A 57671-nucleotide genomic window follows, 5' to 3' on the forward strand; every position below is an offset into this window, starting at 1 on the left:
AGCCTCTTCAATCAATTCAACTCCAATAACCTTTTTAGCATTTTGAGCAACTATTTGCCCTATTGTTCCTGTTCCACAATACAAGTCAAATACTATTTTATCTTTCGCATCACTCATAAAATCTCTAACTACTGAATAGAGCTTTTCAGCTCCTAATGTATTTGTTTGGAAGAATGAAAAAGGTGATATTTTAAACTTTAATCCTAAAAGTTCTTCAACAATATAATCTCTTCCAAACAAAACTTCAACTTTATCTGATTTAACAGCATCAGATAAACTATCATTTATTGTATGAATAATTCCTACTAGTTCTCCATCATAGACATTATTTTTAAGTATTTCAACATATTCACTCAAATCAAACTCTATTTGTGAAGTTGTAACTAAATTTACTAAAATCTCTCCAGTTTTAATTGCTTTTCTTACTACTAAATGTCTTAAATACCCTTGATGGGAAAGTATATTATAGTGGGGTAACCCTTTAGACTTAAAATATTCTAGTGTTGAATTTACAATTTTTCTAAAATCTTTGTCAACTAAAAGGCATGTAGTTGTTGATACAACTGCATTTCTTTTTATAGGAGTATGAAGGCCTAAAGTAAGTTCTCCACCCTTTTCAAAATCTCCAAATGTAAATTCCATTTTATTTCTGTATTCAAAAACATTTGGACTTTCCTGTATTCCCTTGTATTCAAAACCTTCAATCCCTGCATCCTTAAATAGCTTTAAAACTTGTTGCTCTTTAAATTTTATTTGATTTTTATAGTCTATAAATTGATGTGTACAGCCTCCACATATACCAAAAACAGCACAAGGTGCTTCAATTTTATAATCAACTTCCTCAAGAACTTCTATTATCTTAGCTTCAACATTTGTTTTTTTCTTAGTTATCTTTGCTAATACCTTTTCTCCAGGTAATCCACCTTTTACTAAAACCTTTTTATTTTCATAAAAACCTACACCAAATCCAGGAAATTCTGTTTCAACTATATCTAATACTATTTCTTGACCCTTTTTCATTTGTTACCTCCAATCTTAATTATTTTATTTTCTTTTCACCAAAAATGCATTTGGAAGAAGTCTTCCGACTTTTGAAGGAGATGAACATTTAGTCATTATTTTTCCATCATATGCCATTATTGACGAAGAGCCTCCATCACATGCTCCTGCAGTAACAGCTCCATAGGATAAAAGCACATTTGCACAATCCTCCATAGTCGCACCAATGCTATGACCAGGCTGTCTACCATCTATAACCAAAAACATAACTACTCCATCTGCCCTTTGACCTATTACAGTTCTTGGCTGTAGTCCCCAACCTGCAGAACCCTTTAATAACTTCTTACCTTCACTTATTAATGCAGGGGAAAACTGAGCACCATCACGTATATTATATTTATCCCAATCTTTAATTCCACCTACAATGAGTCTATTTTCTTTATCAAAAGCTATAGTACCATATACTGGAGTATAATTACCCCATTTTTCACCATTTGAGTAGGTTAAACCTACAATGCTTCCTCCACTTCCATGACCATTTGGATCATTAAAACCACTTGCATTAACTCCAAGTACAGCATTATACATTTTTAAATAATCCAAAATAAACCTACCTGAGACTCCTTTTCTATCTGTAACACCAACAAATACTCTACCCGGATCATCAATTAATGCTATTCTTCCGTTAAATGTATTCCCTTTTACTTCTGATATAATTATACCCTGTTCAATATCATTTACTACTATTTTATTACCTGCATAATCTAAATCTCCAACCTTAAGTCCCTTCTGATTTAATATATCATCATTCGCTTTATTTATATTTTTATCTTCTTCATCATATTTTATTTCAGTAACCGCAACAACATCTAAGTTACTTATTTTTTTATTCATAACTCTATCAATTAAAGATTTTGGGAAAAAATAAGTTGCAAGCCACTTATGATCTGCTGTGGTCATAGCTGTTTCTATATATATATCCCTCAAAGTTGATATATATGGCAAATCAACAAATACAATACTTGAATATAATAAAGATATGAGCAAAAATATGGATATAAATATAATTGCTATCTTTTTTCTTCTTTTTCTTCTTTGTTGTTCCCTCCTTTTTCTTCTTTCATTCCTTCTACTTATAACTACCACTTCTTGCGTATTATTAAGCATTATATCTGACATAGAAACCCCCTCAAGCTAAAATAAAATTCCACCTTAAATATTTTATTTTAATAGACTTTGTATTTCAACAGAAAAATAGTAAAAACTCACCCTTAGGTGAGCTTAATCATCTTATGAAATTAGTATATATCTTTTTTTCTTTTTCTGGAGCTTTAACTTTTTCCTTTCCATATTGAACTAACTTTAATAAATATGCCATATTCTTACCTAGTATCCTCATTATTTGAACTCCCTCTTCATCTTGTAGAACCTCTCCAGGCTTTGCTCCATGTATTACGTTCCAGTAATTACTTGATGGCATAAGCATTTCTGCATAGTTTATGTAATTGTTTAATTGATTAAATGTTGTAACCCCACCAGAACGTCTTACAGCAACAACTGATGCTCCAACCTTGTTTCTAAAAAGTCCACCATTTGCAGAGGCAACATAAAATGCTCTATCTAAAAATGCCTTCATTGTTCCTGCTATAGATGAAAAATATACAGGTGAACCTAGTATTATTCCGTCTGCCTCCTTCATCTTTTGAATCCACACATTTACTTCATCGTCTATAACACATCTTTCATTTTTGTTTTTATAACACATTCCACAGGCAATACATCCTCTTATTGGTTTATCTCCAACATGAACTATTTCTACATCTATACCTTCGTTTTGTAATTCTTCTGCTACTATTTTTATTGCATGATATGTATTACCTTCTTTTTTAGGACTTCCGTTAAATGCAACAACCTTCATTATATCAACCTCCAAAATTTTAACTTTTAATGCTTAAAGATAACTGAATACATTTTACAAATCTTGCTTTAATATTTAAGGGCTTGCTTAGCTTAAATATAATTATAATATACATCAATTTAGATTTTTTTCATAGTGTTTAATTATATTTACACGTATTTAACAATTATTTTTTCAAATTTGTTTTTTAATTGTAAGTACATAGTTTTTATTTGTAATTATATTTTATTTTTTTTATAATATGTTAAATGTCATATTTCACGTGGGTAGCACTTAAATTGATTCTATTTGCTTTATAAAGAATAAAGATGTTGTTAAAGCTGTTAAAACAACAAATGTGCCTAAAAGAAGCAAAGTCATAGGTAAAAGATCCGCCAACGTTCCTCCAAAGAGCATACCAAGAGGTGTCGCTGCCATTGATAAAGTATTTAGCATTGCTGATACTCTTCCTAAAAATTCGTTTGGAATTTTTCTTTGTATAAAGACACCAAAGGGTATATTCATTATTGAACTAAATACGCCAAGCATTAATGCAATTACAATAAATATTATAACCAACATACCTGATACTATATATGCTTTTACATAACTACTAACAACTATGTAGGCCACAAAAATTGATAAACAATAAACAGCCATACCTATTTTTAAATATCCATTTATCTTGTCCCTTTGAGGTATGCTTGAAATTATTACTGCACCTAATAGAAAACCTACTGATTCTGCTGCTCCAACATAGGAATACTCTAATGCTGATGTTTTAACTATCTGATTAAAAATATAGGGCAAATAAACTGCAAAAACTGGAACAAGTATAAAGTTAATAAGTGTTGCTGCTATCATCACAATAAAAACAGGCTTTTGTTTTTTTATATATCTAAATGTATCTAGTAGATCTTTAATAAAATGTTTTTCTTCTTTATTTATCTTAATTTGATCATTATACTCTATAAACATTTCAGAAATTCCACTTAATATATAGGAAACTGCATTTAATAAAAATATAAATTTAATACCCAAAATTGCATAAAGTATTCCACCTGCAATAATACCAAAGATGTTTGATAGGCTATTAACAGAACTTGTTAATGAATTTGCTTTAGTTAAATGTTCATCCTCAACTATACTTGGTACAAGTGAATTTGATGCTGGTACAAAGATTGCACCACATATACTTAGTATAAAAGATGATATATACAAAAACCAAATGGATTCTATTTTAAAAAACATCAAAATTCCAATTGTAGCAACTGCAAAACCTCTTATTATATCCATCCAAACCATAAGCTGTTTTCTATTGTATCTGTCAGCAATAACTCCACCAAAGGGGCTCATTACAACATATATAATGGTTCCAAAGGCCATATAAAAGGACATTTGTGTAGCAGATTTTGTTATAGTAAGTATATACCAACCAATTGCCATATTATAAATAACATCACCAAGTTGTGAAACAAGCTTTCCTAAAAATAAAAGCATAAAACTTCTATTTGAAAATATACTATTTATCTTTTTTACATTATTTAACTCCATTTCCCCATTCATTACTATCCCCCTTAATCAATACATTATACACTACGAGATTTCTTATTAACTCAAATTTACTTCATTCTTTTTAAACAAAAATATTTTTATATGTTTTAAAAGCGTCAATATTTAAATTAACTTTCATATCTGTATTAGGGTTTACTATTGTACTTTTAACTCTAATATTTATCATTTCTTGTCCCAAAATGTGTCTTTTTAGCTTAAACTTTAATCAACTTATTATTGTATAAAAGTTATATGCATGTTAATGGGTAGGTATTTATATACCTACCCTTTTAAAATACCAAAATTAACAACAAATGTAAATAGGAATATGTGAACTGCACCCTGTCAAGTAGACAGTTGAAAAATGTAAATCTTCTTCAAAGTGTCAATCGTTTGATTGACACTTTTTATGTATTTATATTGGATAGGTATTTCCTATATTCTAACGGAGACATACAGTTTAATCTTCTTTGGTATCTTTTGTTATTGTAATATTCGATATAATCTTTAATAGCTAATTTTAATTCCTCAAATGTTTCAAATTTACGTAAGTAATACATTTCAGCCTTAAGTATACCCCAAAAACCTTCCATTGGAGCATTATCTAAACAGCAACCCACTCGCGACATGCTTTGTTTCATTCCAACCTTATCTAGCTTTTCTCTGAATGCTTTGCTCGTATATTGAAAACCTCTGTCACTATGAACTAGAGGTTTTGCACCTGGATTTAATTTGATTGCAACATCAAAAGTCTCAAAAACAAGTGCATTGTTATTTGAGTGTCCAATAACATATGAAACTATACTTCTGTCTCCTAAATCTAATATTGCACTAAGATAAGCCTTTTTACCATTACCATATCTAAGTTCAGTAACATCTGTTAGCCATTTTTCACACGTATTCTGTGCTCTAAAGTTTCTGTTTAGTATGTTTTCAGCAGTAATGTCAGGAGTAGATTTAATATAACGATATCTTTTTCTGCGACATACTGACTGTAAACCCATTAATTTCATCAATCTGTAAATGCGTTTATGATTTACTTTTAAATTATGTTCTCTTCTAATTTTAATAGTTATTTGGCGGTAGCCAAGTATTCCATCACGTTCTTCATAAGCTTCTTTTATTAATTCAATTAAATTTTCATTTTCAATTTCTCTTTTACTCTTTCTCGTTTTTAACCATTTATAATAGCTACTACGATGTATTCCTGCAATTTCACAAAGCTCACTTATGGAAGCTTTACCTTCCTCATTAAACATTTTTATTACAATATAAATGTTTTCATAGCTAACGCTATGATTTACCATCCCCTTTCTAATTCTCGCAATTTTTTTAAGAATTCATTCTCCAATTGTAATCTGCGATTTTGAGCTTCTAATAGCTTCTTTTCTGCTTTTAATTTTTCTATTTCAGACATTTCATTAATTGACTTTCTCTTACCTCTTTTATCTTGTAAGGCTTCAACTCCACCTTTTTCATACTTTTCAAGCCATCTACGAACTTGTTGATATGATACATTGTATTTTTTAGCTGTTTCTTTATAATTATGGTTATGCTCAACACAATATCTAACTATATCTACTTTTTGCTCAAAAGAAATAGTAGTTTTTTTGGTCATAATAGTTTTTCCCCCTGTCCTTTTTTTAGAGAGTTTAATCCCCTTATGACCATTATACTTCTTAATCCAACTCTGTAAAACACCATAAGAAGAAATATTATATTTTGAACATATCTCAAATTGAGATAGAGTGCTATTGAAATAATCTTCAACAGCCTTTATTTTTAATTCTGCTGAATATTTTTTATTAGAATCTTTAATTATTAACCCTTTTGCTCCTTCTACTTTATATTTCCTTACCCAATTTAAAAATACTTTCTTATTTACACCAATCTCACGACATATTTGTTTTGCTGTCTTAATATTATTTAAATATTCTTCAACACTTTTAAGTTTTATATCAAAATCGTATACGCCTTTCTTTCTCATAAAAATATACTCCTCTCTATGGTAAACAGGTTTTACATTTTTAATCTGTCTACCATAAAGGGAGCATATCAAATAATAAGAGCCCCTATAAAATCTGCTAAAAATCCAAATCCCCAAACCTTAAGTATGTTTTGTTTGTAGAAGCTTTTTAAATTAAAACCAGACTCTTTAAGTTTAAAGGCATAAAAACAAGCAAGAATTACAAGCGAATCAATAGCATAATTTCCAACTAATGTTATAATTATAAGCGGTGGTAGAAACATCAACATCCATAGTGGAAAAATAATGTTATAAAGCTTTACATTCCTCAACCCAATACCCCTTTCATAAATTAATTTTATAATTTTACATTATAATCCATTTTCATATTTAAATAATTAAAAATTGATTAAAATTTCTAAATGCTATTTATTAAATAATAGCTAATTGGTTACAAAAATTAATACACTTCCTACAATTCCTGCATTTTTCTTCATCTATAACAGCTTTGCCTTCAACTAAGGTAATTGCATTAAAAGCACAAAATCTAATGCATTGTCCACAACCACAACATAAATTTTTTTCTACCCTTGGTTTAACTGGTTTTCTATAACCTAAAAAGCTATTCAAAATATATCACCCCTTAAGCATTGATAACATAATTATACAAAAATAAGCATCCAGTTTTCAAACTATTTTTAATTTTTTTACTGGATGCTTTATTTTATCCTTCTTATTATGCCAATAGGAGTTGACTGATGTCCTTGTCCTAAGGGGTTGTCCTTTAAAATATTTACAATCTTTCTTTTATTTATATCTTTATGTGAAACCCCCAATACCCTTCCTCCTAAATCGTTTATATCAACTATACATACTTTAACTCCTATTCTTTCAGATATTTTTTTTGCTGTTAAATCTGGATCTTTAGGACCTAAAACTACATATTCATTAAAGGGAGGAATTGTGCAAGATGTAGGACCATCAATTGAAGAAGCTTTATAACCTGCAATCCTATAAAATACTCCTCTTATTTTGAAAATCTTTGTAAATATAGCAGCCAAAAAAGCAGCAATTAATATTCTTATAACCCCACACTCTTTTATAGCAAAATGCATTGTTTCAGGAATAGATAGTCCTATTCCATATGGTGACTTATACACAAATTTAGAAAGAAATTTTGCAAGCCTACAGGGTTTAATATCTGACATTTTATATGCTCTTCCCTGTGAAATTGCAACACACTTTTCTGAAATAAAAACAATATCATTCTCTTCAATAAGTCCCTTAGTATATTCATAGACAATATCTTCAATTGAATCTCCTATCATAACTGTTCTTGTTTTAATTGGAATTCTCACATATACCTCCTCTTCCAGTTCCATTGTTAATTCTTTGTTCTCATTTGCAACAAATTCCATAAAAATCCCCCTCACTTTACATCCAAGTTAAATTTTCCTCCCTAAAAATATATTCATCTAGTATTAAATTTCATACATCATTTTTTATTATTGAATTTTAATAGAAAGTTCTATATATTTATTTACATCCATAAAAATTTAATATTAAAATAATAATATAGTTTATAAAAGGAGATTAAACTATGAAACGAAAATTCATTTTATTACTTACTTTAATTTCATTATTCTCTGTTAGTTGTAAGTTAGGCTATAATTTAAACTCAATTAAAAACAATTCTAATAATATTAGTAAAACAAATAATCAAGAAGCCAGTTTAAATAAGAATAATATAGTTAAAACTATCAATTACAATACATTTAATAAGGCCTCTTCAAAAAATTCAATTAAAAAAGTAAAGGGACTAGTCAATATATTAGATATAGATAGATCAATAGTTGTTGATTTAAAATATGCTACAAAAGACAATTTCACTGGTATAGTTTTATATAAATCTAAAATATGCCTTTTACGTGAAAGTACCGCAATTAAATTAAAAAATGTAAATACAGAGCTAAAAAAGATGGGATATAGAATTAAAATTTATGATGGATATAGACCTCCAAGCGTACAAAAAATAATGTGGGAAAAAGCACCAGATAAAAGATACGTGGCAAATCCATATAAAAAAGGTTCTGTACACAGCAAGGGTTGTGCTGTTGATGTTACAATAGTTGATAAATATGGTAATGAATTAGAAATGCCCTCTAAATTTGATGAATTTAGTATAAAAGCCTCAAGAAAAAACCCTAACATGAGTACTAATGCTAAGAAAAATCTAGAATTACTAACAAATATAATGTTGAAAAATGGTTTTAAATATATTAATTCTGAATGGTGGCATTTTGAAGATGTTGATAAAGATAAATATGAGATAGTAGAAATTGATCCAAGCAAGTTTTAATAATTAATATGTTACTTATAAATACTCCTTTTAAATCTACTTAATGTTTCGTAGTCAGTATTCTTTATTATCTCACATGTTGCAAAGATAATAGGATATAATATTTCTTCAATTGAATTGCTACCTATATCGTAAGAGTTATTTGCAATGATAAATGATGTTAAAAACATACCCTCAAGTGCTGCATCACTAATTTCAAAGTCACCATATTTAAGTTTTAAATTAAACATTAGTTGATTAAAAATATCTGAAAATGCTTTTCTAGGAAAAGATAAATCAATTATCATATTTTATCCCTCTAAAACTTTTTTCTAATTATAATATGCATAAAACTTGTAAAATGTTCATAAAAAATTAATTTAAAATAGATATATCATCCTTGAAGAATAGTAAATTTAAAAGCCCTATGTAAAGATTTAAAAATTTCATCTTTGCATAGGGCTTCAATTTATTAATTATCTAAGTATTTTTTATCATCAACAATTGTTATATTATGTTCATATTCCTTCAACGATTTAACAACTAAACTTGACAATCCTAATAAAGCTATAAGGTTTGGTATAACCATTATACCATTAAACAAATCTGCAAGTTCCCATACTAAAGGAACCTCAAGAGCTGTTCCTAAAGCTATAAATATAACTACAAGAATTCTATAAGGTAAAAGTCCTTTTTTACCAAATAAGAATTTTACGTTTGCTTCTCCAAAGAAGTACCATCCAATTATTGTTGAAAATGCAAAGAATAATAAAGCTATTGCTACAAAGGTTCCTCCAAAACTTCCTAAACCTCTTATAAATGCCTCTTGAGTTAATTTAATTCCTGTATATTTAGTTTCAATTGAACCTGTAGTTAAAATAACTAATGCTGTTAAAGTTAAAATTACAAATGTATCAATAAACACACTTATTATACCTACAACACCTTGTTCTACTGGATGTTTAACCTTGGCAACGGCATGAGCATGTGGAGTTGAACCCATACCAGCCTCATTTGAGAAAAGTCCTCTTGCTACTCCATATCTTACAGCTTCCTTTACTGTAGCACCTATTATACCACCTGTTGCAGCCTTTGGATTAAATGCCCCATAAATTATCATTTTAAGTGCAGGAATAAATGAATCAATATTTGATATAACTACAATTAAACTACCAACAATATAAAAAACAGCCATTATAGGAACAATTTTTTCTGTTATCGAAGCTATTCTTTTAATTCCTCCTATAAATATAAAACCACCTATTATTGCAAGAACTATCCCAACATATATTGGCTTTATACCAAAGGAATTGCTAAAGGCTGCACCTATTGAATTTGATTGCACCATGTTGCCCATGAAACCTAATGCTAAAATAATAGAGATGGAAAATAAGTATGCAAGGAAGTTACTTCCTAAACCCTTTTTAATGTAATATGCAGGTCCACCAGTTACTTCATCGTCAACCTTATCTTTATAAATTTGTGCTAAAACTGCCTCAGAAAACAATGTACTCATACCAAAAAATGCACTAAGCCACATCCAGAATATTGCTCCCGGTCCACCAGATGCAATTGCAGTTGCAGCACCTGCCAAATTGCCTGTTCCAACCTGAGCTGCAATAGCTGTGGCTAGTGCCTGAAATGATGTCATACCCTCTTTTCCTGCCTTTTCACCTTTTAATGTTATGTTGCCAAAAACCCTATTCCATCCGTCTTTAAACCTTCTTATCTGTACCCCTCTTAACAGAACTGTATAATACAATCCTGTTCCACAAAGTAGAAATATTAAGACATAACCCCAGAGGACACTGTTAATACTTTTGACTAGATCCAACATGTAAATCCCCCCATTCAAACGTTAAATTCCTAACAATTCAATTGTAATATTTTCTTATTGATTTTTCAAATTGATAAAAGCTAATTTATTACGATTTTTTATAATTATATTCCATTTACTGATTATTTTGAATTTTTCGTAATTATTTATTAAATAATTTGCATTTTAATAAACTTTTTTAAAAAAATAAAACACCATCTAGAAAAATTACATTATAATTAATTTTTTCTAGATGGTAATAAATAATTCATTAACTCTACAATTTATTTAATATCTATAATAAAACCTATTTTTATACCTTTTTCCAATATAAGTTCCAAATAAAAAGCCTCCAATATGTGCCCACCAAGCTATTCCAAAACCAAATACTGGACCAAACAAAGTTAATATTCCATTTGAAATCTGAGAAACAAACCATAACCCTATATATATAAAGGCAGGTACATTTATAAAAAAAGGTAGCCACAAAACTAAAAAAAGCGTCTCTATTTTAGCAAAAGGATATAAAATAAAATATATTCCCATCACCCCTGCAATTGCACCTGAAGCCCCTATAGTCACTATAGATGAATTAATATTAAATATATAATGTGTAAGTGCAGCTATAAATCCACTTAACAAATAAACTAATAAAAACTTAAAATGCCCAAGCCTATCTTCAACATTATCACCAAATAACCAAAGTGCCCACATATTACTAATTAGATGAGTTAAACTTCCATGTAAAAACATACTTGTAAATATCGTAAGTAAATTTATCCAAAGATAATTAAAGTCTGTATAAAATATTGATCTTGTAAGTTCAGCTGGTATAAACCCAAAATATTGAATAAATGCACTTGTTATATTCCTAGGAAGAATCACTTCAAAAACAAATACCGCTATATTAATTAGAATTAGAAGTATCGTTATGAAAGGCTTTTTTCTACTTGGATTTATATCTCTTATAGGTATCATTTTATTCTCCCTTCCTTTAACTAAAGTGCCACCCACGTGAAATGTGACATTTTACATTTATTGTTATATATTTTGGATTAATATTCCAAATAAATATACATCTAGTATATTACAAAAACCAATTAAAATCAAAATTAAATTTAATAAAATTATAGTCCTCATTTTATATCAAATATGACATGATATGTTTAATATATTATACTATAATTATCCTAAATATACTTACATTTTTCCATTATTTTAAGTTCTATAAGCAATATTAAAAATAATGTTTTGCAACACATAAAAAATGTCTTATTTAACTTCACTTATATAATAGCTTACCAAAACACAAAGTTTACTTAAACTCTTAAAACTCCCTCTTTAACCAAATATACGTATAAAACAATGTGTAATGCTCTACCTTTAAATTTATATCTTTTTATTTATAATAAATAAATCTTAACAAAACAAATGGGTAAATGATTACTCATTCACCCTTTCTTAATTTAAATTTAAGATCTAAAATCTATGTTATCTAATTTTACTCCACTTTTCTCAATTATATTATTTAATCTTTTTAATTGTACTGGGTAATGTTTTTTAGCTATATCATGCCATATATCAGCATTTTTTATTCCGCATCTTTCAGGTATAAACACTGGATCAAGTCCCATCTTCTTTTGTTCTTCATAATCCTTTAATGTAGCTATACCAGGTTTAGTAAGTAATAATATTGCTATTAAGTTTAACCATGCCATAAGTCCTACACCAATATCAGCAAGGTTCCAAGCAACTTCTGATGAACGAATACTTCCAAAGAAAGTCATTACAACTAATATAAACTTTACAACCTTTGCTATAGTTTTATAATTTTCATTATGTCTAAATATATAAGCAATATTTGATTCTGTATAAACAGCAAAGGAAAGTAGTGTTGTAAATGCAAAGAAGAATAACGCTATCGCAACAAATTTACTTCCATAGCCAGGGATCAATGTATTTATAGCCTCCTGAGTAAAACCAACACCTACTCCAACCCCAGGAAGATTTTCTACTATAAAACCACCTGCAGGGTTAACAACATTATATTTTCCTGTTGATAAAATCATAATTGCAGTTGCTGTACATACAAATAGAGTATCTATGTATACTGAAAAAGCCTGTACAAGTCCTTGCTTTGCTGGATGTGATACCCCTGCTGTAGCAGCTGCTTGTGCACCAGTACCTTGTCCAGCTTCGTTTGAATAACAACCTCTCTTAACTCCCCACATGATTGCACTACCAAATATAGCTCCAAATGTTGCATTTAAATTAAAGGCTGAACTAAATATTAAACTGAACATAGCTGGTACTTTTTTAATATTAATAACTACTATAATTAAGCTAACTAAAATATATCCTATAGCCATGAAAGGTACTGCAAACTCTGCAAATTTAGCAATTCTTTTTATTCCTCCAAAAATAACAAACCCAAATAATAAAGCCACAAATATACCAGTTATAACAGGTTCAATTCCAAAAGCATTTTTAAAAGAATCGGCTATGTTAAAGGCTTGTACCCCGGGACCAGTAAATCCACAAGCAATTATTACAGCTAGAGCAAATGCAATAGCAAATGGCCTACTTTTTAAACCTTTTTCTATGTAATATGCAGGACCACCTCTGTACTCTCCTGCTATTTCTTCCTTCCAAGCTTGTGCTAAAGCTGACTCAATATAGGCTGAACTTGCACCAATAAATGCAATTACCCACATCCAAAATATAGCTCCTGGTCCTCCATAATAAATAGCTGTTGCAACTCCAGCAATATTTCCGATTCCAACACGTCCACCTAGAGCCATTGCAAATCCTTGGAAAGATGATACGCCTTTCTCGGAATTATCTCCACCTATGAGATGTTTAACCATGTCTTTGATAAGTCTTAGCTGAGGAAATTTTAAAATTACTGAGAAATAAACTCCGGTTGCTAAACAAAGAAAGATTAGTGCCTTACTCCATAACAACCCACTAATTAGACCCGTTAGTTCTTTAAAATCCATTTACAAACTCCCCCTTCATTTAACATTAGTATAATAAAAATAACAAAATATTACTTTTATTATACATGCATATTCTGAATTTTTCAACTATTTTGATTATAAAAAACCCCCAGATGAATTTATCCATTTTATGGATAATGTCACAATTCACCTGGGTGGCACTTTATTTTAGTATTTTTAAAATACCTGCCCTAACATTCTAAATTTGTATTAATATCAATTAAACTATCAGATTATCTGACAAATGCTTGTATCAATAACATTATAATTGCAAAACCACCTATATATCCCATTAGTCTAATAACGAACTTTAACCATTTATCATATGTAACATCAACAAGTCCTAATGTTGCAAGAATTAAACCTGTTGGTGTTATAAATGCAATTAGTCCTTGTCCATATTGATAAGCACTTACAATTATATCTCTTGAAAGTCCAACTGAATCTGCAAGTGGAGCTATAATTGGCATTGATAAAACCGCAAGTCCTGATGATGATGGTATAAAAAATCCTAATACTATAAATATAATTAAAATAACAATAACAAACACAACAGGATTCATGCCTTCAACTAATTTAGATGCAGCATAAAGTATTGTATCAGAAATTAAACCCTTATCTAATATTAAGTTTATACCTCTTGCTACACCTATTATTAAAGCAACTCCAACAAGTTCAGATGCACCTGAAATAAACTTATTTACAAACTCTTTTTCTTGCATACCTGAGATTAAAGCTATTATTAAGCTGACTGCTAAGAATAATGTTGTCATTTCAGTAAACCACCAATCTTGACTTGAAACACCCCATATCATAACAACAAAAGCAAGTCCAAATATAATAAGCATAAGCTTTCTTCTTAATGTAAATTCTGGAACATCCTTATTATAATAATCTTTTAAGAACTTTTCTTCTATTTCTTGCTTTTGACTATAAATTAAAGACATAGTTGCATCCTTTTTAACTTTATTAGCATATTTAACTATATAAACTATTGTAATTATTACTGCTATTAACAGACCTATAAATCTTATTGTTAAACCTTCTGTAAAAGTAATACCTGCAGCATTTGATGCTATAACTGAAGCAAAAGGATTTACTGTTGAAAACATTGTACCTATTGAAGAACCCATATATATTGCTGCAATACATACTAACGCATCATATCCTGCAGCTATAAATACTGGAATTAGTATTGGATATAACGCTATCGTTTCTTCTGCCATTCCAAAAGTAGTTCACCCTATTGCAATTAATGTAGTAATTATTACAATTAGCAAAAACTCTTTACCTTTTGTTGCCCTTGATAAACTAGCAATACCTGCCTCAAACGCTCCTGTGCTATTTAGTACACCAATCAATCCACCCATTATAAGTACAAAAACAATAATATCAATTGATTCTTGAATTCCCTTTATAGGTGCTTGAAGAAGATCTATTAACCCTTGTGGATTTGACTCAACTCTTTCATATGTTCTAGGAATAGCTATTGGTTTATAAATACTTCCATCTTCAAACTTTTCTATACCAATTTTTACTCCAAGTTTATTTAAAGTTTCCTGTGTTCCAGGCATTTCGTTTGTTGTTCCATCTGGTTTTGTTACTACAAAAACTTTCTTTTCACCATCATATTGAAGTTTTGAGAATAACCCTGATGGAACTACATAAGTTAAAATTGATGCTAAGATTAAAACAATAAATAAAACTGTAAAAGCTGTTGGGAAACTTTTTTTCTTTTTACTCATTTTTTAGCCCTCCTTAAATGTCAAAAAATGTTGTATAATTTTAGAAAAATTTGACTTTTTGCAAAACTATTATAACATTTGATATACTTGTTATCAATATGTAATTAAAATTTTATAACAGCATAATAATAACATAGCATCCACATAGTTTTTTAAACTATGTGGATGCTATTATTTTAAAAGAATAACTCTCCTAATCTATATCCAGAAGGTAACTCTTCTTCACTTAAAAATTTGAAATTTTCATCCTGTAGTATAGGTAAAAATACGTCGTATGGAATTCTTGAAAATTCACAAGCATAATTGCTTGCTCCAAACCATTTTCCTTCTTTACTTCCTAAATTTAATCCTCTAGCAAACTTTGTATAGTTTGAACAGTCATGAACTACTAAATCCCAGTTTTCTTCATCTGCTATCTTCATAAGTTTAAGAGTAAGCTCTCTACTCCAAATTGGAGATATATAGCCAGCTCTTGATATATACATATTTTCACCATAATAATTGTAAATGTTATTTTCATTTAAATGTAGTTCTGCACAGTTTATAAAATCAAGCTTTGTATCTAATATAGCTTTCTTTTTCTTTAAAAATGCTTCAAAAAACTCTGGTGTCATTGGAGTTTCAATACCTACTCTTTCAATATACTGTTTTGCTATACCAATATTTTCTATTACCTTGTCTGAACAATTAGTTGCACCTAAATTAAAACGTATCTCATTAAGACCTGCTTCACCCAATGCTTTTAATGTTTCTTCAGTAGCTAAAGTACCATTTGTGTACATATGCTGATGAATTTTAGCTTCACTAAATTTCTTTATTACAGTATAGTATTTTTCAATTTCCATAAATGGTTCTAAATAAACATATGCAACACCAGTTGGTTTCTTTTGAATGGAAAGAAGCAAGTCAATATCCCTTTCATAAAATTTAGTACCTCCAATTTCCCACAATCCCTCTCCAACTGGAGGCATGTCTTCTATCTGTCCATAGTTATAGCAGAACTTACACTCTAAATTGCATTTGTTTGTTTTTCTAATAGCTCCCAAACCATCTCCTAATAAACAAGAACGACATCCTTTAGGAAATTTTTCATCATTTCCAACATAATAAGTCCTATTCTCCAATGTTTTTAAATTTTTTATCTCTGCCATTAATTTAGCATTTCTATGCTCAACTGCTTCTTCAATTTGTGCAAAGGTAGCATAGACAATCTCCTCTTGTTTTGGGCTTAACTCCTCATCCTCAGGTAATTGTGCAAAAAACTCAAACCACATAAGAGCATCCTTTTTTGAAATTTTCATCCTATGTCCTCCTCTTTTATAAAACTAGTAATTTTACCCACCTTATTCACAAATTTAAACATACAAATTACAGTTAAAAACACATGTATAGTTCTATTTAACTGAAACGTAATATATTATACCACTTACACAAACTCAATAAAATACTTTACAACTTTTTAGCTCTAAATTTCCGCTTAAAATTTAAGGCAGGTATTCGATAATACCTGCCTTAGTTTTTAAGATCTATAATTATCTTTGTGCTTCATATTGTCTTAGAAGCTTTACAAATAGTTCTGGAACCTTTGCCATCTTTTCAGGTGATTCTACGAAAGAAATTCTAAATTGTGTAGTTCCTGGATTGTATTCGCCCTCATCAACATTATAGAAGCCCTTCATTGGAGCCACCAATAGAGTTGTTTCAACTCCATCTATTTCAACTGCACCTTTTTCTGCACAATAAAGAACAAAATCAATTGAATCAAATCCTGGTTTTACTACATTTCTAACATCTATAACTAAGTATATTGAAGCATCTGGGCTTGAAACAATTAAGTTTGGTTCTAACTTTTTAAGTCCGTTATATACTGTCATAATCTGTTCTTTATAATAATTTCTAAGATTTTTGCACCAATCTAGAATTTGTTCCTTTGATTCATGTGCAAGTGCTCCAAATATGTATTGTCCTAATACATTAGCACAAAGGTTTGCTGTATATTCTGCTACAGCACGATTATTAAATTCAGCATTATCAGTTATTAGAGCACCTATTCTTAAACCACAAGCGTTCCACACCTTTGATGCAGTTTCTATACTAATTCTTCTTCCCTCTATTCCAGGAACCTCTTTATCTGTAACTCCCCATATACTTACTAACCTTGCATCGTCTGTATAATAAAGTTCACGATATGCCTCATCGCTTACCATCCACATATTGTATTTTACGCATAGTTTTGCAAGTTCAACAAGTGTTTCATAATCATATAGCTGTCCTGTTGGATTGTCGTATGGTATAACAAGAAGTGCTCCTGGATTATACTTCTTTATCATTTCTTCAATTTTATCAATTTCAGGAAGACTAAATTTTCCATTTTCATCTAGTTTACGTTTAACTGTAACAATCTTTCTTCCTATTCTTTCAGCAAATGAGATATAGTTAGTATATGCTGGATCAATCATTAAAAGAGGTCTTTCATCTGAACCTGCAGGACCACATACCCCTAGTAAAAGTAGTTCCATAGCAGCTGAACCGCCATCAGTTATTTGAACATAAAGGTTGCTTGTATCAAAACCTTCACATTTTAAGATATTTTTAAAAGCATCTTGACATTCTTTAAAACCAGCAGTAGTTGAGTATCTTATAACTCCTTGTGCAAATGGGCTTTCTGGTGCATCAAGTGAGAACATTCTCTTCATCATGGCTGGATTTGTAGGAAGAGAAACATTACCGATACCAACATTGATTACCGCTTGAGGTTTAACCTTACGTTCCTCATATTTCATCTGAGCTAATCTAACATCTGATGGTGTCCTAGATTCAAAATGAGCTGATAGAATTGGTTTATTCATTTTAAAAACTCCCTTCTAAAACTTATAATTATTGCCCAAACGTTAATGTATTCAGTTTTATTTTAATATACAGAAAATTTCAAATCAATATAAAATTCTTGATTTATTAACTCAAATAATGAATTTATTTAATAAATGTTAAATCGCATGTCCATTTTTCTAAACAGATGTAAAAAAATCAAAGGAATGTTATTTTTTAAACTTATTAAGCTAAGATTTTATCACTTATAATTAGTGATACATCTGCCAGTTTATGTTAAAATAATACTTAATAGATAATAGTGGAGGTGCTAAAATGTATTTCAAGACTGCAGGTAAGCATAATACAAAAGAAACTATAGAACTTGCATTAAAAATAGCAGAAGAAAGAAACATAAATCATATTGTCGTTGCTTCATGTTCTGGATATACAGCAAAACTATTATCAGGATGTGGTAAAAATATTGTCGTTGTTACCCATGTTAATGGATTTGAAGAACCTGGAGTTATGGAAATGGATGATAATACAATAGATGAGCTTAAGGGACTTGGTTTTAAAGTTTATACTGGAACCCATGTATTATCTGGTGCTGAAAGAGGAATATCACGAAAATTTGGTGGTATTTACCCTGTTGAAATAATGGCACACACACTTAGAATGTTAGGACAGGGTGTTAAAGTTGCTGTTGAAATTGCTGTAATGGCTTTAGATGCCGGACTCATTCCATATGGAGAGGATATCATTTCAATAGGAGGTACAGGTGAAGGTGCTGATACTGCAATTATAATAACTCCTTCCCATGCAGCATCTATTTTTGAAACAAAAATAAAAGAGATTATTTGTAAGCCATATGAGTTTTAGAAAAGTTCATGTTTTATATAAATAATCTATTTGTTTATCTTTTAACAATTTAAACTACTAAAAAGGGTAAGTATTAAACTTAAATACTTACCCTTTTATTATAGTACCTTCAATTGAATAGAATAAAAAATTACTCTTTTAAACTTCTCAAATAAGGATAATAAATTTTTTCAGCCTTCGTAATATCCCAATTTAAAATAATCTTATAAAACAACTCATCTATTTCATTGTTATTGGGAGATAAATCTAAATTTGATAAAACATCATAGTACACTAAAAATTCATTGTATATATCTTGTTTTGATTTTATTATAATATTTTCTCCCCCACTACCACTTAAACTAAATGCTTCACCACCATTGTTAATATAATAGATAACTTTATCTAAAAATCTTTCATAATTATCAAAGGTTAATGCCATTGAGTTTATTCTTAAACGATACCTATTAAGTTGTGTATCGTTTATATATTTAAGCTTAGATAGGTTGTCGTTTAATACTCTAACGCTACTATATAAACTCATAAAGTTATAATCTATTTTTAGTTCATCTTTTTCTAAGTCAACAATTAGATTTTTAGTGTAATCTTTGACTTTGCCCATTTCAGTAAATATAGAATTTTTTAATTGAGATGATATTGTAGTATAATTGTTAATTTTTAAATTACTGTTTTTAAAAAAGCTAAATAAATATAGAACACATACAATTATTAAAATAGAATATATAAGTTTTTGTTCTTTCTTCATTAATAATCCTCCAAATACCACATACTTTAAATAATTAGCTTCTCAATCTATTATATTCAAAAATTTCTATTTGTAATAACCATTCATCCAAATTAATCCATTACCTATGCCATTTCACATTCTTAAATTTTTATCAAATAAAAGAATAGTACATATCAATCACACTTTCAAAAACCTATGCATAATTTAAAAAAGGATATTATTTTTTAAAAGGTGTTGTTTATGGGTGTTGAACTGTTAGGAATGCATTATGTCTACCTAATTTTTATTATTCTTATACTAGGTGTAATGATTCTTAAAAAAGATACTACCCTCATCTGTATTGTAGGTATCTTTGTACTTGGATTAATGGCTACAAAATCTCTGTCCGCATCAGTTCTCGGAGTATTTAATAGCTTTATATATGCTATTAATGAACTCCTAGGTACAATACTCATCATTTCAATAATAGTTGGAATGAGTAATGCATTAGTTGAAACTGGTGTTAGCGATGCAATGATTCGTCCATTTACAAAATTAATGAAAAACAAAGTTTTAGCATACTGGATAGTAGGTATTCTAATGATGGTAATTTCATGGTTTTTCTGGCCCTCACCTGCTGTTGCCCTAATTGGTGTAATCCTTTTACCAGCAGCAGTTAAAGCTGGTCTACCTGCCCTTGGAGTTGCTGTAGCTATGAATATTTTTGGACATGGAATTGCCCTCTCAAGTGATTTTGTCATTCAAGGAGCTCCAAAACTTACTGCCAGTGGAGCAGGCATTCCAGTTGAAAACGTAATATCAGCAAGTGTACCTCTAGTTATAATAATGGGATTAACAACAACATTTTCTGCCTTCTATTTTCTTATGAAGGATATAAAAAATGGTTCTTTAAATATTGAAGAAAATATTTATTCATTTGAGAATTCAAATACGTCTACAACCAGCACTATAAACCCTATTATTAAAAATATACTAGCTTTTGTTATTCCTTTATTATTTGTATTTGATGTTATTGCAATGTATGTTAAAAATTTAAGGGGTGGAGATGCAACTGCACTTATTGGTGGAACTGCAGTTTTTGTACTAACAGTTCTCACTATTTTAAATGATCGTAAAAACAGCTTAAGTAAAATAACCTCCCATCTTATTGAAGGTCTTCAATTTGGCTTTAGAGTGTTTGGGCCTGTTATTCCTATCGCAGCCTTTTTCTATCTTGGAGATTCAGGAATTACAGCTGTTTTTGGAGAGGTGCTTCCAAAATCATCTAATGGAATAGTTAATGACCTTGGAATAGCCCTTGCCAACACAGTTCCTCTAAACGCCGCTTTAGGAGCTGGAACATTAAGCATTGTCGGAGCCATAACTGGACTTGATGGTTCTGGCTTTTCTGGAATATCCCTTGTAGGCTCTGTAGCCAAACTATTTGGAACTGCACTTGGAAGTGGAACAGCTACACTAACAGCCCTAGGACAGATATCTGCAATATGGGTAGGAGGAGGAACATTAATCCCATGGGCAGTAATCCCAGTTGCTGCTATATGCGGTATAGATCCTATAGAACTTGTAAAGCGAAATATAAAACCAGTTGTAATTGGACTTGTAGTAACAACCATTGCAGCAATATTTTTCATTTAAATACTTTCATTAATGTCACTTTAATATTTTAACTACAATAGCTATAGGCTTTATGTCCTATAGCTATTTTTAATATATTATCTGTATAAGTAAAATAAATATTTTTAATATATGACATTTGACAATTTACAGAAAAATGTTAAAATCTTTTTAGAATTTATACTTTATTTAACAAAGGAGGGTTTTTATGTTAAACAAATTGTAGATAATTTAATTAGTTTACTACATTTAATTACATTTATTCTTAACTTATTTCAAACTTACTAAATATATAAATTAATTTTTAAACTACTACTAATGTTAATGATGCAACCGAATATTCAAAAGATAAATATGATAATGGAGGGATTTAAAATGAAAAGAATAATGAGTTTAATTTTATTATCTTTACTATCTATTACTCTTATTTCTTGTGAACCTACTTCTACTGTAGATAGTAAACCTTCAGCAAATACTCCTACAGCTCAACAAACAAACAATAATAGTTCAGAACAAAAACAAGAGGAAAAACAAGAAGAAAAAATATTTAAATTAGGTGAGACTGTCATTGTTGATAATAAGTACGAATTTACTATAAATAAAGTTTATTTAACTAAAAAGAGAAATGAATTTGCAGATAAACAATATAAAAAAGTTGCTATTATTGAGTACAGTTTCAAAAACACAAATAGTGACGAAGATGTTTTAGTTTCTGATATGAATTTTAAAGTTTATGATGAAAGTGGCAATATATTAGATACATATCCCGTTGTAGATATTAGCGATTATCCTAATGCAATTGCTAAAGGTAAACAAGCTAAGGGAGCAGTTGCCTATGGATTTAATGAGGGTTCAAAATTAGAACTTCATTTCTATCCAAATATATTTGATAATAAATCATCTGCTAAGTTTATACTTGATGTAAAATAAAAAAGGGGGCAAATTGCCCCAAGTTTTATTTTAGAGCTATTTTTTCTCTATCAAAGCCACACACTCCACATGAGCAGTCTGCGGGAACATATCAACTGGCTGAACTTCCTTAGTTTTATAGCCTAACTCATTTAGGATTGCTAAATCCCTTGCAAGTGTTGCAGGATCACAGGAAACATAAACAATTCTTTTAGGATTACTTTTTGCAATTGCCTCAAGGAGAGTTTTTTCACATCCCTTTCTTGGAGGGTCTACTACAATTACATCTGCAACTATTCCTGATTCAATTAATTTTGGTATTTCAGTTTCAGATTCTCCTACAATAAACTCAACATTTTCTACATTATTCTGTCTTGCGTTTTCCCTAGCATTTTCTATTGCCTGTGGAACTATTTCAACACCATATACCTTTTTAGCCTTCTTGGCTAAAAATAGTGAAATTGTCCCTGTACCACAATAGGCATCAAAAACTACTTCTTCACCCTTAAGACCTGCATATTCTAATGCCTTATTATATAAAACCTCTGTCTGAACTGGATTTACTTGGAAGAATGAAAGGGGTGAAATATTAAACCTAAACTCCCCTATATAGTCAGTTATATAATCCTGCCCATAAAGTGTTATGCACTCTTCACCTAATATAACATTTGTATCCTTTGGATTTATATTTAAAACAATACTCTTTATGTTTTCTATATTCTCCTTAATTTTTTCCACAAACTCATTTAAATATGGAACTTGTTTTTTTCTTGAAACAAGTACCACCATCACATCGCCTGTTTTAAATCCTTGTCTTACCATTATGTGCCTTATTATTCCCTCTTTTGTCTGCTCGTTGTAAGGCTTAACCTTATATTCTTTTATCCAATCCTTAGTAATTTTAATAACCTTGTCTGCTATTTCATCTTGTATGTAGCATGTTTCTATATCTACTATATCATGGGTTCTTGGAGCAAAGAAACCTATTACAACCTCTCCATCCTTTTCACCAACAGGTAGCTGTACCTTGTTTCTATATCTATATGGATTTTGCATTCCTAATGTATTATGAATGGTAACTCCCTCTAATTTACCTATTCTCTCTATACAATCCTTTACTCTATTTTTCTTAAAGTTAAGCTGTCCCTCATAGGTTAGGTGCTGAATTTGACATCCCCCACATCTTTTATATACAGGACAAATTGGAGTTGTTCTATATTCTGAAGGCTTTATAACCTCTAAAAGCTTACCAAAGCCATAGTTTTTTTGAACCTTTACAACCTTAACCTTTGTTTCCTCACCCTCTATTGCACCCTCAATAAATAAAGTATAATCTTCAACTCTGCCAACTCCCTCTCCTTGAAACCCCATTCCTGTGATATTAACTATGTAATCCTTGTTCTTTTCAACAGGTATATTCTTCAACTTCATCACCTATCCTTCTAATTTTTGATACCATTACAACATTATACTATAAAAAAAACACACCTTAAAGGTGTGAAATGGTGTAGAATTAAGCCCCCGCTAATTTTCTATTTTAATTATTTACAAATAATCTTAATGTTATACATCAAAATCCAAAACTTTCAACTACCTCTTTAAGCATCTCTCTTATTTTTAAATTATATGGACATCTTGTTTCACAAATGCCACATCCTAAACAATCAGAAGCATGGCTCTTCATTCCATTGTATCTTTCAGTTGCCCACTCTTTTAAGTCATATCTGTCATAATAACCCTTTAGTATAAAGCAAAATGGTATATCTATTCCTTGAGGACAAGGCATACAGTATCCACATCTTCTACAGAAGCTGTTAGTGTATTTTTTCTTTATTTCTATACATTTTTTCATCATTTCATCATTAAATTCAATATATGAAGCTGAAATGTTTTGTTTAACCTGTTCAATACTTTCCATACCAGGTATAACAGTTGATATGTTTTTATTATTTAAAATATATGATATTGCAAGCTCACTATCCTCTAGTGCGCCACCTGCTAAAGGCTTCATTACAATTATTCCTATATCCCTTTTATTTGCTTCCTTAAATAGTTCTTCTGCTTGATCCTCTACAATGTTATATGGATACATTATTGTTTCAAATACATCGTATTCTAGTATCTTTTTTAAAAAATCAAGGCTATGGGAAGTTATACCAATGTGCAGAACTTTTCCCTCTCTTTTAGCATCAAGAAGTGCCTCAAGTGCTCCATCCTCTGACATTACTTGTTTAAAGGTTTCTTCATCCTTAACATTATGAAGTTGATATAAGTCTATATAATCTGTCTTTAAATTCTTAAGGCTCCTTTCAATGTCCTCCTTCATTGCATCCTTAGTTCTTGCCATTGATTTTGTTGCAATATAAACTTCTTTTCTTATTCCATAAAGGGCATTCCCTATATATTCTTCACTTATTCCATACCCTCTTGCTGTATCAATAAAATTTACTCCATTATCAACTGCAAATCTTATTACATCCTTTGCTTCATTCTGAGTTATTCTTTGTATTGGAATTCCTCCAAAGCCTACTTCAGATACCATTATATTTGTTTTACCTAATCTTCTTTTCTTCATAAGTTTACCCCCTTTAGGTTTATTATAAATGAAAATAAGCCCTATTAAAAGGGCTTAAGGAGGTAAACTTATGATAAAGTTAGGCCAAAGGCCTAACTTTTTTACATAACATTAGCTTTTCCACTGTAAACCATACCATTTCTTGGATCTATAGTAATTAAAGTTCCTGACTTTATAATTTCTGTTGCACCTTCTGCACCAACTATAACAGGAATTCCTGCGTTGATACATTCAACTGCAACGTGTGATGTAAGTCCACCTTCTTCTGCAACTACACCACTTACTCTATCCATTATAACTGGTAGATGTTCTTTTTCTATATTTCTAACTACAAGGATATCTCCTTCACTTAATTGCTCTTCTAACTTTGACATATCAGTTACAACACAAGCTGTTCCATATGTTGAATTACCCATTCCCTTTCCTTTAACAAGAACATCTCCTACTATATGTACCTTCATAAGGTTAGTTGTTCCTGTAAATCCAACTGGAACACCTGCTGCTACAACAACTAAGTCACCCTTCTTAACATATCCATGGTTTAGTGCTTCTTGAACTGACTTTTCAATTAATTCGTCAGTGTTATCAAACTTTTCAGTTACAACTGGATATACACCCCATGATACAGCAAGCTTTCTTGCTACTTCTTCATATGGAGTTACTGCAATGATTGGGCACTTTGGTCTATACTTTGAAACCATCTTTGCTGTACTTCCTGATTGTGTTGCAGTAATTACAGCTGAAGCACTAAGTTCAGTTGCTGCTGTAACAGTTGCAAGGCTTATAGCATCTGGTACTGAATTCTTGTGGTATGCTCTTCTCTTTTCAAGAATTGCTTGATAGTTTAGAGCACTTTCTGCCTTTTCTGCTATTCTTGCCATTGTTGTAATTGCTTCTATTGGATACTTACCATTTGCAGTTTCACCACTTAGCATTATAGCATCTGTTCCATCGAATATAGCATTTGCAACGTCGCTTGCTTCTGCTCTTGTTGGTCTTGGATTTCTAATCATTGAATCAAGCATTTGAGTTGCAGTTATAACTGGTTTTCCTGCTTTATTACACTTTTCAATTATCATCTTTTGAACTAGTGGAACTTCTTCTGTTGGAATTTCAACACCAAGGTCTCCTCTTGCTACCATTATACCGTCTGATAGCTTAATAATTTCATCTATGTTGTCAACACCTTCTTGGTTTTCTATCTTTGATATTATTAGTATTCCTTCTCCACCATTCTTTTCAAGTACCTTTCTTATTGCTATAACGTCTTGAGGCTTTCTTACGAATGATGCTGCTACTATATCTATTCCTTGCTCAATACCAAACTTAAGGTCTGCTATATCCTTTTCAGTTAATGCTGGAAGGTTTATTTTAACATTTGGTACGTTAACTCCCTTGTAGTTGCTAACTGGTCCACTGTTTTGAACTATACAGTGAATATCTTGCTCTTCTATCTTTTCAACCTTAAGTCCTACAAGACCATCATCTATAAGTATTGTGTCTCCAGGTTTTACGTCTTCATGTAGTTTATCGTATGAAACTGAACAGATTGTATTATCTCCTTCAACTTGTCTTGTTGTTATTATGAATTTTTGACCTTCAACAAGCTCAACCTTTTTATCTTTAAATGTACCTGTTCTTATTTCTGGTCCCTTTGTATCAAGTAGTATTGCAACAGGCTTATTTAATTCCTTTCTTAATTTTTTAATTGTTGCAATTCTTGCCCCATGTTCTTCATGGGAACCATGTGAAAAGTTAAGTCTTGCAACATTCATACCACTTTCAATAAGTTTTCTTAATACCTCTTCACTTTCACTTGCAGGTCCAATAGTACATACTATCTTTGTCTTTCTCATAATTTCACTCCTTTAAATTAGTATCCTAATATTTTTGATAGTTCATAAAGCTTCTTGTGGTCATCTCTTCTCTTTTCCATTTGTAGAGCTTCAGTTATATCGTAGTCAACTATTTTGTTGTCTCTTATACCAACAACTCTCTTTGACTTTCCTTCAAGTAGAAGTTCTACTGCTCTTGCTCCAAGTCTTGAAGCTAGTATTCTGTCAAAGGCTGTTGGGCTTCCACCTCTTTGGATGTGTCCAAGAACTGTAGCTCTTGATTCTATTCCTGTAACTTCTTCAATCTTCTTTGCAAGTTCTTCAGCTCCACCAATACCTTCAGCAAGAAGAATTAGGTTGTGAAGCTTACCCTTAACTTTGCCTTCAATTATAGTTTTACAAAGTTCATCAAAATTATAATCCTCTTCAGGAATTATTATGCTTTCTGCTCCACCTGCAAGTCCTGCATATAGAGCTATATCTCCACAATGTCTTCCCATAACCTCAACAACACTTACTCTTTCATGGGAAGTTGATGTATCTCTTAGCTTGTTTATAGCATCAAGTACAGTATTAACTGCTGTATCAAAACCTATTGTATAGTCTGTATATGCAAGGTCATTATCTATTGTTCCTGGAATACCAACTGTCTTTATATCCCACTCATCTGATAAAAGCTTTGCTCCTGTGAAGGAACCGTCTCCACCTATTACAACTAATCCTTCTATACCAAATACTTTTAGTACGTTATATGCCTTCTTTCTTCCCTCAGGTGTTCTAAATTCTGCACTTCTTGCAGACTTTAGTATTGTTCCACCTCTTTGGATAATATCTGAAACGCTTGATCTAGTCATTTCAAATATTTCTCCATTCATAAGTCCGCTATATCCTCTTTGTATACCCATAACTCTTAAACCATTTGCAATACCTGTTCTAACTACTGCACGAATAGCGGCATTCATACCTGGTGCGTCTCCACCGCTTGTTAAAACTCCTATTGTTCTCATAATATTACCTCCTTTTTTGTCCATAGGGACAAGCCATGTCCCACTTTTGTTATAAAAAATATTATCACATAATTTACCATACACATTGGTAAAGGATAATGTCACATCTTTATTTGCTAATATTTAATATGTACCTTGTCCAATTTTATTATTCAGGATAAACTTTTAATTTGTAATAAAGTTTCTTAATTTTTTGCAACTTTTAAAACACTATCATTCAATTGTACATATAAGCTAACAAATTAATTTTAAAAAATTTGTCAAATAAAATCAATATAAAAATCGTTAATTTTTTTTATTCATTTTATTGAAAATAAATAGGGACAAATTAAATTTTATATTGTCCCTATCCTTTTGTCAAAACAAATCAAGAAATTTTAACATTTTCTAACCCTATTTGGCTAGTTAATTCGTTTATGAGCTCATCCGATATAGAAACCCAATATTCCCTTGATGCCTGAAATACCTTTTTAGAATTACTTAAAACAACATATATAGGATTATTACCTGCGTGCTTTTTAAATATAGGCTTTAGTTCTTCTATATCTTTACGCCAGCCTTCCTCATCTAATCTTATATATAGTTTGTTTATTTTTATTTCTGAACTTCTTAATGGCTCAATCTCATCAGCGATTATCTTTGGTTGTTCATCTTCTTTAATACTTATTCTTCCCTTAATCAATACAATATTATCCTCAAAAATTTGTTTATTTACTTTTTGATATATCTTTGGGAAAACTAATACTTCTATGCTACTATAAAGATCTTGAATTGTTATAAAGGCCATCATTTCATTATTTCTTGTTGCCTTTATATTTACAGCATTTATTATACCTGCCACTGAAACTTTTTCTCCATCCTTTACTTTGTGTTCAATTGCCATCTCATTTTCTTCTATACTTACAATATCAGATATTTTTGTTGTTGCGAAAAGCTCCATCTCTTTTCTATATTCATCAAGTGGATGTCCACTTATATAAAGTCCCATCATCTCCTTCTCCATTGCAAGAAGATGTTTTTTATCAAATTCTTTTATATCTTCATATTCCTCTTTTATTGTATTTTGACTTTGTTCATTTAGACCAAATAGGGACATTTGCCCCTCTAATGTCTTTCTTTTTTCATTTGCAACAGCATCCATTATTCTTTCATAGGAAGCCATAAGCTGTGATCTTCTAATTTTTAAAGAGTCAAAAGCTCCAGCTTTAATCATACTTTCTACAGCTTTTTTGTTAACTTCAGATAGGTTAACTTTATAACAGAAATCTACAAAGCCTGTAAAGATACCTTTTTTAAGTCTTGCTTCTTTTATAGCCTCAACTGCTCCTCTACCAACATTCTTTATGGCTCCAAGTCCAAATCTAATTTTATTTCCAATCACAGTAAAAGAATAGTCACTTTCATTTATATCCGGCGGTAATACTTCTATACCCATTTTTTTGCAGGCTTGAATATAAAATGCTACTTTATCATTATTTCCAACCACACTTGTAATAAGTGCAGTCATAAACTCAACTGGATAGTATTTCTTTAAATAAGCAGTTTGATATGCAACAACTGCATAGGCTGCTGCATGGGATTTATTGAAGGCGTAACTTGCAAAATCTATCATAAGGTCAAAAATTTTATTTGCAACCTCTTCACTTACTCCATTTCTAATTGCACCTTTAACGATTATATTTCCATTTTCATCATCAAGACCATATATGAAATTTTGTCTTTCCTTTAGCATAACATCATGCTTTTTCTTTGCCATAGCACGTCGTACAAGGTCCGATCTTCCTAAAGAATATCCAGCAATATCCCTTACTATCTGCATTACCTGTTCTTGATAAACCATACAGCCATAAGTTACTTCTAATATAGGTTTTAACTTTTCATCTAGGTATTCTATTTTATCTGGGTTATTTTTATTTTTAATATATGTTGGTATCTGATCCATTGGACCAGGTCTATATAAAGATATACCAGCTATTATATCTTCTAATGAGTTTGGTTTAAGTTCCTTCATAAAGTTAGTCATACCTGTTGATTCAAGCTGGAATATCCCTTCAGTATTACCTTGGCTTATAAGTTCAAAAACTTCCCTATCATCATAGGTTAATTTATCTAAATCAATTTCTACTCCTCTATTCCTTTTAACTAAATCAATTGTATCCCTTATAACTGTTAGCGTTCTAAGCCCTAAAAAGTCCATCTTTAAAAGGCCAAGTTCTTCAAGTATTGTCATTGGGAATTGAGTTACAACAGCCTCATCATTTTTAGCAAGAGGTACAAATTCAACAAGAGGAGCTGAAGCTATAACAACACCTGCTGCATGCGTTGATGAATGCCTTGGAAGTCCCTCTAAAGATTTTGATATATCTATTAAATGTCTTATTCTATCATTGCTCTCATATTCGGCCTTAAGCTCTGGATTCATCTCAAGAGCTCTATCTATTGTTATATTAAGTTCCATTGGTATCATTTTTGCAATTCTATCTACTTCAGCATAAGGATAATTTAATGCTCTTCCAACATCTCTTATAACAGCCCTTGCTGCCATTGTACCAAAGGTTATAATTTGTGCTACCCTGTCCTGTCCATATTTTTTTACAACGTAATCTATAACCTCCTGCCTTCTTTCATAACAAAAGTCAGAATCTATATCTGGCATGCTTACTCTTTCAGGATTTAAAAATCTCTCAAATAGAAGGTTATATTTTATAGGATCTATTTTTGTTATACCTAATGTATATGCAACTATAGAACCTGCTGCTGAACCTCTTCCTGGGCCTGTTATTATGTTATTATCCCTTGCAAACTTTATAAAGTCCCAAACTATAAGAAAATAATCAACATACCCCATTTTTTCAATTATTGAAAGCTCATACTCTAATCTATCTATTATGTCTTGAGTTACATTTTCATATCTTTCATAAAGTCCTTCAAAGCACAGTTTTCTTAGATATTCATTTGAAGGAATGCCATCTGGTGTTTCAAACTTAGGTAATTTTGTTACGTTAAACTCAAATTCAACATTACATTCTTCTGCTATCTTGGTTGTGTTTAATATTGCATCAGGATAATCTTTAAATATCTCCTGCATCTCATCAATTGACTTTAAATAAAACTCATCCACCTCAAAACTCATTCTGTCTTCATCGTCAATCGTTTTTCCTGTCTGTATGCAAAGGAGTATTTCATGGGCTTTAGCATCTTCCCTTTCAACATAATGAACATCATTTGTTGCAACAAGAGGTATTCCTGTTTCTTTTGAAAGTTTTAAAAGTAACTCATTTACCTTTGCTTGTTCGTCTAAACCATGGTTTTGAAGCTCTAAGTAGAAATTCCCATGTCCAAATATTTCGTTATATAATAGTGCCTTATTCTTTGCCTCTTCATATTCTCCCTTTAAAAGTAAAGCTTGCACTTCTCCACCTAAACAAGCACTTAATGCAATCAAATCCTTTGAGTTTTCCTTTAAAAGTTCGTAATCTGCCCTTGGTTTATAATAAAATCCCTCTATAAAGGCTTTAGATACAATTTTCATTAAATTTTTATATCCTTCATTGCTCTTTGCAAGCAAAACTAAGTGGTAATTTTCTGCATCTATACTTCCTTCTTTTTTAAATCTGCCCCTTGGTGCAACATAAACTTCACAACCTATAATAGGCTTTATATTATTTTCTTTACACTTTTTATAAAACTCAATTACTCCATACATGCTCCCATGATCAGTTATGGCAAGGGCACTCATATTAAGTTCCCTTGCCTTTTTTACAAGTTTATCTATTTTGGCTGAACCATCTAGTAAACTGTATTCTGTATGGACATGTAGGTGAACAAAGTTTGACATAGCAACCTCCATTAGTTTTTCTTAAGTATTTTTGCACTTAGGATAGCTTTACCTACAAGTTCCTTTTCATTTTCATTATACATCTCTATCTCAACTTTTGAATAATGTCTTCCCATATCAATTATTGTTGTGTTTATTGTAACAACTGTATCTACTTGAACTGGCTTTACATAAAATACTGAAAAAGAGTCAACAACTACATTTAAGTGATTTCTTTGCCTTAGAGCAATTGTACCAACAGTTGACATTACAAGCGTTAATGCATTCCAGCTTGCAGTTCCTATTGGATTTAACATTTCAGGCATAATCTTGCCAGTAAATTTCATGCCCTTTTCGGTATTAATACATGTAAAGTTTTTAAGTACTAAATCATCAATAGTTTGTCCTACTTGAGGCTGTCTATTTATATATTGAAGTGCTTTAATTACATCATGCCTACTTACTACACCAACCAGTTGCTTATTTTCAATAACAGGTATAAGTTCAATTCCTTCCCATACAATAATATGAGCAACATAAGCAACTGAGGTTTTTGGAGTTACTGTTATAGGATCCTTTGTCATATACTTTGTAACAAGTTCATCGTCGTTTGCCTCAAGCTTTAAATCTTTGATTGTAATTATACCAACAACTTTATTATACTCATCAAGTACAGGAAACTTGCCATGCTTTGTAACCTGCATCTTTTCTTTTAATTCCTTTATTGTATTATTTACTCTAACATATGAAACCTCTGTTTTCATAATATCTTCAACTAATATTATATCCTTTTTAATTAAGTTTTCTGATATTGCTTTATTTATCATAGATGCTGTTGTAAAGGTATCATATGTTGAGGAAATTATAGGCAATCCCTTTTTATTTGCAAGCTGTTTTATTTCATCAGAACATGTAAACCCCCCAGTGATTAATACAGCACAATCTTTTTCTAATGCTAATTTTTGGGCTTCTTCTCTATTACCTACAATAAGCAGGTTTCCAGGAGATATATATTTTCTCATAACATCAAGTGTCATCGCACCTATTACAAACTTATTTAATGTTTTATGAAGTCCATCTTTTCCACCAAGTACAGAACCTTCTACTATATTTACTACTTCTGCATATGTTAGATTCTCTATATTTTTCTTTTCAACCTTCTCAATTCTAACTGTTCCAACTCTAGGAATTGTACTGACTATTCCTAGTGTTTCTGCATCTTTTATTGCTCTGTATGCTGTACCATCACTAACATCTAGTGCATTAGCAATAGATCTTACTGAAATTTTTGTTCCCACTTTTAGGCTTTGTATATATTTAATAATCTCTTCATGTTTTGACATAATTCCACTCCCTAATTATAATGTCTTAAAATAATTATATCAAAAAAAGGGCTATAGAAGTAGCCCTTTAAGAGTCTTTTAACTCTTCAGCAATTTTTTCTATTTTTCTAAGTCTGTGATTTACCCCTGATTTACCTATAGGAGGATTTAACATCTGACCTAATTCCTTTAATGAAACATCTGGAAAATTCAATCTTAATTCTGCTATTTCCCTCAAATTTGGAGGTAATTTTTTAAGACCAACTTTTTCTTTTATAAGATTTATAGATTCAATCTGCCTTACAGCAGCATCAACTGTCTTATTTAAATTTGCAGTTTCACAATTTACAAGCCTATTCACATTATTTCTCATCTCTTTGTATATTCTAACATTCTCCAGCTCTAAAAGTGCATTATGAGCACCTATTATATTTAGAAGGTCTATTATTTGTTCACCTTCCTTTAAATAAACAACATAGTTGCTTTTTCTCTGTATTACCTTCGAATTTAGATTATAGGAATTTATAAGTTTCATTAAATCTTCTGCATGCTCCTGCGAATTTGTAACAAATTCAAGATGGTATGTCTTTTCTGGATTGCTTATAGAGCCTCCTCCAAGGAAGGCACCTCTTATATATGCCCTTCTACAGCAGGATTTTTTAATAAGCTCAGAATTAATTTTATGATAGATACCCAATGTTCCATCTGCATGCTCTTTTAAAATACCTGCCTTAACTAAAATCTCCCTTGCACCCATGTCAGGTGTAATAACTACCATGTATATGTTGTTCTTTTTAAAGGCACTGTTCTTTTTAACCATTATATCTGTTTGTACACCAAATAGATTTTTTAGCAAAGTAAATACCCTTCTTGCTATAGCTGGATTTTCTGTAGTAACCCTTAAGCCCAATCCATTTTTACCATTTATTTGAATAGTACCACTCATCTTCATTATTGCAGAAAGCTCTGCTAGTTGACAGCAATTTTTTTCATCTTGAATTCTACATAGTTCACTTTTTGCTATTGATGAAAAGGACATTTAATCACCTACCTTTTGTGCTTCAATCTCTCACTTAAATAGTAATAATCCAATACTCTTCTTCTATCATTAGGAAAAACATATTTAATTATAAGTTCCATAATTGTCTTTGCAAGTACATGTGTATTATGTCTTAAAAGCCCATTTTCATTTATATGCACTAAATTTTTAAATATTATATCAATTGTTTCTCTTATATTCTCCACATCGTTTTCTACAACATCCTGTCCATCGGATTTATATTTTTTAAAGTATTCCTCTGGTATTTTACCATTGTTTGCAATAACAAAATTTATAAATTGTCCACCACAGTGCTTCTCAATTGCATTTATATGGTCAGAGAGCTTATATCCTTCTGTTTCACCAAGCTGTGTCATTATATTTGATATATATACTTTTATAGCCTTTGACTTTTTTACTGCCTCTGCTACCTCTTTTATTACTAGATTTGGCATTATGCTTGTATATAAGCTGCCCGGACCTATTACAATACAGTCTGCCTCCTCTATGGCTGCAATTGCTTCATCTAACGGTTTCACATCCTGTGGTTCTAAATATATATAATCTATTTGTTGCCTCTTTTCATAACATACCTCAGGTATGATTGATTCTCCCTTTACTACTTCACCATTTTTTAATCTTGCACAGAGTGTTACATCTGTTAAAGTTACTGGATATACTTTACCTTTAACTGCAAGAACATCACTCATCTTTTTTATTGCTTCTTCAAAATTACTTGAAATACCATTCATTGCTGCTATAAATAAATTTCCAAAACTTTGTCCTTTCAGTTCCCCATCTTTAAATCTATATTGCATAAGCTCTTCCATTAGTGGTTCTGTATGTGCAAGTGCAACAAGACAGTTTCTAATATCTCCTGGTGGTAGCATACCTAATGTCCTTCTTAATTTACCTGATCCTCCACCATCATCAGCAACTGTTACTATTGCTGTAATATTTGTTGTATATTCCTTTAGACCTCTAAGCATTGTTGAAAGGCCAGTTCCACCGCCTATTGCAACAATTTTAGGACCTCTCACAAGCATCTTTTGTTCAAAAAATTTGTTTGAAAATTTCTCCTTATCCACAGGTTCACCTGTTATTATCATCATTGCATTTTTAAATGCCAATTTTAAAGATGCATACATTAATATAACTCCAATAATAGAAATGTAAAAAAATAAAAGGGAATAGGCATCAAAGATTAAACCTCTAAATAATAATTTTGAAATACCCAAAATGAATAGTGAAAGCCCACATGCCCCCATTATTATCCATCTCTTAATATTAAGTCCTGGTCTGAACCATTCTAACAACATCATTATTTGCCATCCCCCGCAATATCCTTTGTTATATCTCTATGAGATATAAGGACGGTATGATTATTATTTTTTAGATTTTCATATATTTTATTTGCAATTGCAACTGAACGATGTCTTCCCCCTGTACATCCTATTCCTATAACAAGCTGTGATTTACCCTCTTTAATATAATTTGGTATTAAAAACTCTAACAGTTCTGTTGTCTTTTCAACAAATTTATTTGTTTCGTCCCATTTAAATACATAGTCAAATACTGCCTTATCATTTCCAGATAGCCTTTTTAATTCATCAATATAATATGGATTTGGAATAAATCTAACATCAAAAACCAAATCACAATCAAGAGGTATTCCATATTTAAAACCAAATGAAGTAACTGTTATTATTAAACTTTCAAACTTTTCACCCATGATGTAAATTTTGTTTATTTCTTCTTTTAGCTGTCTTACTGTAAGTCTTGAAGTATCTATTATATGGCTTGCCTTTGATTTTATATCCTCAAGCCTCTTTCTTTCCTCTAAAATTGCATCTTCAATTCTTCTACCTTGTGAAAGTGGATGATTTCTTCTTGACTCTTTAAATCTCTTAATAAGTACATCATCTTGTGCATCTAAAAACAAAATCTCATACTTTAATCCCATATCCTCTAATGATTTTAAGCTGGCAAAAATATTATCAAAGAAATTTCTTCCTCTAATATCAACAACAATAGCTATCCTATCAATTTTACCCTTTGATTGATAGCATAGCTCAGCAAACTTTGGAATAAGTGCTGGAGGTAGATTATCTATACAGAAAAATCCTATATCCTCAAGACATCTTATTGTTTGTGTCTTTCCAGCACCTGATAAACCCGTTACAATTACAAACTGCATATTTTACCTCCTTAGGCTATTTTTCAGCATTAATTATTCTAGTCGGTGGAAGATTTGCCTGTTTAGCTATGTTTAATGCCCATTCTACATTTCCTACATCTTCTGGCCTATGGGCATCACTATCTATTGAAAACATAACTCCCTCTTCCATTGCTATTTTAACATATTCTAGTGTTAAAAATCTATGACTAGAATTAATTTCTAGTGCAGTTCCTCTTTTTGCTGCTGCCTTTGCAAGCTCTCTTGTATCAATATCAACTTTAGCCCCTGGGTGAGTTATTATATCTATTTTATATTTATTTATTGCTTTAATTAATGCTTGCGTATTTATTCTTCTGCATTCTTCTTTTAGTTTTGAATTAAATTTTGCCATTTTATTTTTAATAAACAAAGTGTAAAAATCCTTTATTGATTTAGGTTTTGCTCCATTATGAAACCCAACTAATAATTTATCTAATAGTTTAAGCTCTTCTTCTGAAACGTCTATGTCACCATCTGCACTAATTATATTTGCCTCTACTCCTAAATAAATTTTTATCTTATCTTTATATTTTTCATTTAATGCGTCTATCTCTTTTCTCATCTTTTTTAATTTTTTTAGATTAACTCCAAAAAACATATGTCCTGGTCCATGATCAGAAATAACTATTTCTTTTAATCCTTTTTTAATTGCAGCTTTTACATTTTCTTCAATTGTACCTTTCCCATGGCTATATATTGTATGTGTATGATAATCACCTATTATTTTAATCATATACATCACTCCCTAAAATAGAGTTTTTAATTATTTTATCACATAATTTTTATTATATCATTATTAACTAAAATGGGGACAGTTACTTATTATATTGGATTGTTTAATTAATAGACACGCATATTTATTTCATTGATCTTAAAATGGGACGGTTACTTGTTTTATTGACTTATTCGACTAAATGAGATCTTTTACTTATTTTATCAATCTATTTTCATCTTTATTTTTGTTTAGAATAAAGCAAGCCAAACTTCACTTTATTATACTTAGCTCATATATACCTCTTAAGATCTTATTTTCGCATACCAGTCATTCACAATTGGGACAGTTACTTATTTCATAAAAAACTCAATTAGGTTTTATAATTATCTAATCGTTTTAATAAACAATGTTTAAAACCTCAAAAAATCACAAATTATATGATTTTTATATTGTATTTATACTAACTACAAATTTAATCGTTGTAAAATATAATATTTAAACATTTAAAACTAGCATAAAATTATCTTTAACCAGATGCTTGTCCAATTTTAAAAGAAATATACTTAAGTTTTAAATCATTTCTTTTAAAAATTTTAATGAAATTTACTGACCTTAAGGTAAGTTAATTTGCATTTAGTAAAATATACTCTACTATTCCCTCATATTTTTTATTAAGAACTAGTTCAGAGCCTAAGCTACATAGTTTTGATACCCTTGCTTGACCAATATTCCCAAGTATTCTACATATATCTGCACATCGCAAATCACATAGTTTTCTCAAAATAAAGCATAATAAAGCCTTCGCTTCAATTCCATCTCTTCTATATTTTAAAAGTGAATATCTATTTATATTTAACTTTTCAATTAAAAGCATAATTATTTTTTCAGGTGAATAATCTCTAACTAATATTCTTCTCATACTTCTATATTCAGTAGGTTCCTTTGCAAATTCTTCTTTTTGTATATCAATAAATTTTTTCACTTTAAAAATAAATTCTCTATAGTTTGCCCTCGCTATTTTGTCGTTTAGTCCAAACATAGATAAAACAAACTTATCATCAATCAAGTTATATTTATCATCATTTAAGCCTAAATAAACTCCTAATGATGAAAAAGCATATTCCTCTGGATGATCCTCATACCCCTTAATTGCAGTAGCATTAAAATGAACGTATGCAGTTAAAGCAAATAAGTATCGTTCATTTTTAACAATCTTACTTTTAAACCTATCTTGGAATAAGTACCCATGTCTACCATGCCTCTTATTAAAATACATAGCGTATTTATAATTTATAAAGTGCATAACTTTTGATATATCAGATCCATTTGCATCAATAACAAAATGTGCATGATTATCCATAAGACAATAAGCGTAAACAATAAATTCGAATTGTTCCTGAGCTTTTTTCATATAGTTTAAATAACTTATCTTATCTTCATCATCTTTGAATAGGTTAACCTCTGAAATGCTCTTAACCATTATGTGATAAATAGAATCATATGACTTCTCTCTTGCCATTCTTGGCATAAAAAAGGCACCTCCTATTTTGGAAATTCATCATGTATTATTTTTCCAAACAAGAGGTGCTATTATTCCATATATTCCTTTATTTGCTTGTTATTATAAAACTCGAATTTTTAAACTCATTATCATATTTAAACCTTAGATTATAAAATAAGTAACTGTCCCTATATTGAAAGACCATATTTAAATGCCTTTGTGTTTATATCTACTAATTTTTCAGGTAAAACCTCTTTAATAACGCCTTCCCAATCTAAATTTTCAAGTCCAAGGGATTTAACTAAGGCTCCTAAAATAACCATATTTTGAGTCTTTATATTACCTATTTCTTCTGCAATTTTTGCTGCATTAAACAATTTAAAGTTTACTCCTGACTTTTCAAGCTCTTCCTCAATATTTGTTGGGTAATTTTCTTTTCCTATTAAAACAGGCAATGAGAATATTTCATAATCATTAACGATTAATTTTCCATCCTTCTTTAAATAATTTATCCACCTTGCTGCTTCAACCTTTTCAAAAGAAACAACAACATCGGCTTCTCCTTCACCTATTAGGGGGGAATATACTTTATCACCAAATCTCACTTGTGTTGTAACACTACCTCCACGTTGAGCCATACCATGAACTTCTGACATCTTAACATCATATCCAAATTTTAATAGTCCTTCAGTTAAAATTTTTGAGGCTAATATAATCCCCTGTCCACCAACACCTACAAATAAAATGCTCTTAACCATTAAAAATTACCCCCCTTTTCTATAGCATCAAACTTACAAACTTGTTGACATACCGAACATGCATTACACATGTTCTTATCAATAACAACTTTACCATCTCTAATTGATATAGCAGGACAACCTGTTCTCAAACATGCCTTACACTTCACACATTTATCTTGATTTATCACTAAATATTTTCCTGCCCTCTTCTTTTGAACTTCTTTAATTAATGCACATGGCTGTTTTGTAATGATTACAAATGGTTCAGTCGCATTATATGCATCCCTAACTGCTTCCTCTGTAGCCTTTAAGTCATATGGATCTACAACCCTTATATTTTCTTCCTTAACTCCTACTGCTTTTACTATGCTATATATATCAACGACTTGAGTTATTTCACCCATTAAAGTTTTACCTGTACCAGGATTTTCTTGATGTCCAGTCATAGCAGTTATACTATTATCTAATATAACTGCAACAATTGGACTTTGATTGTAAACAGCATCAATTAGACCTGTTATTCCTGAATGGAAAAATGTTGAATCTCCAACAAATCCAAAAATTTTGCCCTTTCTATTTGCCATTTTATATACCTTTTCAAATCCAATAGCTGCTGATATTCCAGCCCCCATACAAATTACTGTATCAGTAACATTAAGTGGTGGCATCATTCCCAATGTGTAGCATCCTATGTCTCCAGTTGCAACGATGTCTTTATACTTACTTACCGCATAGAATATACCTCTATGTGGACATCCTGGGCATAATACCGGTGGTCTTGATGGTACTGCTACGTTTAATTTATATTTATCCTTCTCTTGCTTTCCAAAGAACGCTGTTTTTATTATATCTGGATTTAATTCCCCACAGATTGGTATTATATCTTTACCTATACAACTTATACCCATTGCTTTAATGTAGTTTTCTAAATATGGTTCATTTTCTTCAATTACATATAATTTTTCAACCTCAGCAGCAAACTTTCGTATTAAATCGTCTGGAAGAGGATAACTAAATCCAATCTTTAGGTATGATGCATTATCTCCAAACACTTCTTTTGCATATTGATAGGATACTCCACTTGTAACTATACCTATCCTTTTATCTCCCCATTCTATTCTATTAAGTGGCGTATTATTTGATAGCTCCTTTAATCTTTTCAATCTTTCTTCTACCTCAACATGCTTTACCCTTGCATGCCCTGGTATCATAACATATTTAGCCACATTCTTCTCATATTCCTTAAATCCAACTTCTTGTCTTTCTGATAATTCAACTACTCCTTTACTATGGGCAATTCTAGTAGTTATTCTAAATAACACAGGTGTATCATATTTTTCACTTATTTCAAAAGCATATTTTATGTATTCCTTACACTCTTGACTATCTGATGGTTCAATCATAGCAACCTTTGCATGTGGTGCATATAGTCTATTGTCTTGTTCATTTTGAGAACTATGCATTCCTGGATCATCTGCTGATACAATAACTAGTCCACCATTTGCACCTTCATATGCTATTGTAAATAAAGGGTCTGCTGCAACATTTAACCCAACATGTTTCATAGCACATAAAGCTCTTGCACCTGCAATTGATGCTCCACAAGCTACCTCAACTGCAACCTTTTCATTTGGCGACCATTCTGAATATATTTCTTTATACTGAGCCATATTTTCCAAAATCTCAGTACTTGGTGTTCCAGGATAAGCAGCTGCAAATGTACATCCTGCCTCCCAAGCCCCTCTTGCTATAGCCTCATTACCTGACATTATTTTTTTCATCCTCATCCCCCCATATAGGTTATTTATTATTAGCAACTAAACTTCCAAGTGCTATGGAGTTTAGTTTTGCTTCATGAGTATCTGCCCTTGATACTAATACAATTGGACATTTTGCTCCCATAATAACCCCTGCTGATTTTGCCTTTGCAAAATAAGTTAAAGATTTTCCTAAAATATTTCCTGACTCTATATTTGGAACAAGTAATATATCTGCTTGACCTGCTACAGGGCTTACAATACCCTTATGTTTTGCTGCTTCAATAGAAATTGCATTATCTAATGCTAGTGGACCATCTATTATACAGTCCTTTATTTGTCCTCTTTGATTCATTTTAGCTAGAGCTGCAGCATCTAATGTTGCCAGCATATCTGGGTTAACTACTTCAACAGCACAAAGAGGTGCAACATGAATTGGAGTTATGCCAAAGGCCTTTGCAACTTTTACTGCATTATTAACTATTTGAACCTTTTGATAAAGATCTGGATATGTAACCATGCCACCGTCTGTTAAGAATAATAATTTATGATAAGTAGGTACACTATAGACCATAACATGGCTTAAAAGTCCACTGCCTCTTAACCCTTTTTCCTTATCAAGTACTGCTCTGAGTAGATCTGCAGTTCCAATTAGTCCCTTCATAAGAAAATCTGCAATATTGTCTGCAACCAATGAAACTGCAATTCTAGCTGAATCAGTTAAACTTTCTGTGTGTATTATTTCAAACTTTCCTAAATCTATATTTAGGTTTGAAGCTATTTTTTCAATCTTTGATTTGTTACCGACTAATATTGCATCAACTATTCCTAATTTTGCTGCCTCATCCACCGCCAATAAAACTTCATCATCTTCTGCTGCTGCAACAGCAAGTTTCATCCTAGGTTGTTGTTTTACTATTTCAATTAGTTCATCAAAATTTTTTATCATTATTCTTCACCCCCTATAAATATACACACTTCTATTTTAGCAAATATTTTGTATTTTTGAAATATTTCTTTTATTCTTCTTTTATTTTTATCGTTTCAATGCCATTTACACCTTCTAAAATACTAAGTATTTCATTAACATTTTGCATATATAAAAGATTGGTTGAAATTTCAATTTCAACGTAGTAATCATCTATTTTTTCAAGTTCTATATTTGTTATATTTATTTTTTTCTTACCTAAAATGCTTGCAATCTCTCCAATAACTCCAGGTTGATCCTTTGCAATCATCTTAAAAACAACATACCTTTTTCCTGCAATAATTCTTTTTTCAATTTTCTTAAACCACCTTAAACAAAAATAAATAAATAGAGTAGTTATTATACCTTCAAAATAAAGTCCAGATCCTACAGCTAAACCTATGCATGCAACAGCCCAAATACTAGCTGCTGTTGTTAACCCTTTTACATTAACCCCCTCTTTTAAAATAGTTCCTGCTCCTAAAAAACCAATACCGCTGATAACCTGTGCTCCAAGCCTCATTGGATCATAGTTAGTTACTCCATTGACTTTGTAATAATCAATAGAAATTATTTGCACTAACGTAGCACCTAGACATACTAAAACATGAGTTCTTAGACCAGCTGGCCTATTTTTAAACTCTCTTTCATATCCAACAATGCCACCTAATAATAGGGACAATATCAGTTTAAAAACTACTACAATATACCTTTCCATAAAATCACTCCTATTTTTTTATATATAATAAATTATATTTTATAAATTGTACATATAAACTTAAATAATTTTTATGGGGACAGTTACTTATTTTTTATCAAGAGATAACAAATAGAGTTTTGGCATTAAAGATTGTAAGAACCTAAAATATTTTAAATCACCAGCGTCTATCCCCTAGTCAGTTTAATCAAAAGTAATTCATTTAGCTTATATTTTGTCATTCTATTAAAAGAGGAAGAATATTTAAATCAAAAATAATTAACCGTCCCCATTGTGCAGCTTTTTAAAATTATCCATATATAAAAAGGCAGGTATTCTAATAAATACCTGACCCAACATTTGACATAGAACATAAAATGATGTATGAAAAAATAAGTAACTGTCCCCTGTAAAAAAGCAAAAAGGATGTCCTATTTTACTAGGACATCCTTTAATTCAGCTGATAATATATTTTTTAGATATTCTAATCTTTCTTTTGATAATGGTTCCACACCTTCTAATCTATACTTAATACCTAATTCTTGATATTTATTAACTCCGTGCACATGGTATGGCAAAAGCTCAACCTTTTCAACATTTGGAATGGTTTTTATAAATTGGGCAAGAGCTCGTATATGTTCTTCTCCATCCGTTATTCCTGGAACTACAACGTGCCTTATCCACATTTTTGTATTGTTTCTCTTTAACGCATCTAAAAACTCAAAGAAACCGTGTCTGTCATATCCTGTAAGCTTTTTGTGTTCAATATCATCGATATGTTTTATGTCTAGAAGAACCAAGTCAGTGTACTTTAGTATTTCATCATACATTCCAATGCCGTATCCTGACGTATCAAGGGTTGTGTGAATTCCTTCTTCCTTACACCTTTTAAAAAACTCTATTACAAATTCAGGCTGGAGGAGGGGGTCTCCGCCTGAAAGTGTAACTCCGCCTCCTGAATGATTAAAATATATTTTATATCTTTTTACCTTCTGAATTAGTTCTTCTACACTAATCTCAAATCCGCCCTTTTGATCCCATGTATCTGGGTTATGGCAATAGGCACACCTTAACTTACATCCTTGCATAAAAACTACAACTCTAATTCCAGGTCCATCCACAAGTCCCATTGTCTCAATGGAATGAACTCTTGCCGTTACCATATTCTACTCTCCTTTATATTCTTTCGTGGAATGTTCTCTTAATAACATCTAGCTGTTGTTCTCTTGTTAGTCTTGTGAAGTTTACTGCATATCCTGAAACTCTTATTGTAAGTGTTGGATACTTTTCTGGATGTTCCATAGCATCCATTAATGTTTCTCTGTTTAGTACGTTTACATTTAGGTGGTGTGCATTTTGTGCAAAGTATCCATCCATTATAGCAACAAGATTATTAACTCTTTCTTCCATATTCTTTCCTAGTGCATCTGGAAGTATTGAGAATGTATTTGATACACCATCCATACAATTTGTATATGGTATCTTAGCAACTGAATTTAATGATGCTAGAGCTCCTTGTATATCTCTACCATGCATTGGGTTTGCACCTGGTGCAAATGGTTCACCCTTCTTTCTTCCATCTGGTGTTGAACCAGTCTTCTTACCATAAACAACATTTGATGTAATAGTTAGTACTGATAGTGTATGAACTGCATTTCTATATGTTGCATGTTTTCTTAGTTCGTTTATAAACTTTTCTGTTAATTCTACTGCAATTTGGTCAACTCTATCATCGTCATTACCGTATTTTGGGAATTCCCCTTCTATTTCAAAATCAACTGCTATTCCATCAACTCTTATTGGCTTAACTTTAGCATACTTGATAGCACTTAATGAGTCAACAGCAACTGAAAGTCCTGCTATACCAAATGCCATTAATCTCTCTACTTGTGTGTCATGTAGAGCCATTTGTAGTGATTCATATGCATATTTATCATGCATGTAGTGAATTACATTCATTGTGTTTACATATAATCCTGCAAGCCATTCCATTACCTTTTCAAATCTCTTCATTACATCATTATAATCTAAATATTCACCTTGTGGAATATCCATTTTTGGTCCAACTTGTATTCCTAGCTTTTCATCAACACCACCATTTATTGCATAAAGCAGTGCTTTAGCAAGGTTTGCTCTTGCACCAAAGAACTGCATTTGCTTACCAACCTTCATAGCAGATACACAGCAAGCTATAGCGTAGTCATCACCAAAAATTGGTCTCATAACATCGTCATTTTCATATTGGATTGAGTCAGTCTTAATTGACATTTCAGCACAGAACTTCTTAAAGTTTTCTGGAAGCTTAGTTGACCATAGAACTGTCATATTTGGTTCTGGTGCTGGTCCAAGGTTTACTAGAGTATGAAGGAATCTAAAGCTATTTTTAGTTACAAGTGTTCTTCCATCAACACCCATACCACCAATTGCTTCTGTTATCCAAGTTGGGTCTCCAGCAAATAGTTCATTGTATTCTGGTGTTCTTAAGTGTCTTGCTAGTCTAAGCTTCATAACAAATTGATCTATAAGCTCTTGAGCTTCTTCTTCAGTTATTACTCCATTTCTTAAATCTCTTTCAATGTATATATCAAGGAATGTACTTACTCTACCTAGTGACATAGCAGCACCATTTTGTTGCTTAATTGCTGCAAGGTATGCAAAATATACCCATTGTACAGCTTCTTTTGCATCCTTTGCTGGTCTTGAAACATCATATCCATATGATGCAGCCATTTCCTTAAGCTCTTGTAGTGCTCTTATTTGTTCTGTTAATTCTTCTCTTAATCTTATTGTTTCTTCTGTCATCGCACCTACAAGTTTATTTCTATCTTCTTGCTTCTTTTCTATTAGAAAATCTGCACCATATAATGCAAGTCTTCTATAGTCACCAATTATTCTTCCTCTACCATAAGCATCTGGAAGACCTGTTATAACTCCTGATTTTCTTGCAAGCTTCATTTCATCAGTGTATGCATCAAACACACCTTGATTGTGGGTCTTTCTATATTTTGTAAATACTTCAACTATGTTTTCATTTACCTTATATCCATAGGCTTCAGCAGCTTGAGTTGCCATTCTAATACCGCCCCATGGATTTACAATTCTCTTAAGTGGAGCATCTGTTTGGAAACCAACAATCACTTCGTTTTCTTTATCTAGATATCCAGGTTTGTATGCTGTTATTCCTGAAACTGTATCTGTATCTAAATCAATAATTCCTTTTTTAATTTCCTCTAATATAAGCTTCTTAGCTTGTTCCCAAAGCTTTATAGTTCTTTCTGTAGGTCCAGCTAAGAAGGATGCATCACCTTCATATGGTGTATAGTTCTTTTGTATAAAATCCCTTACATCTATATCTTCAGTCCAACGACCTTCAACAAAACCGTGCCATTCGTTAAATCTCATACAAATTACCTCCTTATGTAGAGCATCTTTCTTGAGTCTATTATATAACTTTTTTGTATCTGTATCAATACCTTTTTTGCTTATTTTTCAATATTTTCTCCACTATTTTTTAACCTGTTATATTACACATATACACCTGTTATAATGTTAAAATATATATAATCTTGTTAAGTTTCTGACAATAATTATTATTGTTTAACTAGTTTTATCTTTGTTGTGTATATTTTTTATAAATACAAAAGTCCCATGAAGTATTTAAAGCATCTTTTAAATTAGCTTAGCTCCTATCCTTTTTCTTATTTAAAAGGTCCTACACTTAAATTTTCCTCTCAACAAATAAACCAGAACATTTTCCTATATTCGGGCCTTTTAAAAATTAAAAAACTTACAGTTGCTAAGCTAACCAAAAGACACTTAAAATATTCCTTCACGGGACCTTTATAATTATTTCTTTAAAATATAACTTTATTATATTTGACAAATATTATATTGAATTAATATCTTATAACCCTCTCATCAATGTCCTTAATACTCTTACATCCTGTTAAGATCATAGCAGACTTTAGCTCATTAGCTATCTTGTCTATGTATGCCTTTACTCCTTCTGCTCCTCCTCCAAAGGAAGCTGTTACAAATGGTCTTCCTATCAATACAGCATCTGCACCAAGTGCTATCATCTTCAATACATCAACACCTGTTCTAACTCCTCCATCCGCAAGAATAGTTATCTTACCTTTTACTGCCTTTGCAATCTCTGGTAAAACCTCTGCAACACCTGGTGTATGGTCTAATACTCTTCCTCCATGATTTGATACTACTATAGCACTTGCACCAGTTTCTACAGCAAGCATAGCATCATCAACAGTCATAACTCCCTTTAGAATAAATGGAAGCTTTGTTGATTGTACTAGTTCCTTTATCTCTTCTACTGTCTTTGGTCCTACTGGTTTTCCATATAATGCTAATGTAATAAGCCCTGCTGCATCTATATCAACACCTACTGCAAAAACTCCAGCCTCTTCAGCCATCTTTATCTTTTGTATAATATTCTTATTTTCCCAAGGCTTTATTATTGCAATACCTTGACCTCCAACCTTTTTAAGCTCTTCTAAATTAGTAGGAAGGAAGGTGTCAATAGCAGTATCTCCAACTATAGGATATATCCCTGCATCTAAACATCCATTTATTACCCAGGAAATATACTCTCTTTCAGTAAACTTTCCTCCCATATTTAATATTGTCCCTGAAACAGGCGCTGCCATTACAGGTATTCTTAGCTTTTTTCCAAATAATTCAATAGAAGTATCAGGATCCTTTGCATCGTGAATAACCCTCATGTTTACCTTTACTCTATCAAGTGCATCATAATTAGCTAAAAAAGCACTTCCTGTACCTGTACCTCCCATTCCTGGAACTTCTCCTGCACATGCTTTCCCATTACAAACAGGACATACTCTACAACTTCCATTTAAATTTTCCTTTGCCTTTTTTAAAATTTCCTTGTAATCCATACCTCATCCCCCATTTATATTTTATTTTTTTCAATTACTTCACCATTATCAATATTAACAAATACTATGTAACCATCTTCAAAATATGCTAGCGAAGGAATTTCATCTCCTTTTGGAACAGATATGCTACCTGGATTAACTATTACTGAATTTTTGTATCTTTCAAACCTTCTTACATGAGTATGGCCTAAAACCATTACGTCAATATTAAATTTGTCTATAATTAATTTTATTTGTTCATCACTATATTCATGGCCATGATTTACCATAAACCTTACCCCATCTTTTTCAAATAAGACAACAGGTGTAAATACTGGATATTCAAGAACCATCAAGTCAACTTCAGCATCACAATTTCCTCTTGCAATTATAACTGGCTTATCTATCTTTTTTAGTTCTTCTATCAAGCCTTGAGGATTATACCCATCTAATATTGGATTTCTTGGTCCATGATATAATACATCTCCAGCACAAAGAATAACATCTGCATCCTTTAACAGTTCTATTGCTCTTTTAAATCTATGCGGATACCCATGAATGTCACTTATCAATCCAATTTTCATCATTATCTCCTCCTTCTCTTTTTTTACTCATAACAATTAAATTATGATATCTACCATTCTTATATATTCTTTCTCTAAGTTCACCTTCAAATTCAAATCCAAGCTTTCTATATAGATTTAAAGCTGCCTTATTATCGCTTAACACATGAAGATAAACTAAATTCATATTCATTTCATTAAATATAAAATCCAAACCTGTTCTTAATGCATCTTCACCTAGTCCCTTACCCCTAGAGTTTTTATCATAAATTACTATGCCAATTTCACAATTTCTATATTCCCATTTTATTTTATCTATTATAAACAACCCAATAGGCTTTCTATCATGATTATCTATTATAAAAATCCTTTTGTTATTTTCCTCTTCAGCAGATAAAACATATGAATCTGCATAACGTTTTGACAAAGGATATATTATATCAAGATTAATATTAGTCTCTCTATCATTTAACCACGCTGAAATTATTCTAGAATCTTCTAACTCAACCGCCCTTAAAAAAACTTTTTCACCCTTTAACACTTTGTCACCTCCAAACCTTTTTAGCATAATTATACCATAAAACAAAAAAGACTGCCTTAGGTTTTTCCTAAATGGCAGTCTTTTTTGCCTAATTAGTTCTTTCTTAGATATTTATATACAGGTAGTCCCACTAGTGTTACCACAACACCATATAGTGCATATGTTGTATTTGTTAGTAGTGTATTTATTAGTATAAATATTCCACCTGCAATTCCTACTAATGGTACTATTGGGAATAGTGGTACCTCATATGGTCTGTGTAGATGTGGGAACTTCTTTCTTAAAACAAACACACCTGCCACAGCCATTGTAAAGAATATCCATAGAACGAATACAACAAGGTCAGTAAGTATATCAAATGAACCTGTTGCAACGTATATTATAGTCATAACAAATGTTAATATCATTGCATTAACTGGAGTTCCATACTTTTCACTTTCTTTTCCTAATATTTCATGGTAAGGTAATAACTTTTCCTTTGCCATTGCATATGGAACTCTTGTACCAGTTAGAACATATCCATTTAGAGCACCAAATATTGATATTAATATACCTGCTGAAACAAATGCAGCTCCACCTTTACCAAAAAGTGCTACTGCAACATCTGATGCTGCCTTCTTTGATGAAATTATTTGATCTACTGGTAATACATTTATAACAGCAATATTTATAGTAACGTATGCAATCATTACTAGTACTAGTCCACCTATTATTGCTCTTGGCAGATTCTTACCTGGGTTCTCAATTTCACCTGCAATATTACCTACATTAATCCAACCATCATAAGCCCATAGTGTACCTAGTATAGCTGCACCAAATCCAGCAGTTGTACTAGCATCTGTAACCATTGGAGTAAAGTCATGTGCTTGTCCCTTAATTAAACCAAATATTATTAAAACAAATATTGGTAACAACTTTGCAACAGTTGCCACTGATTGAAGCTTTCCACCAAACTTTGTAGAAATCATATTTATAAGCATTAAGAATGCTATTACTCCAACTGCAAGTAGTTTTTGTTGCATCTCAGTTAAACTAACAAATGCAGTTGCTTGAGTTGCAAGTACTATACCAAGTGCAGCCATTGAACCTGGTATATATACAAGAGTTTGTACCCATCCTAATAAGAAAGCCCATTTTTCTCCATATAATTCCTTAAGATATGCAAATAGTCCTCCTGTCTTTGGAATAGCTGCTGCTATTTCTGCAACAGTAAGACCTGCTGCCATAGTTATAATTCCACCTACTATCCAAGCTAGTATTCCAAGCCCTGGAGCTCCAGCACTTGCAAATACCTTAGATGGTTTAAAGAAGATACCTGAACCAATAACAACACCTATAACTACTGCTATAGCTTCAATAAGTCCTAAGCTTTTCTTTGGTTGTTGTACTTCAATCTTTTGTTCTTTTAGCGCTTGCATTCTACCCTTCCTTCCTTCCAAATTTCGATTTATTTTTTCATTATTCGACTTTCTTTATTTTACTAAAAAGAATATTTTATTTCAACATATTTTCCATAAAAAAATTTTAATAATCAATTTTCTAAATTTTCTATTAAAATATTTTGTCTAAATCGTCTTCGCTATAAACCTTTATCCCATTTTGAATTAAAAGCTCTGCTGTAATTCCGTTGCCTTCCTTTAGCCTACCCCTAAAAGTTCCATCATATATAAAACCACACCCACAGGAAGGACTTTTTGACTTTAAAATTGCAATTTTCACATCATAAATTTTTGCAAGTTTTAAAGTTTCATATGCGCCTTTAACAAAGCAGTCTGTAACATCTTGGCCTTCAATATTTATAACCTTTCCATTACCGTCTAATACATCTTTTGAATTTTCCGCTTTTATTTCGGCTGGTTTTCTTGGTGTTGGTAGTCCCCCTAATTGTTCTGGACATACAGGAATAGCTGGATATTTTTTGATAAATTCTAAAACCTTAATATTCTTATTATCACCCCCATTATATTTGCAACATAGTCCTAGTAAACAAGCACTGATTAAAATCATAAGACCACTCCTTAGACATTAAAAATTTATATTATATTTCGACATTTTTCAATATTTTAGACAAAAACTTAATATAAATTTTTCTTAATTATATTTAAGACAAATTTAAAAATTTAATAGGCCATGAACTAATCGTTCAATGGCCTTTAAACCTACTTTAGTTCAACTACTGTTACACCACTTCCACCTTCATTTATATCGCCCATTCTCATAGATTTAACGTGGTGGTGCTTTTTCAATGCTTGCCTTATACCTTCTCTTAAAGCTCCTGTACCTTTTCCATGTATAATCCTTACTGAATTAAGTCCTGCAATATATGCATCGTCAAGATACTTATCTAAATTATATAAAGCTTCATCTACTGTTTGACCTCTTAAATCAATTTCTGAAGATATATTCTGAGCCTTTTGCTTTATTATATTGGTAACACCAGATTTTTTAACTTCCTTTTTATTTACTTCAACTTTTTTCAATTTATTCAAAGGAACATTCATCTTTATAATACCAATCTGTACTTGAACCTCACCCTTTGAATCTGGTTTTGAAAGTACTACTCCCTTTTGTGAAACTGTTGTTACAAATACCTCTTCTCCAACATTTACATCCTCTAATTGTTCAAACTCATCCACTTGATCTTCCTGCACATTTTTATTTACTTCATCGATTTTTTCTTTTAATTTTCTTCTTGCCTCTTCTGCTTGCTTTAATGATATAATTTCACTATTTTTCTTTAGTTCTGTAAGTTCCTTCACAATTGCATCTGCTTCAAATTTTGCCTGTTGAAGTATTCTTCTTGCCTCTTCTTGAGCCTTTCTTATTAACTTTTCCCTCTGATTATCAAGCTTAAATTTTTTATCAGATAACTCCTTCTTTATCTCTAAGGATTCTCTCTTTATAGCCTCTACCTCTTCTATTTCCTTTTCTAATAAAATAGTTTTATTTTGAAGTGCCTGTATTACATCCTCAAACCTAGCAGCATCCTTTGATATCTTCTTTTTAGCATTTTCAATAATAGAATTATCAAGACCAAGTCTTTTTGATATTTCAAATGCATTTGACTTACCTGGTATACCTATTAATAACCTATAAGTTGGCCTTAGTGTTTCTACGTCAAATTCAACACTTGCATTTTCAAAGCCTTCCTTTTCCATAGCAAATACCTTTAGCTCACTATAATGGGTTGTTGCTACTATTTTAGATCCCTTTTCATAAACATACTCAAGTATAGACATAGCAAGGGCAGCACCCTCAGTTGGATCTGTACCTGCACCAAGTTCATCTACTAAAACTAAAGATGAATCATCTACTTCCTTAAGTATATTTACTATATTTGTCATGTGAGATGAAAATGTAGATAAACTCTGCTCTATACTCTGTTCATCTCCGATATCAGCAAAAACCTTTTTAAATACTGAAACCTGTGAGCCAGAAGCAACTGGTATTGCAAGCCCTGTCATTGCCATTAGTGTCAGAAGCCCTGTTGTTTTTAAAGTAACTGTCTTTCCACCTGTATTTGGTCCTGTAATTACTAATGCTTTGTACGCTTCACCTAATCTTATATCTATAGGTACAACCTTTTCTTTATCAATAAGTGGATGTCTTGCTCTTTTAAGATTTATATAACCATTTGTATTTATTTCTGGTATTGTCGCATCTAAATCAAGTCCAAACCTTCCCTTTGATAATATGAAATCTAAATAACCTATATTAAAATTATTGTGCTCTAAGTAGTCAGAATTCATAGCAACCTTTTGGCTTAATTCATATAATATTCTCTCTATTTCTTGTTTTTCCTTAAGCAATAATTCTTTAATTTCATTATTTAATTCAACAACTGCCATAGGTTCAATAAAAAGTGTTGATCCACTTGCTGACTGATCGTGTACAAGTCCTGGAACACTTCCTTTAAATTCAGCCTTAACAGGAAGAACGTATCTATCTCCTCTTAAGGTAATTATAGGATCCTGTAGGTATTTAGAATATGTCTGAAGCATAGATTGTAATTTTTCTTTTACTTTAGCATTTTTATCTCTTATCGATCTTCTTATACTAAAAAGCTTTTCACTTGCTCTATCTGATATCTCATTTTCACTTAAAATTTTTGTCTCTATTTCATTTTCAAGTCCCTTTATAACAACTAAAGAGTCAACCACCTCATATATTATAGGGCATATTTCCTGTTTATTACCATCATTCATAAACTCCTTAAGTTGTCTTGTGCATTTCAAAAGTGAATTTACCCTTAAAAGCTCTATTGGTTGAAGCGTAAATCCCATTTTAGCCCTTTTTAATGTATCTGTTAAATCATAAGAAATGTTTATTGGTAAGTTACCCCATCTTAAAACTGCTTCAAATCCTTCTTTGGTTTCCTCTAATCTTTCTCTAATCTCATGAATGTTAGTTGAAGGCTTAAGTTCCTTTATCATCTTTTTTGCAATTTCAGTAAAGGCTCTTTGCTCTAACATATCTATAATTTTATTGTATTCAAGTATCTTTAACGTTTTTTCATTCATAAAACCCATCCTTCCTTATAAAACACCTCTATAGTAATGTCCTTTTGTTATTTTATCATTAAGCATTTTTAAAACATAATCTATATTTTTTGTTAATTTATATTCTTTATTATTCAGCATATCTACAGCTTCTCTAAATGCTTTTGATATGTTAACTGCATCATCTATTGACTCATCCAAGAAATATACTATTAGGTTATCAACACCTGTTTCACATACATCCCTCAAATCTTCAAGCATACACAAAACTTTTGAATTATATATGTGGTTTCTACAGTACATATCAGGCACAACTAAAAATTCTTCATTCATCCTATCCTTTAAATAGTGTATTTTATTTTTGCATATAAGAGCACAGTTTTCCCTTCCTTGCCCCTTGGAACTTCCAATAAAACATTGTCTTGACACCATCATTTTTATTCTTCCATAAACAAAAGCCATTGTTTCCTTATGCGTATGCTCCACTAAATCCTTCATTTCTTTTAAATTTAGCTCTAATGAAATTAGACTCCCTTTATTATCTATAGCCTTAGTTGATTCTGAATTAAATATATTAAATCCTCTATCTAATAAAATTTCAAACTGCTTAGATTTTAAGTATCTATAGATACCCATATTGCCACAAAGCACAGAATTTATACCAATATTTTTAAGATCATCTAGCTGATTTTTTATCTCATCCTGTTCTTCTAATACAATTTCAGGAATCCAAGGATTTGCTTTTATACCCTTATTAATTAAATCTTTGATATTTCCATTATTTATTCTTAACTTGTCTCCTCCAAAATACACCTCATCAAAATATTCATGCACTGCCTCTACTATATCTTGTCTTCCTGTTACTAATACTAATTTCTTTAAATTTCTCTTTTGCATAGTTTCTGAAATAAAATTAACCTTCACTTCTTCTCTTTTGCCTTGTTTCTTTTCTAATAGCTTTTCTATTGCCTCTCTCCTTAGACTATTTATTTTTGAAACTGGTACTATTACATCATCATCTAGTTCTGCTGTTAGATTTGTTAATATATATGGCGTATCCTTAGTTTTTGATAGGCTCTCCTTTAATTTTTCTATTGTAATTGGTTTGCTAATGGCAATTTCCGGTGGATTTGATAGTATTGAAACTTCATCTCCATATATATCCCTTATTTTTAAAACAATATCCTCATTTTTTCTAACCTTTATATAAGCGTCTATTGGTATTCGTTTTATTTCTTTTCCTTCAAAACTTTCCTTTGCTCTGTTTATAAGCTCAATATCAGATGTTTTGTATAATATATCTCCTGTCTTTGCACCCTTTAAATAAAATTCCACTTCATCCCCAGATGAAGCCTTCTTTATGATACTTCCCTTCTTTTTCATATTAGCAACAACAACACCTATACCCTTGTCAAAAACCTCAACCCCATCTCCTTCATTAAGCTCAGCCTCAAGCTTTACTCTTATAAAATCTCCCTTAACATTAACAACTCGTCCAAGATATGTTCCCCAATTTCTAGGTTTTTTGTAACTCATCATTTCACTACCCTGCCTTTTAAACATAAAGGCAGATGTGAAACCACCTCTATTGAATATTTGAGTTACATCCTCAATATGGGATTTAGTAAGCTTTCCATCTATTGCAGCTCTATATGCAGAAACAACTGTTGCAACATACTCAGGCCTTTTCATTCTTCCTTCTATTTTTAAAGAATATACACCTAGATCCTTTATTTTATCAATAAATTCTAATGTAGATAAATCTTTAGGACTTAAATGATATGCCTTTTTATCATGGAGCCTATATTCTAATCTACAAGGCTGTGCACATCTTCCTCTGTTTCCACTTCTTCCTCCAATTATACTACTCATAAGACACTGTCCAGAAAAACTAATACAAAGTGCTCCATGAACAAACATTTCAAGTTCAGCTCGTGTATTTTTTGATATATATTCTATTTCTTTAAGTGATAGTTCCCTCGCTAAAACAACTCTTTTTACTCCTAAATCATATAGCATCTCTACTGCATCAAGATTGTGGGCCGTCATCTGTGTGCTTGCATGAACCTCAAAATCAGGCAAGTACTCTCTTAAAAGCTTTAAAAAGCCTAAATCCTGAATTATTATAGCATCTACACCTATTGAATACAAAAATGCTGCATATTCTAAAGCTTGTTTAATTTCACTATTCTTAAGAAGTGTATTTAAAGTAACATAAACCTTTACATTATAGGCATGGCAAAATCTAACAGCTTGTATTAGCTCATCTCTATCAAAATTGGCTGCACTCTGTCTTGCAGAAAACTCCTTACCACCTAAATATACAGCATCTGCTCCATTTAAAACAGCCGCCTTTAAACTCTCCATGTCACCTGCTGGTGCTAAAAGCTCTAGCATATTAATCTCTCCCTTTAGTTTTATAACAACTTTATTATACACTATTTATTCTATTTTACAATTATAATAAAAAAGGCTGCATAAGCAGCCTTAATTAACAATCAAGAGGTATACCTTCAATTAAGATATCTTGGTCTACTCCTAATTTATCAAGAACATCTACAAATATGCTGAGTAATATTTCTGTTGCTCCTTGACTAGCGTGTGGTCCGTTTTCAATATATGGTGGTTCTCCTTCTATATTATGACCTACAGGATGTTGTGTTAATTTACAGTCATTTAATATATCATAATCTGATCTTACGGCTTTAATTAAAAGATGTGACTGAAGTGTTGGATCATCAAAGCATTCTTTTGGAATTTCTGCATCAAATGCAGTTAATGGTACATCCTTAACCCACTTAAATTTTGGATTTGTGTCTTGATCAATAACTTCTAATGTTTCACCTACACCAATAACCTGTGGTTCATTCATATTAGTTATGAAACAAGCTGTTGGATCTTCTTTGTAAACATCATCTGGGAGAACAACTATACCAAAACTGTTATCTTCATACTTAACCCAAAGTACAACCTTGAATGTTATAGTAAGCCTTGCTTTGTGATTACAAATTATTTCTTGTGTAGCTTCCCAATCTGTTATTTTCACTTCATTAATGCATTTTACTCCATAAGCATTTTGTCCAACTAATTTCTTATCAACGCAAAAATGAAGTGGAAGTTTTTCTCCTTCATCTGCTTCAAAAAGTATTTGTTCTTCATTTGCATATTTTGCTAGTATCCTCTTTACATAAATGTCAAGTTGTTGTGGTGTTCCATTTCTTAAGAGGTCTGTCATTATATTTTCCCTCCCTAATTAATTTCATAAATTCAAATTCTAATTTATACTATGCAATCAAGCTTAACTGTGTGATTTATCTACCAAAAAATCTTGGAAAATTTGATCCTTTTTTTTCTAGAGTATTAACCTTCTCTAAAACAAGTTTAATGGTTTCATTTAAAAGCAATATCTGTGATTCAAAATATTTTTTCTGTTCTTCTAAATTTTTGTTGATTTCCCCTAACATAAATTCTATGTTCTTTTTAAATATATCAACAACCTCGCCTAATTCATTAACATTATTTATTAGATTATTTATAACCTCAGCATTTTTATCTTCTTGGTCTCTTTTTAGACTCTCCTCACTTGCCTTTTTTAACAAATCTACTTGCTTTTTAAGTTCATCCATTTCAAAATTTAACCTCTGTATTTTTGTATTAATATTGTCAAATATACTTTCACTTTGCGATTTAATTACCTTCTGCCAACCTGTATTAAACTCATATTGCACCTGATTTGGATCCTTACGTGCCAAAATTTCATCCTCCAAAGCATGGTTTATTATATAATATGCTATTAAATTAATTTAGGTCACAAAAAAAATAGGGTAATTACCCTATTTTTTAAAATAATCAACAATTCTTTTCCTAAGAGCTATTTTTTCCTTTTGCAATTCACTTGACATTTCGTTTTTTTCTTTTTTTAAACGTTTTATCTCGTCTTGCGCTCTTGCATTTTCTATTTCTAGTAATGAATTCTTTTTTTTCTCTTTATCTAATTTTTCTTCTAAATCCTTAATCCTTTCTACTAGCCTTGTACACTCTGCAGACAAATTTAAAGTTTTAACTCTTTCCATTTGAAGTTCAGAATTTATTGTACTCAATTCTAGTTTATATCTTTCTATCTCATTTTTTAGATAATGATTTTCTTCTTCTATTTCACTTAGTCTGCTAGATAATGTTTTAACTATACTATCTAAATTAACTATTACATCTTTTATGTCCATGTCATCTAATCCTGCAGCAACCTGCATATATGTTTGCATGTTATTTAATTCTTTTAGCATAAGACTTTTCTCCATAAGTAAACTAATACAAACTAAACTCTCCCCTGAAATCTTAATAGTTTTATATTTCAAATCTATATCATAATTAAAATTAATTTTTTTAAATTTCAAGTTGCATTCTAACTCTAAAAAATCCTCAAAAGATACACTAGGCTCAAAGTACTGTCTAAATGCTCTTATACAACTATCAAAGCTATAGGTTAAAGTATACCTGTTTACATTATTATCTTCTAAAACATCTACTAAAAGAGTACACTCTATATTAATTTCAATATTAATATATTTGGGATTCCTTGATATGTTTTTTATATTTATGAACTCTTTGTGTGAAACAATATTTTTTATCTTCGTTTCAAAATCAAATTTTATCTCCCTATCTAAAATTACATGATTTTTAATATATTTGGTTTTTATAGTTTTTGTAGTAATTACATTCATAAAAAATTCCA

The 57671-nt window shown here is 31.0% G+C and carries 47 protein-coding genes and 1 pseudogene (1 of these 48 cut by a window edge); 4 read left to right on the forward strand and 44 right to left on the reverse strand.

Going from position 1 to position 57671, the window contains the following annotated elements:
• The 9 genes from rlmD (TCEL_RS06805) to TCEL_RS06845 form a co-directional block, all read right to left on the reverse strand.
• Positions 1-1020, reverse strand: partial view of a 23S rRNA (uracil(1939)-C(5))-methyltransferase RlmD gene (gene rlmD, locus TCEL_RS06805; RefSeq protein WP_018662472.1) — the 5' portion only. The gene continues 333 nt to the left of window position 1, outside the view; only the first 1020 of its 1353 coding nucleotides appear in the window; the start codon lies at positions 1018-1020; its stop codon lies off the left edge, out of view.
• Between the two features lie 24 nt (positions 1021-1044).
• The gene (locus TCEL_RS12805; protein ID WP_018662474.1) at positions 1045-2178 is read right to left on the reverse strand and encodes a phosphodiester glycosidase family protein; all 1134 of its coding nucleotides are present in this window, start codon (positions 2176-2178) and stop codon (positions 1045-1047) included.
• A 106-nt stretch (positions 2179-2284) separates the two neighbouring features.
• Entirely contained in the window at positions 2285-2917 is a 633-nt protein-coding gene (locus TCEL_RS06815; protein ID WP_018662476.1) for a flavodoxin family protein, read from the reverse strand.
• 273 nt (positions 2918-3190) lie between these two features.
• Positions 3191-4462: an MFS transporter gene (locus tag TCEL_RS06820; protein ID WP_018662478.1), complete on the reverse strand. Its 1272-nt coding sequence runs from the start codon at positions 4460-4462 to the stop codon at positions 3191-3193.
• Positions 4463-4857: 395 nt separating this feature from the next.
• Positions 4858-5757 carry an IS3 family transposase gene (locus TCEL_RS06825; protein WP_018662482.1) on the reverse strand — a complete coding sequence of 300 codons (900 nt, stop codon included), beginning with the start codon at positions 5755-5757 and terminating at the stop codon, positions 4858-4860.
• The gene (locus TCEL_RS06830) at positions 5751-6437 is read right to left on the reverse strand and encodes a helix-turn-helix domain-containing protein (RefSeq protein WP_018662484.1); all 687 of its coding nucleotides are present in this window, start codon (positions 6435-6437) and stop codon (positions 5751-5753) included. Before TCEL_RS06830 ends, TCEL_RS06825 begins: the two co-directional genes overlap by 7 nt.
• A gap of 68 nt (positions 6438-6505) precedes the next feature.
• A complete protein-coding gene (locus tag TCEL_RS06835; RefSeq protein ID WP_040683958.1) occupies positions 6506-6748 on the reverse strand; it encodes a hypothetical protein in 243 nt (80 codons plus the stop codon).
• 100 nt (positions 6749-6848) lie between these two features.
• A complete protein-coding gene (locus tag TCEL_RS06840; RefSeq protein WP_018662489.1) occupies positions 6849-7046 on the reverse strand; it encodes a 4Fe-4S dicluster domain-containing protein in 198 nt (65 codons plus the stop codon).
• Positions 7047-7135: 89 nt separating this feature from the next.
• The gene (locus TCEL_RS06845; protein WP_018662491.1) at positions 7136-7834 is read right to left on the reverse strand and encodes a coenzyme F420-0:L-glutamate ligase; all 699 of its coding nucleotides are present in this window, start codon (positions 7832-7834) and stop codon (positions 7136-7138) included.
• A 182-nt stretch (positions 7835-8016) separates the two neighbouring features.
• Between TCEL_RS06845 and TCEL_RS06850 the strand changes: the two genes are divergently transcribed.
• Positions 8017-8775, forward strand: a complete 759-nt coding sequence (locus TCEL_RS06850; protein WP_018662493.1) for a M15 family metallopeptidase — start codon at positions 8017-8019, stop codon at positions 8773-8775.
• An 11-nt stretch (positions 8776-8786) separates the two neighbouring features.
• Here TCEL_RS06850 and TCEL_RS06855 read toward each other — a convergent pair whose 3' ends face one another.
• The 7 genes and pseudogenes from TCEL_RS06855 to TCEL_RS06885 form a co-directional block, all read right to left on the reverse strand.
• Positions 8787-9062, reverse strand: coding sequence for a hypothetical protein (locus TCEL_RS06855; protein ID WP_018662495.1), 276 nt, complete (start codon positions 9060-9062; stop codon positions 8787-8789).
• A 164-nt stretch (positions 9063-9226) separates the two neighbouring features.
• The gene (locus TCEL_RS06860) at positions 9227-10591 is read right to left on the reverse strand and encodes an alanine/glycine:cation symporter family protein (protein WP_018662496.1); all 1365 of its coding nucleotides are present in this window, start codon (positions 10589-10591) and stop codon (positions 9227-9229) included.
• Positions 10592-10858: 267 nt separating this feature from the next.
• Positions 10859-11548, reverse strand: coding sequence for a rhomboid family intramembrane serine protease (locus tag TCEL_RS06865; RefSeq protein ID WP_018662497.1), 690 nt, complete (start codon positions 11546-11548; stop codon positions 10859-10861).
• A 494-nt stretch (positions 11549-12042) separates the two neighbouring features.
• Positions 12043-13569: an alanine/glycine:cation symporter family protein gene (locus TCEL_RS06870; RefSeq protein WP_018662499.1), complete on the reverse strand. Its 1527-nt coding sequence runs from the start codon at positions 13567-13569 to the stop codon at positions 12043-12045.
• A gap of 233 nt (positions 13570-13802) precedes the next feature.
• A pseudogene (locus TCEL_RS06875) lies at positions 13803-15314 on the reverse strand (YfcC family protein).
• 176 nt (positions 15315-15490) lie between these two features.
• On the reverse strand, positions 15491-16615 hold the full coding sequence (locus tag TCEL_RS06880; protein WP_018662505.1) for a radical SAM protein: 1125 nt from the start codon (positions 16613-16615) through the stop codon (positions 15491-15493).
• A 231-nt stretch (positions 16616-16846) separates the two neighbouring features.
• The gene (locus tag TCEL_RS06885; RefSeq protein WP_018662507.1) at positions 16847-18163 is read right to left on the reverse strand and encodes a pyridoxal phosphate-dependent aminotransferase; all 1317 of its coding nucleotides are present in this window, start codon (positions 18161-18163) and stop codon (positions 16847-16849) included.
• Positions 18164-18458: 295 nt separating this feature from the next.
• Between TCEL_RS06885 and TCEL_RS06890 the strand changes: the two genes are divergently transcribed.
• The gene (locus TCEL_RS06890) at positions 18459-19004 is read left to right on the forward strand and encodes a pyruvate kinase alpha/beta domain-containing protein (protein WP_018662509.1); all 546 of its coding nucleotides are present in this window, start codon (positions 18459-18461) and stop codon (positions 19002-19004) included.
• A 130-nt stretch (positions 19005-19134) separates the two neighbouring features.
• On the opposite strand, the gene TCEL_RS12810 is transcribed toward TCEL_RS06890, so the two are convergent.
• Positions 19135-19749, reverse strand: coding sequence for a hypothetical protein (locus tag TCEL_RS12810; RefSeq protein ID WP_018662511.1), 615 nt, complete (start codon positions 19747-19749; stop codon positions 19135-19137).
• A 222-nt stretch (positions 19750-19971) separates the two neighbouring features.
• On the opposite strand from TCEL_RS12810, the gene TCEL_RS06900 reads away from it, so the two are divergent.
• Positions 19972-21366, forward strand: coding sequence for a membrane protein (locus TCEL_RS06900; RefSeq protein WP_040683765.1), 1395 nt, complete (start codon positions 19972-19974; stop codon positions 21364-21366).
• Positions 21367-21720: 354 nt separating this feature from the next.
• Complete coding sequence (locus TCEL_RS06905) at positions 21721-22275, forward strand: DUF5067 domain-containing protein (protein ID WP_018662517.1); 555 nt, start codon at positions 21721-21723, stop codon at positions 22273-22275.
• A 36-nt stretch (positions 22276-22311) separates the two neighbouring features.
• Here TCEL_RS06905 and rlmD (TCEL_RS06910) read toward each other — a convergent pair whose 3' ends face one another.
• The 27 genes from rlmD (TCEL_RS06910) to TCEL_RS07040 form a co-directional block, all read right to left on the reverse strand.
• Positions 22312-23685 (reverse strand): 23S rRNA (uracil(1939)-C(5))-methyltransferase RlmD, encoded by a 1374-nt coding sequence (gene rlmD, locus TCEL_RS06910; protein ID WP_018662519.1) that lies wholly within the window; start codon positions 23683-23685, stop codon positions 22312-22314.
• Between the two features lie 139 nt (positions 23686-23824).
• Positions 23825-24829, reverse strand: a complete 1005-nt coding sequence (locus tag TCEL_RS06915; RefSeq protein ID WP_018662521.1) for an aldo/keto reductase — start codon at positions 24827-24829, stop codon at positions 23825-23827.
• Between the two features lie 101 nt (positions 24830-24930).
• Positions 24931-26685, reverse strand: coding sequence for a pyruvate kinase (gene pyk, locus TCEL_RS06920; protein WP_018662523.1), 1755 nt, complete (start codon positions 26683-26685; stop codon positions 24931-24933).
• 17 nt (positions 26686-26702) lie between these two features.
• Positions 26703-27671 carry a 6-phosphofructokinase gene (gene pfkA, locus TCEL_RS06925; protein WP_018662525.1) on the reverse strand — a complete coding sequence of 323 codons (969 nt, stop codon included), beginning with the start codon at positions 27669-27671 and terminating at the stop codon, positions 26703-26705.
• Between the two features lie 367 nt (positions 27672-28038).
• A complete protein-coding gene (locus TCEL_RS06930; RefSeq protein ID WP_018662527.1) occupies positions 28039-31509 on the reverse strand; it encodes a DNA polymerase III subunit alpha in 3471 nt (1156 codons plus the stop codon).
• 11 nt (positions 31510-31520) lie between these two features.
• A complete protein-coding gene (locus tag TCEL_RS06935; protein WP_018662529.1) occupies positions 31521-32831 on the reverse strand; it encodes a DRTGG domain-containing protein in 1311 nt (436 codons plus the stop codon).
• Between the two features lie 67 nt (positions 32832-32898).
• A complete protein-coding gene (whiA, locus tag TCEL_RS06940) occupies positions 32899-33849 on the reverse strand; it encodes a DNA-binding protein WhiA (RefSeq protein WP_018662531.1) in 951 nt (316 codons plus the stop codon).
• An 8-nt stretch (positions 33850-33857) separates the two neighbouring features.
• Entirely contained in the window at positions 33858-35171 is a 1314-nt protein-coding gene (locus TCEL_RS06945) for a gluconeogenesis factor YvcK family protein (protein WP_040683767.1), read from the reverse strand.
• Positions 35171-36046 carry an RNase adapter RapZ gene (rapZ, locus tag TCEL_RS06950; protein ID WP_018662535.1) on the reverse strand — a complete coding sequence of 292 codons (876 nt, stop codon included), beginning with the start codon at positions 36044-36046 and terminating at the stop codon, positions 35171-35173. Before rapZ ends, TCEL_RS06945 begins: the two co-directional genes overlap by 1 nt.
• Positions 36047-36062: 16 nt before the next feature.
• Positions 36063-36800, reverse strand: a complete 738-nt coding sequence (locus tag TCEL_RS06955; protein ID WP_018662537.1) for a PHP domain-containing protein — start codon at positions 36798-36800, stop codon at positions 36063-36065.
• A gap of 604 nt (positions 36801-37404) precedes the next feature.
• Positions 37405-38310 carry a transposase gene (locus tag TCEL_RS06960; RefSeq protein WP_018662539.1) on the reverse strand — a complete coding sequence of 302 codons (906 nt, stop codon included), beginning with the start codon at positions 38308-38310 and terminating at the stop codon, positions 37405-37407.
• A 161-nt stretch (positions 38311-38471) separates the two neighbouring features.
• On the reverse strand, positions 38472-39041 hold the full coding sequence (locus tag TCEL_RS06965) for an indolepyruvate oxidoreductase subunit beta (protein ID WP_018662542.1): 570 nt from the start codon (positions 39039-39041) through the stop codon (positions 38472-38474).
• The gene (gene iorA / locus TCEL_RS06970) at positions 39041-40804 is read right to left on the reverse strand and encodes an indolepyruvate ferredoxin oxidoreductase subunit alpha (RefSeq protein ID WP_018662544.1); all 1764 of its coding nucleotides are present in this window, start codon (positions 40802-40804) and stop codon (positions 39041-39043) included. The genes TCEL_RS06965 and iorA overlap by 1 nt, the downstream gene beginning before the upstream one ends.
• Positions 40805-40823: 19 nt before the next feature.
• Positions 40824-41729, reverse strand: a complete 906-nt coding sequence (locus tag TCEL_RS06975) for a phosphate butyryltransferase (RefSeq protein ID WP_018662546.1) — start codon at positions 41727-41729, stop codon at positions 40824-40826.
• Positions 41730-41799: 70 nt separating this feature from the next.
• A complete protein-coding gene (locus tag TCEL_RS06980; RefSeq protein ID WP_018662547.1) occupies positions 41800-42465 on the reverse strand; it encodes an MgtC/SapB family protein in 666 nt (221 codons plus the stop codon).
• Positions 42466-42875: 410 nt separating this feature from the next.
• Positions 42876-43607, reverse strand: coding sequence for a pyruvate formate-lyase-activating protein (gene pflA / locus TCEL_RS06985; RefSeq protein ID WP_018662549.1), 732 nt, complete (start codon positions 43605-43607; stop codon positions 42876-42878).
• Between the two features lie 13 nt (positions 43608-43620).
• Positions 43621-45846, reverse strand: coding sequence for a formate C-acetyltransferase (gene pflB, locus TCEL_RS06990; protein WP_018662550.1), 2226 nt, complete (start codon positions 45844-45846; stop codon positions 43621-43623).
• Between the two features lie 494 nt (positions 45847-46340).
• Positions 46341-47357 (reverse strand): alpha-hydroxy-acid oxidizing protein, encoded by a 1017-nt coding sequence (locus TCEL_RS06995; RefSeq protein ID WP_018662552.1) that lies wholly within the window; start codon positions 47355-47357, stop codon positions 46341-46343.
• A 14-nt stretch (positions 47358-47371) separates the two neighbouring features.
• On the reverse strand, positions 47372-47920 hold the full coding sequence (gene yfcE, locus TCEL_RS07000; protein ID WP_018662554.1) for a phosphodiesterase: 549 nt from the start codon (positions 47918-47920) through the stop codon (positions 47372-47374).
• Entirely contained in the window at positions 47898-48440 is a 543-nt protein-coding gene (locus TCEL_RS07005) for a GNAT family N-acetyltransferase (RefSeq protein WP_018662556.1), read from the reverse strand. Before TCEL_RS07005 ends, yfcE begins: the two co-directional genes overlap by 23 nt.
• A gap of 92 nt (positions 48441-48532) precedes the next feature.
• A complete protein-coding gene (locus tag TCEL_RS07010) occupies positions 48533-49858 on the reverse strand; it encodes an APC family permease (RefSeq protein WP_018662558.1) in 1326 nt (441 codons plus the stop codon).
• A gap of 133 nt (positions 49859-49991) precedes the next feature.
• Complete coding sequence (locus TCEL_RS07015; RefSeq protein WP_018662560.1) at positions 49992-50447, reverse strand: 2-thiouracil desulfurase family protein; 456 nt, start codon at positions 50445-50447, stop codon at positions 49992-49994.
• A gap of 152 nt (positions 50448-50599) precedes the next feature.
• Positions 50600-52960 carry an endonuclease MutS2 gene (locus TCEL_RS07020; protein WP_018662561.1) on the reverse strand — a complete coding sequence of 787 codons (2361 nt, stop codon included), beginning with the start codon at positions 52958-52960 and terminating at the stop codon, positions 50600-50602.
• A gap of 15 nt (positions 52961-52975) precedes the next feature.
• Positions 52976-55336 (reverse strand): U32 family peptidase, encoded by a 2361-nt coding sequence (locus tag TCEL_RS07025; protein WP_018662563.1) that lies wholly within the window; start codon positions 55334-55336, stop codon positions 52976-52978.
• A 94-nt stretch (positions 55337-55430) separates the two neighbouring features.
• Positions 55431-56174 carry a hypothetical protein gene (locus TCEL_RS07030; RefSeq protein ID WP_018662565.1) on the reverse strand — a complete coding sequence of 248 codons (744 nt, stop codon included), beginning with the start codon at positions 56172-56174 and terminating at the stop codon, positions 55431-55433.
• Between the two features lie 76 nt (positions 56175-56250).
• A complete protein-coding gene (locus tag TCEL_RS07035; protein ID WP_018662567.1) occupies positions 56251-56691 on the reverse strand; it encodes a hypothetical protein in 441 nt (146 codons plus the stop codon).
• Between the two features lie 81 nt (positions 56692-56772).
• A complete protein-coding gene (locus tag TCEL_RS07040) occupies positions 56773-57660 on the reverse strand; it encodes a hypothetical protein (RefSeq protein ID WP_040683768.1) in 888 nt (295 codons plus the stop codon).
• Between the last annotated feature and the right edge of the window lie 11 nt (positions 57661-57671).

The organism is Thermobrachium celere DSM 8682 (genome assembly GCF_000430995.1).
GTDB classification, from domain to species: domain Bacteria; phylum Bacillota; class Clostridia; order Clostridiales; family Caloramatoraceae; genus Thermobrachium; species Thermobrachium celere.

Excerpts from the sequence above, each read along its gene's own strand:
- pflB (WP_018662550.1), bottom strand. The coding sequence starts at position 45,846 with ATGAGATTTAACGAATGGCACGGTTTTGTTGAAGGTCGTTGGACTGAA.
- TCEL_RS07020 (WP_018662561.1), bottom strand. The coding sequence starts at position 52,960 with ATGAATGAAAAAACGTTAAAGATACTTGAATACAATAAAATTATAGAT.
- TCEL_RS06960 (WP_018662539.1), bottom strand. The coding sequence starts at position 38,310 with ATGCCAAGAATGGCAAGAGAGAAGTCATATGATTCTATTTATCACATA.
- TCEL_RS06845 (WP_018662491.1), bottom strand. The coding sequence starts at position 7,834 with ATGGAATTTGTTGCAAATGAGAACAAAGAATTAACAATGGAACTGGAA.
- TCEL_RS07010 (WP_018662558.1), bottom strand. The coding sequence starts at position 49,858 with ATGCAAGCGCTAAAAGAACAAAAGATTGAAGTACAACAACCAAAGAAA.
- TCEL_RS06855 (WP_018662495.1), bottom strand. The coding sequence starts at position 9,062 with ATGATAATTGATTTATCTTTTCCTAGAAAAGCATTTTCAGATATTTTT.
- TCEL_RS12805 (WP_018662474.1), bottom strand. The coding sequence starts at position 2,178 with ATGTCAGATATAATGCTTAATAATACGCAAGAAGTGGTAGTTATAAGT.
- TCEL_RS06945 (WP_040683767.1), bottom strand. The coding sequence starts at position 35,171 with ATGATGTTGTTAGAATGGTTCAGACCAGGACTTAATATTAAGAGATGG.
- TCEL_RS06905 (WP_018662517.1), top strand. The coding sequence starts at position 21,721 with ATGAAAAGAATAATGAGTTTAATTTTATTATCTTTACTATCTATTACT.
- rapZ (WP_018662535.1), bottom strand. The coding sequence starts at position 36,046 with ATGCAGTTTGTAATTGTAACGGGTTTATCAGGTGCTGGAAAGACACAA.
- TCEL_RS06880 (WP_018662505.1), bottom strand. The coding sequence starts at position 16,615 with ATGAAAATTTCAAAAAAGGATGCTCTTATGTGGTTTGAGTTTTTTGCA.
- TCEL_RS06815 (WP_018662476.1), bottom strand. The coding sequence starts at position 2,917 with ATGAAGGTTGTTGCATTTAACGGAAGTCCTAAAAAAGAAGGTAATACA.
- TCEL_RS06930 (WP_018662527.1), bottom strand. The coding sequence starts at position 31,509 with ATGTCAAACTTTGTTCACCTACATGTCCATACAGAATACAGTTTACTA.
- TCEL_RS06830 (WP_018662484.1), bottom strand. The coding sequence starts at position 6,437 with ATGAGAAAGAAAGGCGTATACGATTTTGATATAAAACTTAAAAGTGTT.
- TCEL_RS12810 (WP_018662511.1), bottom strand. The coding sequence starts at position 19,749 with ATGAAGAAAGAACAAAAACTTATATATTCTATTTTAATAATTGTATGT.
- TCEL_RS06820 (WP_018662478.1), bottom strand. The coding sequence starts at position 4,462 with ATGAATGGGGAAATGGAGTTAAATAATGTAAAAAAGATAAATAGTATA.
- TCEL_RS06935 (WP_018662529.1), bottom strand. The coding sequence starts at position 32,831 with ATGTCAAAACATGAAGAGATTATTAAATATATACAAAGCCTAAAAGTG.
- pyk (WP_018662523.1), bottom strand. The coding sequence starts at position 26,685 with ATGAGAAAGACAAAGATAGTATGTACTATTGGACCTGCAAGTGAAAGT.
- TCEL_RS06955 (WP_018662537.1), bottom strand. The coding sequence starts at position 36,800 with ATGATTAAAATAATAGGTGATTATCATACACATACAATATATAGCCAT.
- yfcE (WP_018662554.1), bottom strand. The coding sequence starts at position 47,920 with ATGAAAATTGGATTGATAAGTGACATTCATGGGTATCCGCATAGATTT.
- TCEL_RS06860 (WP_018662496.1), bottom strand. The coding sequence starts at position 10,591 with ATGTTGGATCTAGTCAAAAGTATTAACAGTGTCCTCTGGGGTTATGTC.
- TCEL_RS06900 (WP_040683765.1), top strand. The coding sequence starts at position 19,972 with ATGGGTGTTGAACTGTTAGGAATGCATTATGTCTACCTAATTTTTATT.
- TCEL_RS06850 (WP_018662493.1), top strand. The coding sequence starts at position 8,017 with ATGAAACGAAAATTCATTTTATTACTTACTTTAATTTCATTATTCTCT.
- TCEL_RS06865 (WP_018662497.1), bottom strand. The coding sequence starts at position 11,548 with ATGATACCTATAAGAGATATAAATCCAAGTAGAAAAAAGCCTTTCATA.
- TCEL_RS06975 (WP_018662546.1), bottom strand. The coding sequence starts at position 41,729 with ATGATAAAAAATTTTGATGAACTAATTGAAATAGTAAAACAACAACCT.
- TCEL_RS07030 (WP_018662565.1), bottom strand. The coding sequence starts at position 56,174 with ATGACAGACCTCTTAAGAAATGGAACACCACAACAACTTGACATTTAT.
- TCEL_RS06995 (WP_018662552.1), bottom strand. The coding sequence starts at position 47,357 with ATGGATTACAAGGAAATTTTAAAAAAGGCAAAGGAAAATTTAAATGGA.
- TCEL_RS06915 (WP_018662521.1), bottom strand. The coding sequence starts at position 24,829 with ATGAAGAAAAGAAGATTAGGTAAAACAAATATAATGGTATCTGAAGTA.
- TCEL_RS06885 (WP_018662507.1), bottom strand. The coding sequence starts at position 18,163 with ATGAATAAACCAATTCTATCAGCTCATTTTGAATCTAGGACACCATCA.
- TCEL_RS06870 (WP_018662499.1), bottom strand. The coding sequence starts at position 13,569 with ATGGATTTTAAAGAACTAACGGGTCTAATTAGTGGGTTGTTATGGAGT.
- pfkA (WP_018662525.1), bottom strand. The coding sequence starts at position 27,671 with ATGAGAACAATAGGAGTTTTAACAAGCGGTGGAGACGCACCAGGTATG.
- TCEL_RS06890 (WP_018662509.1), top strand. The coding sequence starts at position 18,459 with ATGTATTTCAAGACTGCAGGTAAGCATAATACAAAAGAAACTATAGAA.
- iorA (WP_018662544.1), bottom strand. The coding sequence starts at position 40,804 with ATGAAAAAAATAATGTCAGGTAATGAGGCTATAGCAAGAGGGGCTTGG.
- TCEL_RS07015 (WP_018662560.1), bottom strand. The coding sequence starts at position 50,447 with ATGATTTTAATCAGTGCTTGTTTACTAGGACTATGTTGCAAATATAAT.
- TCEL_RS06980 (WP_018662547.1), bottom strand. The coding sequence starts at position 42,465 with ATGGAAAGGTATATTGTAGTAGTTTTTAAACTGATATTGTCCCTATTA.
- rlmD (WP_018662519.1), bottom strand. The coding sequence starts at position 23,685 with ATGAAGTTGAAGAATATACCTGTTGAAAAGAACAAGGATTACATAGTT.
- pflA (WP_018662549.1), bottom strand. The coding sequence starts at position 43,607 with ATGGTAACGGCAAGAGTTCATTCCATTGAGACAATGGGACTTGTGGAT.
- TCEL_RS07040 (WP_040683768.1), bottom strand. The coding sequence starts at position 57,660 with ATGAATGTAATTACTACAAAAACTATAAAAACCAAATATATTAAAAAT.
- TCEL_RS07025 (WP_018662563.1), bottom strand. The coding sequence starts at position 55,336 with ATGCTAGAGCTTTTAGCACCAGCAGGTGACATGGAGAGTTTAAAGGCG.
- whiA (WP_018662531.1), bottom strand. The coding sequence starts at position 33,849 with ATGTCCTTTTCATCAATAGCAAAAAGTGAACTATGTAGAATTCAAGAT.
- TCEL_RS06965 (WP_018662542.1), bottom strand. The coding sequence starts at position 39,041 with ATGGTTAAGAGCATTTTATTTGTAGGTGTTGGTGGACAGGGGATTATA.
- TCEL_RS06825 (WP_018662482.1), bottom strand. The coding sequence starts at position 5,757 with ATGGTAAATCATAGCGTTAGCTATGAAAACATTTATATTGTAATAAAA.